The sequence below is a fragment of the Pseudomonas sp. NPDC089408 genome (assembly GCF_044749445.1).
GTDB lineage: Bacteria > Pseudomonadota > Gammaproteobacteria > Pseudomonadales > Pseudomonadaceae > Aquipseudomonas.
This window is the reverse complement of record NZ_JBIVHY010000010.1, coordinates 112,838-170,508: the sequence shown is the minus strand read 5'-3', so window position 1 is coordinate 170,508 and position 57,671 is coordinate 112,838. Positions and strand designations below refer to the sequence as shown.

49 protein-coding genes and 2 tRNA genes (1 of these 51 cut by a window edge) are annotated in these 57,671 nt (G+C 61.6%); 20 read left to right on the top strand and 31 right to left on the bottom strand.

Going from position 1 to position 57,671, the window contains the following annotated elements; genetic code table 11:
* Window positions 1-17 precede the first annotated feature (17 nt).
* Window positions 18-902 (bottom strand): hemin ABC transporter substrate-binding protein, encoded by an 885-nt coding sequence (locus tag ACIP02_RS17745; RefSeq protein ID WP_400618500.1) that lies wholly within the window; start codon window positions 900-902, stop codon window positions 18-20.
* Window positions 903-1,050: 148 nt separating this feature from the next.
* Here ACIP02_RS17745 and ACIP02_RS17740 point away from each other — a divergent pair, with 148 nt between their 5' ends.
* Complete coding sequence (locus ACIP02_RS17740) at window positions 1,051-1,368, top strand: Rieske (2Fe-2S) protein (protein WP_400618497.1); 318 nt, start codon at window positions 1,051-1,053, stop codon at window positions 1,366-1,368.
* Here the strand turns inward: ACIP02_RS17740 and sfsA are convergent.
* Entirely contained in the window at window positions 1,358-2,071 is a 714-nt protein-coding gene (gene sfsA / locus ACIP02_RS17735; RefSeq protein ID WP_400618494.1) for a DNA/RNA nuclease SfsA, read from the bottom strand. The genes ACIP02_RS17740 and sfsA overlap by 11 nt on opposite strands.
* Window positions 2,071-3,243, bottom strand: coding sequence for a pyridoxal phosphate-dependent aminotransferase (locus ACIP02_RS17730; protein ID WP_400618491.1), 1,173 nt, complete (start codon window positions 3,241-3,243; stop codon window positions 2,071-2,073). Before ACIP02_RS17730 ends, sfsA begins: the two co-directional genes overlap by 1 nt.
* Window positions 3,244-3,453: 210 nt before the next feature.
* On the opposite strand from ACIP02_RS17730, the gene dksA reads away from it, so the two are divergent.
* The 13 genes from dksA (at window position 3,454) to ACIP02_RS17665 (ending at window position 22,705) form a co-directional block, all read left to right on the top strand.
* Window positions 3,454-3,900, top strand: a complete 447-nt coding sequence (dksA, locus tag ACIP02_RS17725; RefSeq protein ID WP_400618488.1) for an RNA polymerase-binding protein DksA — start codon at window positions 3,454-3,456, stop codon at window positions 3,898-3,900.
* A 63-nt stretch (window positions 3,901-3,963) separates the two neighbouring features.
* Window positions 3,964-4,851, top strand: a complete 888-nt coding sequence (gluQRS, locus tag ACIP02_RS17720) for a tRNA glutamyl-Q(34) synthetase GluQRS (protein ID WP_400618536.1) — start codon at window positions 3,964-3,966, stop codon at window positions 4,849-4,851.
* A 315-nt stretch (window positions 4,852-5,166) separates the two neighbouring features.
* The gene (locus tag ACIP02_RS17715) at window positions 5,167-5,343 is read left to right on the top strand and encodes a hypothetical protein (protein ID WP_003250005.1); all 177 of its coding nucleotides are present in this window, start codon (window positions 5,167-5,169) and stop codon (window positions 5,341-5,343) included.
* Window positions 5,327-8,302, top strand: a complete 2,976-nt coding sequence (locus ACIP02_RS17710; RefSeq protein WP_400618484.1) for an ATP-binding protein — start codon at window positions 5,327-5,329, stop codon at window positions 8,300-8,302. Before ACIP02_RS17715 ends, ACIP02_RS17710 begins: the two co-directional genes overlap by 17 nt.
* A gap of 4 nt (window positions 8,303-8,306) precedes the next feature.
* Window positions 8,307-9,749: a sigma-54-dependent transcriptional regulator gene (locus ACIP02_RS17705; protein WP_400618481.1), complete on the top strand. Its 1,443-nt coding sequence runs from the start codon at window positions 8,307-8,309 to the stop codon at window positions 9,747-9,749.
* Window positions 9,750-10,906: 1,157 nt separating this feature from the next.
* Window positions 10,907-12,295 (top strand): polynucleotide adenylyltransferase PcnB, encoded by a 1,389-nt coding sequence (locus ACIP02_RS17700; protein WP_400618478.1) that lies wholly within the window; start codon window positions 10,907-10,909, stop codon window positions 12,293-12,295.
* Window positions 12,292-12,771, top strand: a complete 480-nt coding sequence (gene folK, locus ACIP02_RS17695; protein ID WP_400618475.1) for a 2-amino-4-hydroxy-6-hydroxymethyldihydropteridine diphosphokinase — start codon at window positions 12,292-12,294, stop codon at window positions 12,769-12,771. Before ACIP02_RS17700 ends, folK begins: the two co-directional genes overlap by 4 nt.
* 262 nt (window positions 12,772-13,033) lie before the next feature.
* Window positions 13,034-13,834, top strand: a complete 801-nt coding sequence (panB, locus tag ACIP02_RS17690; protein ID WP_400618472.1) for a 3-methyl-2-oxobutanoate hydroxymethyltransferase — start codon at window positions 13,034-13,036, stop codon at window positions 13,832-13,834.
* Window positions 13,831-14,694, top strand: a complete 864-nt coding sequence (gene panC, locus ACIP02_RS17685) for a pantoate--beta-alanine ligase (protein ID WP_400618469.1) — start codon at window positions 13,831-13,833, stop codon at window positions 14,692-14,694. Before panB ends, panC begins: the two co-directional genes overlap by 4 nt.
* Before the next feature lie 227 nt (window positions 14,695-14,921).
* Entirely contained in the window at window positions 14,922-16,586 is a 1,665-nt protein-coding gene (pgi, locus tag ACIP02_RS17680; protein WP_400618466.1) for a glucose-6-phosphate isomerase, read from the top strand.
* 257 nt (window positions 16,587-16,843) lie between these two features.
* The gene (gene acs / locus ACIP02_RS17675) at window positions 16,844-18,778 is read left to right on the top strand and encodes an acetate--CoA ligase (protein WP_400618464.1); all 1,935 of its coding nucleotides are present in this window, start codon (window positions 16,844-16,846) and stop codon (window positions 18,776-18,778) included.
* Between the two features lie 42 nt (window positions 18,779-18,820).
* Complete coding sequence (locus tag ACIP02_RS17670) at window positions 18,821-19,690, top strand: oxygenase MpaB family protein (protein ID WP_400618461.1); 870 nt, start codon at window positions 18,821-18,823, stop codon at window positions 19,688-19,690.
* A gap of 78 nt (window positions 19,691-19,768) precedes the next feature.
* Window positions 19,769-22,705 carry a DUF748 domain-containing protein gene (locus ACIP02_RS17665; protein WP_400618458.1) on the top strand — a complete coding sequence of 979 codons (2,937 nt, stop codon included), beginning with the start codon at window positions 19,769-19,771 and terminating at the stop codon, window positions 22,703-22,705.
* Between the two features lie 111 nt (window positions 22,706-22,816).
* Here the strand turns inward: ACIP02_RS17665 and ACIP02_RS17660 are convergent, their stop codons facing one another.
* A complete protein-coding gene (locus tag ACIP02_RS17660; RefSeq protein WP_201199998.1) occupies window positions 22,817-23,236 on the bottom strand; it encodes a VOC family protein in 420 nt (139 codons plus the stop codon).
* Between the two features lie 60 nt (window positions 23,237-23,296).
* Here ACIP02_RS17660 and ACIP02_RS17655 point away from each other — a divergent pair, with 60 nt between their 5' ends.
* On the top strand, window positions 23,297-23,599 hold the full coding sequence (locus ACIP02_RS17655; RefSeq protein WP_400618454.1) for a putative quinol monooxygenase: 303 nt from the start codon (window positions 23,297-23,299) through the stop codon (window positions 23,597-23,599).
* 77 nt (window positions 23,600-23,676) lie between these two features.
* Here the strand turns inward: ACIP02_RS17655 and ACIP02_RS17650 are convergent, their stop codons facing one another.
* The 16 genes from ACIP02_RS17650 to rlmE form a co-directional block, all read right to left on the bottom strand.
* Window positions 23,677-24,027 (bottom strand): BON domain-containing protein, encoded by a 351-nt coding sequence (locus ACIP02_RS17650; RefSeq protein WP_021784324.1) that lies wholly within the window; start codon window positions 24,025-24,027, stop codon window positions 23,677-23,679.
* A 261-nt stretch (window positions 24,028-24,288) separates the two neighbouring features.
* The gene (gene pnp, locus ACIP02_RS17645) at window positions 24,289-26,394 is read right to left on the bottom strand and encodes a polyribonucleotide nucleotidyltransferase (RefSeq protein ID WP_400618451.1); all 2,106 of its coding nucleotides are present in this window, start codon (window positions 26,392-26,394) and stop codon (window positions 24,289-24,291) included.
* A 250-nt stretch (window positions 26,395-26,644) separates the two neighbouring features.
* Entirely contained in the window at window positions 26,645-26,914 is a 270-nt protein-coding gene (gene rpsO / locus ACIP02_RS17640) for a 30S ribosomal protein S15 (protein ID WP_012274241.1), read from the bottom strand.
* 147 nt (window positions 26,915-27,061) lie between these two features.
* Window positions 27,062-27,979, bottom strand: a complete 918-nt coding sequence (truB, locus tag ACIP02_RS17635) for a tRNA pseudouridine(55) synthase TruB (protein ID WP_400618447.1) — start codon at window positions 27,977-27,979, stop codon at window positions 27,062-27,064.
* A 3-nt stretch (window positions 27,980-27,982) separates the two neighbouring features.
* On the bottom strand, window positions 27,983-28,381 hold the full coding sequence (rbfA, locus tag ACIP02_RS17630; RefSeq protein ID WP_400618444.1) for a 30S ribosome-binding factor RbfA: 399 nt from the start codon (window positions 28,379-28,381) through the stop codon (window positions 27,983-27,985).
* 116 nt (window positions 28,382-28,497) lie between these two features.
* Complete coding sequence (gene infB / locus ACIP02_RS17625; RefSeq protein WP_400618441.1) at window positions 28,498-31,026, bottom strand: translation initiation factor IF-2; 2,529 nt, start codon at window positions 31,024-31,026, stop codon at window positions 28,498-28,500.
* A gap of 27 nt (window positions 31,027-31,053) precedes the next feature.
* Entirely contained in the window at window positions 31,054-32,535 is a 1,482-nt protein-coding gene (nusA, locus tag ACIP02_RS17620; protein WP_201200013.1) for a transcription termination factor NusA, read from the bottom strand.
* A gap of 59 nt (window positions 32,536-32,594) precedes the next feature.
* On the bottom strand, window positions 32,595-33,053 hold the full coding sequence (gene rimP, locus ACIP02_RS17615; RefSeq protein ID WP_400618438.1) for a ribosome maturation factor RimP: 459 nt from the start codon (window positions 33,051-33,053) through the stop codon (window positions 32,595-32,597).
* A 130-nt stretch (window positions 33,054-33,183) separates the two neighbouring features.
* Window positions 33,184-33,260: transfer RNA gene (locus ACIP02_RS17610), tRNA-Met, on the bottom strand.
* A gap of 100 nt (window positions 33,261-33,360) precedes the next feature.
* Window positions 33,361-33,446, bottom strand: a tRNA-Leu gene (locus ACIP02_RS17605).
* Window positions 33,447-33,467: 21 nt separating this feature from the next.
* Complete coding sequence (gene secG, locus ACIP02_RS17600; protein ID WP_016489169.1) at window positions 33,468-33,866, bottom strand: preprotein translocase subunit SecG; 399 nt, start codon at window positions 33,864-33,866, stop codon at window positions 33,468-33,470.
* Between the two features lie 4 nt (window positions 33,867-33,870).
* The gene (gene tpiA / locus ACIP02_RS17595) at window positions 33,871-34,626 is read right to left on the bottom strand and encodes a triose-phosphate isomerase (protein WP_201200014.1); all 756 of its coding nucleotides are present in this window, start codon (window positions 34,624-34,626) and stop codon (window positions 33,871-33,873) included.
* A gap of 65 nt (window positions 34,627-34,691) precedes the next feature.
* Complete coding sequence (gene glmM / locus ACIP02_RS17590; RefSeq protein ID WP_400618433.1) at window positions 34,692-36,032, bottom strand: phosphoglucosamine mutase; 1,341 nt, start codon at window positions 36,030-36,032, stop codon at window positions 34,692-34,694.
* Between the two features lie 16 nt (window positions 36,033-36,048).
* A complete protein-coding gene (gene folP / locus ACIP02_RS17585) occupies window positions 36,049-36,900 on the bottom strand; it encodes a dihydropteroate synthase (protein WP_400618430.1) in 852 nt (283 codons plus the stop codon).
* A gap of 8 nt (window positions 36,901-36,908) precedes the next feature.
* Window positions 36,909-38,813 carry an ATP-dependent zinc metalloprotease FtsH gene (ftsH, locus tag ACIP02_RS17580; protein WP_201200021.1) on the bottom strand — a complete coding sequence of 635 codons (1,905 nt, stop codon included), beginning with the start codon at window positions 38,811-38,813 and terminating at the stop codon, window positions 36,909-36,911.
* A gap of 203 nt (window positions 38,814-39,016) precedes the next feature.
* On the bottom strand, window positions 39,017-39,643 hold the full coding sequence (rlmE, locus tag ACIP02_RS17575) for a 23S rRNA (uridine(2552)-2'-O)-methyltransferase RlmE (RefSeq protein WP_201200023.1): 627 nt from the start codon (window positions 39,641-39,643) through the stop codon (window positions 39,017-39,019).
* Between the two features lie 102 nt (window positions 39,644-39,745).
* On the opposite strand from rlmE, the gene ACIP02_RS17570 reads away from it, so the two are divergent.
* Window positions 39,746-40,054, top strand: coding sequence for a YhbY family RNA-binding protein (locus tag ACIP02_RS17570; RefSeq protein WP_400618426.1), 309 nt, complete (start codon window positions 39,746-39,748; stop codon window positions 40,052-40,054).
* A gap of 161 nt (window positions 40,055-40,215) precedes the next feature.
* Here the strand turns inward: ACIP02_RS17570 and ACIP02_RS17565 are convergent, their stop codons facing one another.
* The 8 genes from ACIP02_RS17565 to grpE form a co-directional block, all read right to left on the bottom strand.
* Window positions 40,216-40,656, bottom strand: coding sequence for an MFS transporter (locus ACIP02_RS17565; protein WP_085625696.1), 441 nt, complete (start codon window positions 40,654-40,656; stop codon window positions 40,216-40,218).
* Window positions 40,634-41,116, bottom strand: a complete 483-nt coding sequence (gene greA / locus ACIP02_RS17560; protein WP_189654514.1) for a transcription elongation factor GreA — start codon at window positions 41,114-41,116, stop codon at window positions 40,634-40,636. The genes ACIP02_RS17565 and greA overlap by 23 nt, the downstream gene beginning before the upstream one ends.
* Window positions 41,113-44,334, bottom strand: a complete 3,222-nt coding sequence (carB, locus tag ACIP02_RS17555; RefSeq protein WP_400618422.1) for a carbamoyl-phosphate synthase large subunit — start codon at window positions 44,332-44,334, stop codon at window positions 41,113-41,115. Before carB ends, greA begins: the two co-directional genes overlap by 4 nt.
* Window positions 44,335-44,439: 105 nt before the next feature.
* On the bottom strand, window positions 44,440-45,576 hold the full coding sequence (carA, locus tag ACIP02_RS17550) for a glutamine-hydrolyzing carbamoyl-phosphate synthase small subunit (protein ID WP_400618419.1): 1,137 nt from the start codon (window positions 45,574-45,576) through the stop codon (window positions 44,440-44,442).
* A 372-nt stretch (window positions 45,577-45,948) separates the two neighbouring features.
* Window positions 45,949-46,755: a 4-hydroxy-tetrahydrodipicolinate reductase gene (gene dapB / locus ACIP02_RS17545; protein ID WP_400618416.1), complete on the bottom strand. Its 807-nt coding sequence runs from the start codon at window positions 46,753-46,755 to the stop codon at window positions 45,949-45,951.
* Between the two features lie 13 nt (window positions 46,756-46,768).
* Window positions 46,769-47,893, bottom strand: a complete 1,125-nt coding sequence (dnaJ, locus tag ACIP02_RS17540) for a molecular chaperone DnaJ (protein ID WP_201200031.1) — start codon at window positions 47,891-47,893, stop codon at window positions 46,769-46,771.
* A 197-nt stretch (window positions 47,894-48,090) separates the two neighbouring features.
* Entirely contained in the window at window positions 48,091-50,016 is a 1,926-nt protein-coding gene (dnaK, locus tag ACIP02_RS17535) for a molecular chaperone DnaK (RefSeq protein ID WP_400618412.1), read from the bottom strand.
* A 101-nt stretch (window positions 50,017-50,117) separates the two neighbouring features.
* Entirely contained in the window at window positions 50,118-50,675 is a 558-nt protein-coding gene (grpE, locus tag ACIP02_RS17530) for a nucleotide exchange factor GrpE (protein WP_400618409.1), read from the bottom strand.
* A 192-nt stretch (window positions 50,676-50,867) separates the two neighbouring features.
* Here grpE and recN point away from each other — a divergent pair, with 192 nt between their 5' ends.
* Entirely contained in the window at window positions 50,868-52,541 is a 1,674-nt protein-coding gene (recN, locus tag ACIP02_RS17525; protein WP_400618407.1) for a DNA repair protein RecN, read from the top strand.
* A gap of 226 nt (window positions 52,542-52,767) precedes the next feature.
* Here recN and fur read toward each other — a convergent pair whose 3' ends face one another.
* Complete coding sequence (gene fur / locus ACIP02_RS17520) at window positions 52,768-53,172, bottom strand: ferric iron uptake transcriptional regulator (RefSeq protein ID WP_400618404.1); 405 nt, start codon at window positions 53,170-53,172, stop codon at window positions 52,768-52,770.
* A 97-nt stretch (window positions 53,173-53,269) separates the two neighbouring features.
* Between fur and ACIP02_RS17515 the strand changes: the two genes are divergently transcribed.
* On the top strand, window positions 53,270-53,806 hold the full coding sequence (locus ACIP02_RS17515; RefSeq protein ID WP_400618401.1) for an outer membrane protein assembly factor BamE: 537 nt from the start codon (window positions 53,270-53,272) through the stop codon (window positions 53,804-53,806).
* Window positions 53,807-53,863: 57 nt separating this feature from the next.
* Here ACIP02_RS17515 and ACIP02_RS17510 read toward each other — a convergent pair whose 3' ends face one another.
* On the bottom strand, window positions 53,864-54,298 hold the full coding sequence (locus tag ACIP02_RS17510) for a type II toxin-antitoxin system RatA family toxin (protein ID WP_400618398.1): 435 nt from the start codon (window positions 54,296-54,298) through the stop codon (window positions 53,864-53,866).
* A 163-nt stretch (window positions 54,299-54,461) separates the two neighbouring features.
* Between ACIP02_RS17510 and smpB the strand changes: the two genes are divergently transcribed.
* Window positions 54,462-54,944, top strand: coding sequence for an SsrA-binding protein SmpB (gene smpB / locus ACIP02_RS17505; protein WP_266031246.1), 483 nt, complete (start codon window positions 54,462-54,464; stop codon window positions 54,942-54,944).
* A gap of 165 nt (window positions 54,945-55,109) precedes the next feature.
* Here smpB and ACIP02_RS17500 read toward each other — a convergent pair whose 3' ends face one another.
* Entirely contained in the window at window positions 55,110-55,877 is a 768-nt protein-coding gene (locus tag ACIP02_RS17500) for a GntR family transcriptional regulator (RefSeq protein ID WP_201200044.1), read from the bottom strand.
* A 256-nt stretch (window positions 55,878-56,133) separates the two neighbouring features.
* On the opposite strand from ACIP02_RS17500, the gene ACIP02_RS17495 reads away from it, so the two are divergent.
* Window positions 56,134-57,671: the 5' portion of a lactate permease LctP family transporter gene (locus ACIP02_RS17495; protein WP_400618394.1), read on the top strand. It continues 133 nt past the right edge of the window; 1,538 of the gene's 1,671 nt are visible here — the first part of the coding sequence; it begins with the start codon at window positions 56,134-56,136; its stop codon lies off the right edge, out of view.

The window sequence follows — 57,671 nt, the reverse complement described above, 5'->3', positions numbered from 1 at the left end:
TGGCTGTACCCGCTGTTTCATTGTGCGAAGCTGGACTTGGCTGCCGGATAGAAGCTAGCTGCCAGCGATTGCAAGGTCGCCGGCAGGCGCGGCCCCAGGCCACCCACCAGCAGTGTCGGGTCAAGCGATACCAGGCGCTTCTCACGCACGGCACGCGATGCAGCCAGCGCCGGGTTTTCTTTCAAAAGCGCCTGCAAGGCCTGCTCATCGGCCAGCGCCCGGTCTGAGAACACGATCACATCCGGGTCCAGCGCGGCCAATGCCTCGTTGGAGAAACTCTTGTAGCCCTGATGTTCTGCCAGGTTACGCCCACCTGCCTGGCCCAGTAGCCAGTCGCCAGCAGTACCCTGCCCAGCGATCAGCGGCTTGGCCCCGGCATGCCCGACCAGCAGCAGCACCCCGGGTGCCTTGTGCCCGGCCTGGGCCTGCTTGACCTCGGCTTGCAGCGCTTGCAGCTGCTGGTGGTAGCCAGCCGACAATGCCGACGCTTGCTGTTCGGCGCCGAGCAGTTGCCCAAGGTGCTTGAGGTTTGCATCTACTGCCGCCAGCTCGGCCTTGCTGGAGAACAGTTCCACCCGTACGCCGGCCTTGCGGATTTGCGCCAGTACCGGCGGCGGGCCCATTTCTTCGGTGCCCACCAGCACATCCGGGCGCAGGCTGAGAATGCCTTCAGCCGACAACTGCCGCTGATAACCTACGCTGGGCAGTGATTTCAACGAGGCTGGGTGTTGGCTGGTGGTATCCACGCCAACCAGCCGCGCTTCACCGCCCAACGCGGTTATCCACTCGCTTAGCGCGCCACCGGCGCTGACCCAACGTTGCGGCAGCTCGGCCGCCAAGGCCTGGGTAGAGAGCACAAGGCTTGCACACAGGGCGAGCAAAGCGGCTGGACGGCGCATCATCGGGTTCCTTTTAAAGGCAGGTTGCACGCCTTGTGGCGGGCCGCGGAACTGCGCACCATAAGCAGCCGGGCGCAGCGAATGCGGGCAATTTGATAATTATTCGCATTGAAGCGTCAAGCCATCATCTGTTTCACGAGTCGTCCTTGCCATGCATTTCCTTTGTACTTCACACAGCCTGGCCGAAGGCCAAAGCCGCGCCTTCAGCGTAGACGGCCTCGAACTGTTCGGCGTACGCCGCCAAGGGCAGGTGTTCCTGTACCGCAACCGCTGCCCGCACAAGGGTATCCCGTTGAACTGGGCAGAAGACGCGTTTCTCGATGACAGCGCCAGCCTCATCCACTGCGCCCATCACGGCGCACTGTTCCTGATTGAAAGCGGGGAATGCGTGGCCGGCCCCTGTGAAGGTGAACAGCTGCAGGCCTTGGGCTGCCGCGAGGACAGCCAGGGCATCTGGCTCAAGGGTTGAGCAGCACCGGTAGGCGGCGGTCGATGACGATGCCTTCGGGGTCCAGGCGCACGCCATAGGCCAGCACCTCCACCCCATCCGCCACCGCGGCCCGCAAGGCCTGGGCATAGGCCGCATCAATTTCCTCGGCCGGGCGCACGGCATCGACGCCGGTCAGGTTCACGCAATACAGCTGCACCGCCCGCACGCCCTGCCTGGCCAGCTTGGCCAATTCGCGCAGGTGCTTGGCCCCGCGCTGGGTCACCGCATCGGGGAACGCCGCGACGCGGCTGTCGGGGTAACCCAAGGTCGCGCTCTTGACCTCGACGTAGGCCGGCGCACCGTCAAACTCCAGGCGAAAGTCGATACGGCTGCCTTCCTCGCCATAGGCCACTTCACGCTTCAGTGCGGTAAACCCGGCGAGCTCGGTGATGGTGCCGGCGCGCAGGGCCTCTTCGACCAGCGCGTTGGCGCGCCCGGTATTCACGCAGGCCAGCCGCCCCTGTGGGGTTTCGCTGATTTCCCAGGTGCCGGGCAGCTTGCGCTTGGGGTCGTTGGAGCGGCTGAACCACACCTGCCCGCCTTCAAGCATGCAGTTGAGCATGGAACCGGTGTTCGGGCAGTGAATGGTCAGTAGTTCGCCGCTGGCCAATTCGATATCGGCCAGAAAACGCTTGTAGCGACGCAGCAGGCGGCCGTGTTCAAGTGCAGGAGAAAAACGCATCAGCCTTGCCAGCTCCGCAGGCCACGGGCAATCCGCAGCACCGCCTCTTCCAGGCGCGGCAGGCTCTGGGTATAGGCAAAGCGCACATGGTGCCCGGCCAGGTGACGCCCGAAATCCAGGCCCGGCGTAAAGGCCAGGTGCTCGGTCTCCAGGAAATGCCGGCAGAAGGCGAACGCGTCACCGCCAAAGGCGCTGATATCGGCGTACAGGTAGAACGCGCCCTGCGGTTCGACGGCAATGCGGAAGCCCAGTTCGCGCAGCGCAGGCAACAGGTAGTCGCGGCGGCGGGCAAATTCGGCACGGCGTTCTTCGAAGATCGCCAGGGTTTCAGGCAGGAAACACGCCAATGCGGCGTGCTGGGCCATGCTCGGCGCGCTGATGTACAGGTTCTGCGCCAGCTTCTCCAGGTCGGCCACTGCGCCACGCGGCGCCACCAACCAGCCCAGACGCCAGCCGGTCATGCCGAAATACTTGGAAAAACTATTCAGGACGAACGCTGAGTCGTCGACTTCCAGCACGCTGGGCGCATCCATGCCATAGGTCAGGCCATGGTAGATCTCGTCCACTACCAGGTGGCCATGCCGCTGATGGGTGGCCTTGGCCAGGCCGGCGAGCTCTTCGCGGTTCAGTACGGTGCCAGTGGGGTTGGCCGGCGAAGCGACCAGGGCGCCAACGGTGTCCTTGTCCCAGTAGCGGTCGACCAGATCTTCGGTCAGTTGGTAATTCACCTCCGGCCCCACCGGCACCAGCTGCGCGCCGCCTTCGACCAGGCGCAGGAAGTGACGGTTGCATGGGTAGCCCGGGTCGGCCAGCAGCCAGTGCTTGCCCGGGTCGACCAGCAGGCTGCTGGCCAGCAGCAGCGCGCCGGAGCCGCCTGGGGTAATGAGAATGCGCTCAGGGTCTATGCTCAGGCCATAGCGCTGGGCATAAAAGCCGGCAATCGCCTCGCGCAGGGCCGGCAGGCCGCGTGCGGCGGTGTAGCGGGTATGCCCGGCGGCCAGCGCGGCCTGGCCAGCAGCGACGATAGGCGCGGCGGTGGTGAAATCCGGCTCGCCGATTTCCAGGTGGATCACGTCGTGCCCCGCCGCCTGCAGCTCGTTGGCCCGGGCAAGCAGCGCCATTACATGGAAGGGTTCAATGGCGCGGCTGCGCGCGCTGTAGGGATGGGCCATGACCTTCTCTCAATAGCGACTAAACTGGAGATTCTACCCCTGCAAACGATCGAACGTCCCGCCCAGGTCAGTGTCAATAAGCAGGATCGGGCGGGCTAGCGCACCCCCGATCTATCTGGTAAGTTCGGCGGCTCGCAGTCGCAGGGCCGGCGGTCGCCGGAGATGGAGCATCCTGCGCATTGGATCAGATGAGTGAGAGGCGGTCTATTCATGTCCACCGTAGAAAAGCAAAAACCCGGTCAAACCATGTACGGTGTCGAGCCCTATAAAGAGACCAAGGGCGAAGAGTACATGGGTGAGCCCATGAAGAAGCATTTCACCAAGCTTCTCAACGCCTGGAAAGGCGAGCTCATGCAGAGTGTGGATCGCACCGTAGACCACATGAAGGATGAAGCTGCGAACTTCCCGGACCCGGCCGACCGCGCCAGCCAGGAAGAAGAATTTGCTCTGGAGCTGCGCAACCGTGACCGCGAGCGCAAGCTGATCAAGAAGATCGACAAGACCCTGCAAAAGATTCAGGACGAAGACTACGGCTGGTGCGAATCGTGCGGCATCGAGATCGGCCTGCGCCGCCTGGAAGCCCGCCCTACCGCCGACCTGTGCTTCGACTGCAAGGAAATCGCCGAGAAAAAGGAAAAAACGGTCGGCAAAGGCTGATCTTTCTTCCACCTGAACGGGGCGCATCATGCGCCCCGTTTCATTTATATGCCTAGCCAGACCATGACCGACTCCAGCTACATCGGGCGTTTCGCCCCCACCCCCAGCGGCTTCCTGCACTTTGGCTCGCTGGTCGCGGCCCTCGCCTCCTGGTTGGATGCCCGCGCTGTCAACGGCCGCTGGCTGCTGCGCATGGAAGACACCGACCCGCCCCGGGAAATGCCCGGCGCGCGCGATGCCATCCTGCAAACGCTTGAGCGTTACGGCCTGGAATGGGACGGCGAGGTGGTGTTCCAGAGCCAGCGCCACGACGCCTATGCCGCCGTGGTCGACCGCCTGTTCAATATGGGCCTGGCCTATGCCTGCACTTGCTCACGCAAGCAGTTGGAAGGCTACAACGGTATCTACCCGGGCTTTTGCCGCAACGCCGGGCATGCCCGTGAAGGGGCGGCCATCCGCTTGCGGGTGCCGGAACTGATCTACCGCTTTACCGACCGGGTGCAAGGTGATTACCAGCAACACCTGGGCCGCGAGGTGGGCGATTTCGTCATCCAGCGCCGCGACGGGCTGTACGCGTATCAGCTGGCGGTGGTACTGGACGATGCCTGGCAGGGTGTTACCGACATCGTGCGCGGCGCCGACCTGCTCGACAACACCCCGCGTCAGCTGTACCTGCAAGAGTTGCTGGGCTTTTCGCAGCCGCGTTACCTGCACATTCCGCTGATCGTGCAGCCGGACGGACACAAGCTGGGCAAGTCGTACCGCTCGCCGCCGCTGCAGGCCGAACATGCCACGCCGCTGTTGTTGCGTGCGTTGCGGGCGCTGGGGCAGGAAGCAGACACCGACTTGCTGCTGGCTACGCCGGCTGAGGTGTTGGCAATGGCCCGCCAGCAGTGGCGGCCAGAGGCGATTGCCCAGCGGACAACGGTGCCAGAGGCTGATTTGCGCTGAGCCTCGGATCTTACCGGCCAATGCGGTCAGTGTAGGAGCGGCCTTGCCGGGGCGCCGGACCGGTCGGATGGGCTGCAAAGCAGCCCCGGCATATGTGCGTCAGCGCTGAAATCCTGGGGCCGCTGCGCGCCCCATCGCGACACAAGGCCGCTCCTACAGGGATCGCATAATGCTGAAAACTGCGTACCTCTCCGAAAAACAAAAGCCCAACAAATTCAAACCCTTGGCTAACCCCATCGATTCCCGCTAGCATCCCCCCAGCCATTTGCGCCAATAATAAGTCCAAGCCCGCAGCGCCCAACCATCGAGGCCAGCATGTACATCTATCGTTTGGTCCTGCTTCTGGTCGTGGGGATCTACCTGTTCTCCCCGGCCATCATGGACTGGTGGATCGAGCCGACCGGAGCCTGGTACCGCCCCTACCTGCTCTGGCTGATCCTGATCGTCGTCACCTTCATCCTGCAGAGCCAACGAGATGCCGATGAGCTTTAGCCTGACCCAGATGATCCTGATCAGCGCCGGGTACCTCATGGTGCTGTTCGGCGTGGCCTGGATCAGTGAGCGCGGGTTGATCCCGCGCGCCATCATTCGCCACCCGCTCACCTACACCCTGTCGCTGGGTGTGTACGCCAGTGCCTGGGCCTTCTATGGCTCGGTGGGCCTGGCCTACCAGTACGGCTACGGCTTCCTGGCCTGTTACCTGGGGGTGTCCGGGGCGTTCCTGCTGGCACCGGTGCTGCTTTACCCGATCCTGAAAATCACCCGCACCTACCAGCTTTCATCGCTGGCCGACCTGCTGGCGTTCCGCTTCCGCAGCACCTGGGCCGGGGCATTGACCACCATCATCATGCTGATCGGCGTGCTGCCGTTGCTGGCCCTGCAGATCCAGGCGGTGGCCGACTCCATCAGCATCCTCACCGGTGAACCGGTCAAGGCCCGGGTGGCCTTTGCCTTCTGCGTGCTGATCATCCTGTTCACCATCTTTTTCGGCTCGCGGCACATTGCCACGCGCGAAAAGCACGAAGGGCTGGTATTCGCCATTGCCTTCGAGTCGGTGATCAAGTTGCTGGCGCTGGGCGGCATCGGGTTGTACGCCTTGTACGGCGTATTCGGCGGCCCGCACGAGCTGGAAGTCTGGCTGCTGCAGAACCAGACCGCACTGGCGGCCCTGCACACCCCGCTGCAGGAAGGCCCATGGCGCACCCTGTTGCTGGTGTTCTTCGCCTCGGCCATCGTCATGCCGCACATGTACCACATGGCCTTTACCGAAAACCTCAACCCGCGCTCGCTGGTCAGCGCCAGCTGGGGCCTGCCGCTGTTCCTGCTGCTGATGAGCCTGGCCGTGCCGCTGGTGCTGTGGGCCGGCCTGCGCCTGGGCGCCAGCACCAACCCCGAGTACTTCACCTTGGGGCTGGGGATCGCCGCCAACAATCAGGCGCTGACACTGCTGGCCTACGTGGGCGGGCTTGCGTCTGCCAGCGGGCTGATTATCGTCACGACCCTGGCCTTGTCAGGCATGGCCCTCAACCACCTGGTGCTACCGCTGTACCAGCCGCCTGCCGAGGGCAATATCTACCGCTGGCTGAAGTGGACCCGCCGCGCGCTGATCGTCGCCATCATCACTGCCGGCTTCATGTTCTACCTGACCCAGAACAACCATCAGAGCCTGGCCAATCTCGGGATCGTCGCCTTCGTCGCCACCTTGCAGTTCCTGCCAGGTGTCCTGTCGGTACTGTACTGGCCAACCGCTAACCGCCGCGGTTTCATCGCCGGGCTGCTGGCCGGGACACTGGTGTGGACTGTTACCATGCTGCTGCCGCTGCTGGGCAACCTGCAGGGCTTCTACATTCCGCTGCTGGACATGATCTATGTGCTGGACGATACCAGCTGGCACATGGCGGCCATCGCGTCGCTGGCAGCCAACGTGCTGCTGTTCACCCTGATCTCGCTGTTCACCAACGCCAGCACCGAAGAGGTCAGCGCCGCTGAAGCCTGCGCGGTGGACAACGTGCGCCGGCCACAGCGCCGCGAGCTGCACGCTGCCTCGCCGCAGGAATTCGCCACCCAGCTGGCCAAGCCACTGGGTGCCAAGGCTGCGCAAAAGGAAGTGGAGCAAGCCCTGCGCGACCTGTACCTGCCGTTCGACGAGCGCCGCCCTTATGCCCTGCGCCGCCTGCGTGACCGCATCGAAGCCAACCTGTCGGGCCTGATGGGGCCGAGCGTGGCCCAGGACATGGTCGAAACCTTCCTGCCATACAAGTCCGGTAACGAAAACTACGTGACCGAGGACATTCACTTCATCGAAAGCCGCCTGGAAGACTACCACTCGCGCCTGACCGGCCTGGCCGCCGAACTCGATGCCCTGCGCCGCTACCACCGCCAGACCCTGCAGGAACTGCCCATGGGCGTCTGCTCGCTGGCCAAGGACCAGGAAATCCTGATGTGGAACAAGGCCATGGAAGAACTCACCGGCATCGCCGCCAAGCACGTGGTCGGCTCACGCCTGGTCACCATCGCCGAACCCTGGCGCGGGCTGCTGCAAGGCTTCATCAACGTACCCGACGAACACCTGCACAAACAGCGCCTGGCACTCGACGGCCAGCCGCGCTGGTTGAACCTGCACAAGGCAGCCATCGACGAGCCACTGGCCCCCGGTAACAGTGGCCTGGTGCTGCTGGTCGAGGACCTTACCGAAACCCAGGCCCTGGAAGACAAGCTGGTGCATTCCGAGCGGCTGGCCAGCATTGGCCGCCTGGCTGCGGGCGTGGCCCACGAGATCGGCAACCCGATCACCGGCATCGCCTGCCTGGCGCAGAACCTGCGCGAGGAACGCGACGGCGATGGCGAAATCATCGAGCTGTCCAGCCAGATTCTCGACCAGACCAAGCGGGTGTCGCGCATCGTCCAGTCGCTGATGAGCTTTGCCCATGCCGGTGGCAGCCACCAGAACAGCGAAGAGCCGGTGTGCCTGGCCGAAGTGGCGCAGGACGCCATCGGTCTGCTGGCGTTGAACCGGCGCAATTTCGAAGTACAGTTCTTCAACCTCTGCGACCCGGACCACTGGGCCGAGGGGGACCCGCAGCGCCTGGCCCAGGTGCTGATCAACCTGCTCTCCAACGCCCGCGACGCCTCACCGCCGGGCAGCGCCGTGCGCGTGCGCAGCGAAGTCAGCGAGCACACCGTCGACCTGATCGTCGAGGACGAGGGCAGCGGGATCCCGAAGAACATCCAGGACCGCTTGTTCGAACCGTTCTTCACCACCAAGGACCCGGGCGAAGGAACCGGACTGGGGCTCGCTCTGGTCTATTCCATCGTGGAAGAGCATTATGGGCAAATCACCATCGACAGCCCGGCCGACATCGAACGGCAACGTGGCACCCGGATCCGCGTGACCCTGCCCCGGCATGTCGTAGCGACGTCCCCTGAAATTCGAGACCGTCGAGAGAATTGAATCAATGCCGCACATTCTGATCGTCGAAGACGAAACCATCATCCGCTCGGCCTTGCGTCGTCTGCTTGAGCGGAACCAGTACCAGGTCAGCGAAGCCGGCTCGGTGCAGGAAGCCCAGGAACGCTTCAGCATTGCCACCTTTGACCTGATCGTCAGTGACCTGCGCCTGCCTGGTGCGCCTGGCACCGAACTGATCAAGCTTGGCCAGGGCACGCCGGTGCTGATCATGACCAGCTACGCCAGCCTGCGCTCGGCGGTGGACTCGATGAAAATGGGCGCGGTGGACTACATCGCCAAGCCCTTCGACCACGACGAAATGCTGCAAGCGGTGGCGCGTATCCTGCGCGACCGGCAGAACGCCCCCGCCGCTGCACCGGCTGCCGAGCCACGCGCCAGCAACGGCAAGGCCGCCCCGGCCGACAAAGCCAGCGCGGCAGCGGCCAATGGCGAAATCGGCATCATCGGCTCGTGCCCGCCCATGCAGGACATGTACAGCAAGATCCGCAAGGTCGCGCCGACCGACTCCAATGTGTTGATCCAGGGCGAATCGGGTACCGGTAAGGAACTGGTGGCCCGCGCCCTGCACAACTTGTCACGACGGGCCAAGGCGCCGATGATTTCGGTGAACTGCGCAGCCATCCCCGAGACCTTGATCGAATCCGAACTGTTCGGCCACGAAAAAGGTGCCTTCACCGGCGCCAGCGCCGGTCGTGCCGGCCTGGTCGAAGCCGCCGACGGCGGTACGCTGTTCCTCGATGAAATTGGTGAACTGCCCCTGGAAGCCCAGGCCCGCCTGCTGCGCGTGCTGCAGGAGGGCGAGATTCGCCGGGTGGGTTCAGTGCAGTCGCAAAAGGTCGACGTGCGCCTGATCGCGGCGACCCACCGCGACCTGAAGAACCTGGCCAAGGCCGGCCAGTTCCGTGAAGACTTGTATTACCGCCTGCACGTGATTGCCCTGAAGCTTCCGGCCCTGCGCGAGCGCGGCAGCGACGTCAACGAAATTGCCAGCGCCTTCCTGGCCCGCCAGAGCGCGCGCATCGGCCGTGACGACCTGCATTTCTCGGCAGAAGCCGAACAGGCCATTCGTCACTACAGCTGGCCGGGTAACGTGCGTGAGCTGGAAAACGCCGTGGAGCGTGCGGTGATCCTCAGCGAGAGTGCGGAAATTTCTGCCGAGCTGCTGGGCATCGACATCGAACTGAGCGACCTGGAGGAAGACGACATCCTCGACAACGCCCTGGTGGTGGCGAGTGCGGCCAGTGCCAGCCACGAGCCGACCGAGGACCTGTCGCTGGAGGATTATTTCCAGCACTTTGTGCTTGAGCATCAAGACCATATGACCGAGACCGAGCTGGCACGCAAGCTCGGCGTCAGCCGCAAGTGCCTGTGGGAACGCCGCCAGCGTCTGGGCATTCCGCGGCGTAAGAGCAACGCTACCAGCGAGTAACGACCTGCGCACCGTACACCTCAACATGTGTGGCGCCGATGAGACGAGCGCCGCAGGTGTTCGCCGTGACAAATTCAGCGCCTGAGAGGCCGAGCGCCGCAGGTGTTCGCCATGACACATTCAGCGCCTATGAAATCGAGCGCCGCCCGCGCGGCGCTTCGCGGGTAAACCCGCTCCTACGTTTGTTTCGGGCCAATTATTCCTGTGGGATTCGCGCGCGAACGCCTTGGTGCATGGCTCGGTATCGCGTCGTACCAACAAGGCGGTCGCGCGCGTCTGGCACAGGATGAACTGGCCCGAAACAAACGTAGGAGCGGGTTTACCCGCGAAGCGCCGCGCGGGCGGCGCTCGATTTCACAGGCGCTGAATGTGTCATGGCGAACACCTGCGGCGCTCGATTTCACAGGCGCTGAATTTCTCACGGCGAACACCTGGCGGCGCTCGGCCTCCCCTGCCCCGCACCTGTCACGGCGAACACCCCAGGTAACACCTCACTCCCTCGCAAAAATCTGTTACCCAACCTTTCAGCCGTAACAGTTCCCGAGGCGTACGGTAACGAAATCACGATATTTTCGAGCTTCCGAAAATCGCGGAATCATCCCAACCGCTTGATTTTACTAGGTTTAGCAAAGTTGGCACGGCACCTGCTATATGCTTAGTACAAAAACAATAACAAGCACTGAAACCTAAAATAAGAACAAGACGAAACGGCTCACGCACAATAAAAACAAGACGGCGGAGGCGCAGCTAACTGATTCTTTTGGAGAGGATGCGTGTTTGGGGCTTGCCCCACGACCAGGCAGAGAACAACAAAAACTGCACTAAAAAGCAGCGCCTGAACTGGTTGGATCGACAGATCAACGTGACATCAGCGGCCAAAGCAATCCGTTTGCTCTTTACCCCCGGTTTGGGGGTCGTCCACAAGTTTCTAGATTTGTGGGCAGGGCACTCAACAAAAACAAAAAGCCCAGCAAAAAAATAATAAGAGCACGCAACGACACTTCTTGGGGAGCTTAGGCTCCCCTTGTCGTTTCTGTCATTCCTGCAGGCATCCTGCTACCCGCCTACACCATTCCCTGAGTAAATGCTAGAATCCCCGCCCATCATGCGGCCATTCTCCTATTCTTGGCCGAACATTCCTTCAAACAGTGCATCCCATGCTGAAGAAGCTGTTCCAGTCGTTCCGCCCGCCCGTACCGGGCCAGCACCACAGGCGCACCACGCCTGAGGTGATCAACAAGAGCCAGCACTCGCTGCAGCGCCACCAGTTCAGCCGCCATGCGGTGAACATCGTCGAGCGCCTGCAAAGTGCGGGTTACCAGGCCTACCTGGTCGGTGGCTGCGTCCGCGACCTGATGCTGGGCATCACACCAAAAGACTTCGACGTGGCCACCAGTGCCACGCCCGAACAGGTCCGTGCCGAGTTCCGTAACGCGCGCATCATTGGCCGCCGCTTCAAGCTGGTCCACGTGCATTTCGGCCGTGAGATCATCGAAGTCGCCACATTCCGCGCGCCGCACTCGGAAGACGACCAGGGTGACAGCCACCGTTCGTCGCATAACGCCAGTGGGCGCATCCTGCGTGACAACGTGTACGGCACCCTGGAAGAGGACGCGCAACGCCGTGACTTCACCATCAACGCCCTGTACTACGACCCGGTTAGCGAGCGCATCCTCGACTACGCCAACGGCGTACATGACGTGCGCAACCGCCTGCTGCGGCTGATCGGCGACCCGACCCACCGTTACCAGGAAGACCCGGTGCGCATGCTGCGCGCGGTGCGTTTCGCCGCCAAGCTGGACTTCGGCATCGAGAAGCACACCTTCAAGCCGATCCGCGAACTGGCCCCGTTGCTGCGCGAAATTCCGCCAGCACGCCTGTTCGAAGAGTGCCTGAAGCTGTTCCTTTCCGGCCAAGGTGCCATTGCCTTCGAAATGCTGGTCGACCTGGAACTGTTCGAGCCGTTGTTCCCGGCCAGTGCACACGCCCTGGAAGAGCGCCCTACCTACACCCACACGCTTATCAGCCAGGCACTGAACAACACCGACCTGCGCGTGAAGCAGGGCAAACCGGTGACGCCAGCCTTCCTTTTCGCTGCACTTCTGTGGCCTGCCCTGCCGTCCCGTGTACTGCACCTGCAGAACCAAGGCGTGCCGCCAATTCCAGCCATGAACGGCGCAGCCCACGACCTGATCGCCGAGCAGTGCGCGCGCATTGCCATCCCCAAGCGCTTCACCCTGCCGATCCGCGAGATCTGGGACATGCAGGAACGCCTGCCACGCCGCAGCGGCAAGCGCGCCGACCTGCTGCTGGACAACCCGCGTTTCCGTGCCGGTTACGACTTCCTGCTGCTGCGTGAAAGCGCCGGCGAGGAAACCGACGACCTCGGCCAGTGGTGGACCGACTATCAGGATGCCAACGACAGCGAGCGCCGCGAGATGATCCGCGAGCTGGGTAGCCGTGATGAAGGCACCGGCGCCGGCCCGCGCAAACGCAAGCGCAGCGGTAGCAAGCGCAAGCGTGGTGGCGACGAGGCATTCGAGTGACCACCCGCGCCTACGTTGGCCTGGGCAGCAACCTGGATGCACCTGCCGAGCAGCTGCGCAGCGCCTTGCAGGCGCTGGACCAGCTCGAAGCCACACGCCTGGTAGCGGCCTCGGCCTTGTACACCAGCGATTCGCTGCTGCCTGGCCAGCCCCGCTACACCAACGCAGTCGCCGCGCTGGACACCACCCTGGCACCCCTGGCCCTGCTCGACGCGCTGCAGGCCATCGAGAACGGCCAGGGCCGGGTACGCAAGGAACGCTGGGGCCCACGCACACTGGACCTGGACATCCTGCTGTTCGGCGACCAGGTACTCGACGAGCCCCGCCTGAAAGTGCCGCATTACCACATGCACGCCCGCCCGTTCGTGCTGTACCCGCTGGCCGAACTGGTACCCGGCGATTTCCGCCTGGCCGATGGCCGCGTTCTTGCGCAACTGCTCGACGAGTGCCCATTCGTCGGCCTGGAACGCCTGTAAACCGGGCGTTCCAGCCAGCCATACCGCTACGGTAACGCCAGTAACACCCTGATCGTAACAATGCGGTAACAGGGTGATTGACTTCCCCCACCTCGCTCACGACTATAGGCGTCCCGTGTGGCACCAAAGTGCCGCATACCCGTATTTAGGCCCGGACGGACCTGTGCCCGAACATCACGCGCGATGATGTGCCGCTCCGGAAGATGACTACACGCGTTGAATGCAGTCGTTTTTTACAGCGCCTGAACGAGGAATTTCCTACATGCCTGAAGTAACCCTCACCACCCTCAATGGCCTCAAGGCCAAGGGTGAAAAAATCACCATGCTGACCTGCTACGACGCAACCTTCGCCAAGGTCGCCAGCCAGGCTGGCATTGAAGTGTTGCTGGTGGGCGACTCGCTGGGGATGGTCCTGCAGGGCCACGACAGCACCTTGCCGGTAACCACGGCGGACATGGCCTACCATACCGCCAGCGTCAAACGCGGCAACGATGGCGCGCTGATCCTTGCCGACCTACCGTTCATGGCCCACGCCACCCCTGAGCAGGCCTTTGCCAACAGCGCTACGCTGATGCAGGCCGGCGCCCACATGGTCAAGATCGAAGGCGCCGCCTGGCTGGCCGAGACCATTCGCCTGCTGGCCGAACGTGGCGTGCCGGTGTGTGCGCACATGGGCCTGACCCCACAAACCGTCAACGTGCTGGGCGGCTACAAAGTGCAAGGCCGCCAGGAAGCCCAGGCCCGGCAGATGCGTGCCGACGCCATTGCCCTGGAGCAAGCCGGTGCAGCCATGCTGCTGCTGGAATGCGTGCCCAGCGAACTGGCGGCGGAAATCACCAATGCCGTAGGCATCCCGGTGATCGGCATTGGCGCCGGCAGCGCCACCGATGGCCAGGTACTGGTACTGCACGACATGCTCGGCCTGTCGCTGACGGGTCGGGTACCGAAGTTCGTGAAGAACTTCATGCAAGGCCAGCCGGATATCCACAGCGCCCTCGTCGCGTACGTCGAGGCGGTCAAGCAAGTCAGCTTCCCAGGCAGCGAACACGGGTTCAGTGCATGAATACAGTCAAGACCGTCCGCGAACTACGCGCAGCAGTAGCCCGCGCCCGCGGTGAGGGCAAGCGCATCGGCTTCGTGCCGACCATGGGCAACCTGCACAGCGGCCACGCTGCGCTGGTAACCAAGGCCGCGCAGCGCGCCGACTTCGTGGTCGCCAGTATCTTCGTCAACCCGCTGCAGTTCGGCGCCAACGAAGACCTCGACAAGTACCCACGCACACTGGCCGCCGACCAGGAGCGCCTGCTGCAGGCCGGCTGTAACCTGCTGTTCGCGCCCACCGTGGACGAGATGTACCCCGACGGCATGAGCGTGCAAACCCGCGTCAGCGTGCCCCAGCTTTCCGAAGGCCTGTGCGGCGCCAGCCGGCCCGGGCATTTCGAAGGTGTAGCCACAGTGGTCAGCAAGCTGTTCAACATGGTCCAGCCGGACCTTGCGGTATTCGGTGAAAAGGACTTTCAACAACTGGCGGTGATCCGCGCCATGGTGCGCGACCTGAACATGCCGGTGCAGATCATTGGCGAGCCCACCGTACGGGCCGAAGATGGCCTGGCGCTGTCGTCGCGCAATGGTTACCTCACGCCGGAGCAGCGTAGTGCTGCACCAGCGCTGTACCGCACGTTGCAGCAGATTGCGGCGGGCATTGGCCGGGGACAGCGGGATTTTGCTGCGCTGGTTGCCGAAGGGCAGGCGCAACTGGCTGCGGCGGGTTTCCGCCCGGACTACTTGGAAGTGCGCCATGCCGTGAGCCTGCGCCCGGCAGTGATCGATGATCGCGACCTGGTGGTGATTGCGGCGGCTTACATGGGGAACACCCGGTTGATCGACAACCTTTACCTGCATGTGGAAGAGAAGACCGCATAAAGGCCTGGGGCTGCCTTGCAGCCCATTCGCGGGACAAGCCCGCTCCTACACAGATCGCGCTCCTCTGTGGGAGCGGCCTTGTGTCGCGATAGGGGCGCAAAGCGCCCCCAAATTCCCCCGCCATACCCATTCCCTGTAAGTGGCCTATGCCTATAATGATGCCAGCCTGAACCCGGCAACGACTGCCGTGTCCAAGGTCTCACCACGCACCAAGGGAACCCCGCGCAATGGCGTATTACCGTACTCCCCACGATGTGACGGCCCTGCCCGCCTGGCAGGCGCTTCAGCAACACCGCGATGCCATGCAGAGCTTCAGCATGCGCGAAGCCTTTGCCGCCGATGCCAAGCGCTTCGACCAGTTCTCCCTTAGCGCTTGCGGTCTGTTCCTCGACTATTCGAAAAACCTGATTACTGAACAAAGCCGCGACCTGCTGGTCAACCTGGCCAACGAAGTGGGCCTGCAGGACGCCATCAAGTCGATGTTCAGCGGCGAAATCATCAACGCCTCCGAAGGCCGCCCGGTGCTGCATACCGCCCTGCGCCGACCCGTAGGTGACAAACTCAGCGTCAACGGCGTGAACGTCATGCCGGAAGTGCACAAGGTACTCAACCAGATCACCGAACTGGTTGGCCGCATCCATGACGGCCTGTGGCGTGGCTACAGCGAGAAGCCGATCACCGACGTGGTCAACATCGGCATCGGCGGCTCGTTCCTCGGCCCCGAGCTGGTCTCCGAGGCGTTGCTGCCCTACGCCCAGCGCGGCGTGCGCTGCCACTACCTGGCCAACATCGACGGCAGCGAGTTCCACGAGCTGTCGGCCAACCTGCGCGCCGAAACCACCCTGTTCATCGTCTCGTCGAAGTCGTTCAACACCCTCGAGACCCTGAAAAACGCCATGGCCGCACGCACCTGGTACCTGGCCCAGGGCGGATCGGAAGCCGAGCTGTACCGCCACTTCATTGCGGTCTCCAGCAACAAGGCCGCCGCCGTGGCCTTCGGCATCCGCGAAGAGAACATCTTCCCGATGTGGGACTGGGTGGGTGGCCGCTACTCGCTGTGGTCGGCCATCGGTCTGCCAATCGCCCTGGCCATCGGCACCGCCAACTTCAAGGAGCTGCTTTCCGGTGCCTACACCATGGACCAGCATTTCCAGACCGCGCCGTTCGACAAGAACATGCCCGTGCTGCTGGCCCTGCTGGGCGTGTGGTATGGCAATTTCTGGGGCGCCAGCAGTCACGCGATCCTGCCCTACGACCATTACCTGCGTAACATCACCAAGCACTTGCAGCAGCTGGACATGGAGTCCAACGGCAAAAGCGTGCTGCAAGATGGCACCCCGGTGAAAACCGATACCGGCCCGGTCATCTGGGGTGGCGTCGGCTGTAACGGCCAGCACGCCTACCACCAGTTGCTGCACCAGGGCACCCAGCTGATTCCGGCCGACTTCATCGTGCCGGTCGTGAGCTTCAACCCAGTAGCCGACCATCACCAGTGGCTGTATGCCAACTGCCTGTCGCAGAGCCAGGCGCTGATGCTGGGTAAAACCCGCGAAGAAGCCGAAACCGAACTGCGTGGCAAAGGCCTGAACGAAGCGGACATCGAAAAGCTGGCCCCGCACAAGGTGATCCCGGGCAACCGCCCGAGCAACACGCTGGTGGTCGAGCGCATCAGCCCGCGCCGCTTGGGCGCGTTGGTGGCGATGTACGAGCACAAGGTGTTCGTGCAGAGCGTGATCTGGGGTATCAACGCCTTTGACCAGTGGGGCGTGGAGCTGGGCAAGGAACTGGGCAAGGGCGTTTACCAGCGCTTGGTCGGCAGCCTGGAAGACAGCGCTGAAGATGGCTCGACCCAAGGCCTGATCAACTACTTCCGCGGCCGTCACCGCGGGTGATCCCAACGCCACACAGTCGCTCTGTGTAGGAGCGGCCTTGTGTCGCGATGGGCCGCAAAGCGGCCCCAACAATTGATGCACCAGTGCTGAAATCCTGGGGCCGCGTTGCGGCCCATCGCGACGCAAGGCCGCTCCTACAGGGACCGCACAAACTTCAACTGTGGGGCCGGCACAGGCGGAACACCTCCCCCAGCTACACTGTCCTATCGAATAGCCGTTGCAGTCCCTCGCCCCTTACAAGAGCAGGACCACCCGCCATGTTCGATATCCGCAATTACCCCCAGGCCCTGGCCGTCAGCCAGGCCGCCGCCCTCACTCCCGACGACTACCAACGCCTGTACCGCCAGTCGGTCGACGACCCCGACGGTTTCTGGGCCGAACAAGCCAAACGCCTGGACTGGATCAAGCCCTGGTCAAGCGTGCAGCAATGCGACCTGAAAACCGGCAAGGCGCGCTGGTTCGACGGTGCTCAGCTCAACGTCAGCTACAACTGCATCGATCGCCACCTGGCCCGGCGCGGCGAACAGACCGCCCTGCTGTGGGAAGGTGACGACCCGAAAGATTCCAAGGCCATTACTTACCGCGAGCTGCACCGCCAGGTCTGCCGCCTGGCCAACGCCCTGAAAGCACGCGGCGTGAAGAAAGGCGACCGGGTGTGCATCTACATGCCGATGATCCCCGAAGCCGCCTTCGCCATGCTCGCCTGCACCCGTATCGGCGCCATCCACTCGGTGGTGTTCGGCGGTTTCTCCCCCGATGCCCTGCGCGACCGCATTCTCGATGCCGACTGCCGCACCGTGATCACCGCCGATGAAGGCGTGCGCGGTGGCAAGCGCATCCCGCTCAAACACAACGTCGACAAGGCCCTGGCCAGCTGCCCCGCAGTCAGCAGCGTCTTCGTGGTGCGCCGCACCGGTGGCGAGGTTGCCTGGGCCGAGGGCCGCGACCTCTGGTACCTCGAGGCCACGGAAAAGGCTGGCGACGATTGCGCCCCCGAGCCGATGGAAGCCGAAGACCCGCTGTTCATTCTCTATACCTCTGGCAGCACCGGTAAACCCAAAGGCGTGCTGCACACCACCGGCGGCTACCTGCTGCAGGCGACCATGACCTTCGACGTAGTGTTCGATTACCGGGACGGCGAAGTGTTCTGGTGCACCGCCGACGTCGGCTGGGTCACCGGCCACAGCTACATCGTCTATGGCCCGCTGGCCAATGGTGCGATCTCGCTGATGTTCGAAGGCGTGCCCAACTACCCGGACACCTCGCGCTTCTGGCAGGTGGTGGACAAGCACCAGGTGAACATCTTCTACACCGCCCCGACCGCCCTGCGCGCGCTGATGCGCGAAGGTTCGGCACCGCTGCAGAGCACCACGCGCAAAAGCCTGCGCCTGCTGGGCAGTGTCGGCGAGCCGATCAACCCAGAAGCCTGGGAGTGGTACTTCGAGGAAGTTGGGCAGAAGCGCTGCCCGATTGTCGATACCTGGTGGCAGACCGAAACCGGCGGCATCATGCTGACCCCGCTGCCTGGCTCACCCTCGCTCAAGCCTGGCTGCGCCACCCAGCCCATGTTCGGTGTGCAACCGGTGCTGCTGGACGAAAAAGGCCAACTGATCGAAGGCCCCGGCGCCGGCCTGCTGGTCATCAAGGCTAGCTGGCCTGGGCAGATCCGCAGCGTCTATGGCGACCACCAACGCATGGTCGACACCTACTTCAAACCCATGCCCGGTTATTACTTCACCGGCGACGGTGCCCGCCGCGATGCCGACGGCGACTTCTGGATCACCGGCCGCATCGATGATGTGATCAACGTGTCCGGCCACCGCATCGGCACTGCCGAAGTGGAAAGCGCGTTGGTACTGCATGACAGCGTTGCCGAAGCCGCCGTGGTTGGCTACCCGCATGACCTCAAGGGCCAGGGTGTGTACGCCTTCGTCACGCCCATGAATGGTGTAACGCCAGACGACGCACTGAAAGCCGAGCTGCTGGCGCTGGTCAGCAAGGAGATCGGCAGTTTCGCCAAGCCCGAGCTGATCCAGTGGGCACCGGCGCTGCCGAAGACGCGCTCAGGCAAGATCATGCGGCGTATACTGCGCAAGATCGCCTGCAACGAGTTGGACAACCTGGGCGATACCTCGACCCTGGCCGACCCCAGCGTGGTGCAGGGCCTGATCGACAAACGCCTCAACCAGTAACCGGCGGCCACTGTTCATGGCCGCCCTGCCCCGCAGGTCGCCATGGAAGCCCTTCGTCGCCGCATCGAAACCCAGGTCATGAGCCTCACCGGGCTGGCCCTCGGCCAGCTCGACCTGGAATCGCCCAAGGGCGACCCTGGGCTGTTCGGCCCGCACAGCATCAGCTGGCAGGTGCATGGGGACTTTCCCAGCATGCTGGTCGGCGGCATCAGCGCACTCATGCTGCAATTGCTGCACCCGCTGGCATTGGCCGGTGTTTGGGACCATTCCAATTTCCGTGAAGACCTGCTCGGCCGCTTGCGCCGTACCAGCCAGTTCATCTCCGGGACTACCTTCGGTGCCACGGGCGACGCCGAATGGCTGATCGACAAGGTGCGCACCATTCACCTTCAGGTCACCGGTACCGCGCCGGACGGCCGTCCCTATGCGGCCAGCGACCCGGACTTGCTGACCTGGGTGCATGTGGCGGAGGTCAGCAGCTTCCTCGCTGCCCACTTGCGTTACCGCAACCCGCTCCTGCCGCACAGTGAGCAGGATGCCTACTACAGCGAGATCGCGCTGATTGCCGAGCGCCTGGGCGCCCGAGACGTGCCACGTTCCTGCCAGCAGGTGGAAGATTACCTGCAGCGCATGCGCCCGCAACTGCACTGCGATGCACGCAGCCACGAGGTGATTCGGATTCTACTCGACGCCCCGGCGCCCAGCCGCTTGGCTCAACCAGTCGGCAAGTTGATGCTACACGCCGGTATCGACCTGCTACCGGGCTGGGCCCAAGTGATGCTCGACTTGCAGCATGGGCCCCTGCAACAGCGCCTGATCCGCCTGGGCCTGAAGCGCACCGCAGCGGTATTGCGCTGGGCGATGCGCGATGGCTCGGCGCACCGGGCCAAGCGACGCATGGGTATCGACTGACGCCAGTTGGTCCGCCCAGCGGAACTGATTTAACGTGCCATACTCCAAGCACTCCTGCTTAGACAGACGAAGCGACACATGTACAAAGGATTGACTCGCGCCGCTGGCGCAATCGTGGCCTTGGTGGCCCTTTACAGCCTGCTCGGCTTTCTCATACTTCCCGGTGTCGCACTGCGCATCGCCAATCAGCAGTTGGCCCAGTACGCTACCGTACCGGCCCACCTCGAACGGATCGAGCTCAACCCCTTCAGCCTCGAGCTGACACTGTGGGGCCTGCAGATCGGCGAACCCGGCAAGGAGCAGGTGGGCTTCGAACGGCTATATGCCAACCTCTCGCTCGACAGCCTGTGGGCCCGCGCCCTGCACCTGGAAGCGGTCGAGCTCGACAAACCGCGCAACGAGGTACTGTTCGCCAAGGACGGTACGCTCAACCTGACCGGGCTGTTCAAGCTGCCGGCCAGTGAAGCCAAGCCCGACGAACCACCCAGCGACCCGTTCCCGCTGCGCATCGGCAGCATCAAACTGATCGATGGCTACCTGCATTTCGAGGACCAGCGCCCCAGCGAGCCGATCGAGTTTCTCTACGACAACATGAACCTGGAGCTGAAAAACCTCAGCACCTTGCCCAACGACAATGCCGACATGTCCCTGGTGGCCCTTGGCCCCAACGGCGGGCGTATCGACTGGAAAGGTACTCTCAGCCTGGTGCCGATCGCCTCTGAAGGCACGCTGAAGATCACCGAAGGCAAGATGAAGGCATTCTGGCCCTATGTGCGCGATGCCGTGCCGTTGGTGCTGGAAGACGGCGTGGTCAGCCTCGACACCCACTACAAGCTCAACCTCGCCAAACAGACAGAACTGCTCCTGGACAATGCCTCCGTGCGGATCGCACCGTTCGCCATCAAGGCACCGGATGGCCGCCCGCTGGCGCGCCTGGCCAGCTTGGAGGTGAGCGAAACCTCTGTCGACCTGGTCAAGCAACGGGTCACCGTCGGCAAGATCCGCAGCGAAAAACTGGAAACCTGGGCTGCGCTGGAAAAAGACGGCCAGCTCGATTGGCAGAAGCTGTTCGCCGGCCAACCGGCCAAAGCCACGCCGGAAGAAAAGGCCGAGCCGGCTACCGCCGAGCCTAGGCCTGAAGAAAAAGCGGCCAAGGAGCCGAGCAAGCCCTGGCAGGTGCTGCTCAAGGACGTCCAGTTGCGCAACTACCAGGTGCACCTGGCAGACCGTACGCAAAAGGAGCCTGTGGCCCTCGATATCGGCCCGCTCAACGCCGACCTGCAAGGGTTTGACAGCCTCAACCAGACGCCCTTCACCCTCAAGCTCGATACCGGTGTGGGCAAGCAAGGCAAGCTGCAGGCAGCCGGCCAGGTCAACCTGGCGCCGATCTGGGCCAAGCTGGATGTCAGCACCCGCGATATCGACCTGCGCGTGGCCCAGGCCTACATCAGCCCGTTCATCCTGCTGGAGCTGCGCAGCGGCATGCTCTCCAGCGATCTCAAGGTCGACCTGAAAGACACCGCGCCGCTGGCCTTCAATGTTACCGGCAAGGCCCAGGTCAGTCAGTTGCACACCCTCGACACGATCAAGAGCCGCGACTTCGTCAAATGGCAGCAGGTGAACGTGGACGGCCTGTCCTACGTGCATGGTGATGCGCTGTCGATCGACAAGGTGACCCTGCTGCAACCCTATGCACGCTTCATCATCAACGAAGACCGCACCACCAACGTCAACGACCTGCTGATCCCGCAGCCGGCCGGCGCACCGGCGAGCAGCCAGGCGAAATCAGCCCCGGCCAGCAACAGCAAACCGCTGGGCATCCACATCGGCCAGGTCGACATCAACGACGGCTCGGCCAACTTTGCCGACCTGTCGCTGACCCCCAACTTCGCCACGGCCATCCAGCAGCTCAACGGCCAGATCGGCACCATCGACAACCGCAAGCCGGCACCGGCCAAGGTTGACGTCAAGGGCAAGGTCGACCGCTATGCACCGGTGACCATCAAAGGCGCCCTCAACCCGTTCAACCCGCTGGCCAGCCTGGACATCGCTACCAGCTTCAAGCGCGTCGAGCTGACCACATTGACCCCCTACTCCGGCAAGTTCGCCGGTTTCCGTATCCGCAAAGGCCGGCTCAATCTCGACCTGCATTACCTGATCACCAACGGCCAGCTCAAGGCCGAGAACAAGGTCGTGGTGGAGCAGTTGCAACTGGGCGAAAAAGTCGACAGCCCGGATGCGGTCGACTTGCCGATCCGCCTGGCGGTGGCATTGCTGAAGGACACCGAGGGCAAGATCTCGATCGAGCTGCCGGTGACGGGCGACCTCAATAACCCACAGTTCAGCGTAATGCCGATCGTCTGGCAAACCCTGCGCAACCTGGTGCTTCGCGCGGCGCAAGCGCCGTTCAAGTTCATTGGCGGGCTGATTACCGGGGGTGGTTCGCAAGACCTCGGTAATGTGGCCTTCGCACCGGGCTCGAGCGAACTCAGCGGCGATGCCCAGTCGTCGCTGGACAAGCTGGCATCGGCGCTGAAAGAACGCCCGGAACTGCGCCTGGAAATCGAAGGCACCAGCGCCCAGGCCAGCGACGGCCCACTGATCGCCCAACAGCGCCTGGAGCGTGAGTACCAGGCCACCTGGTACAAGATCCTGCAGCGCCGTGGTGACAAGGTGCCGCCTAATGCTTCGATGCTGATTGTTGATGACAGTGACAAGCCGGCGATGCTCGAAGGCATCTACCGCACCCGTCTGAAGCAGCAACCGCCGGCCGAGTGGGAGCAGTTGGGGCGCGATGAGCGCACTGCCAAGCTGCGCGAGGCGGTGATCAAGTCGTGGGCCGAAAGCACCGCGTTACTGCGTGCACTGGGCCAGGAACGGGCCAGCAGCATCAAGGACTACCTGGTCGACAAGGGCAAGCTGGAAGATGACCGGGTGTATTTCATCGATACCAGTCTGGGGCAGGCAGAAAGCGATGGCCGAGTGGTGACGCCGATGCATCTGGATGCCGAGTAATCTCTGATAGCAGGCCCGGCCCATTCGCGGGTGAACCCGCTCCTACAAGGCCTGTGCAGTACCTGTAGGAGCGGGTTTACCCGCGAAGAGGCCCGACCAGGCAACATCAATTCAGGCACTGACCAACCGCTGCCCCGACACCGCCGGGTGATACAGCGGTTGCACCTTGTTCCCCGCCGGGTCCAGCAGGTGGAAGCTGCGCGCACCGTCCCCATGGTTGAATGGCCGGTCAAGCAAGGTCACCCCTCGGGCCTTGAAGTACGCATACCAGGCCTCCAGCTCCTCGACGCTATCGACGATGAACCCATAGTGGTCCAGGGTCTGCAGCCCATTGGCCGCCCCTGCTCCGCGCCCCAGCGACAGGTTGTCGTTACCGCAGGTCAGGTACACCAGGTCTTCATTGGCGCGGTTCAGCACTTCCATGCCCAGCACATCGACATAGAAGCGTTCGCACTCCTCAAGGTTGGGTACCAGCAAGGCAATATGGCGCAGGCCATTCAAGCGACCAGGGCGTGCAGGCAATTCGGACATTGGCTAGGCTCCTTTTTTGTATACAATTCTATGCTGAATTTAAAACAAAAGGAGAGCTTTGTGTATAGCCTGTTCATCAAGACCCGCGTGAAACCCGGATGTGTCGACGCTTTCCTTAGCGCGATCAAGGTCAATGCCGCAGCCTCGGTGGCCAGTGAGCCGGGTTGCCTGGTGTTCGATGTATCGCAAGACCGGGCAGACCCGGAGGTGATCTATCTATACGAGATCTACCGCGACGATGCCGCCTATGAGGCGCACACCCAGACGGCGCACTTCCGCGACAGCAGACCGCTGGTGGAGCCGCTGATCGTCGAGCAGGAATGCTTTGAGAGCGATGTCATCGCGCGTAATCCGGTGTGCTGAGTTAAAAGAAAAAGCCCTGGCAGGGGCCAGGGCTTTCGGTAACGGTGGCCAAATCCATTTGGCCGACGGGACATTCCTTATTCAGCTTTCAGGCCGTCAGACATCACGCTCTTGACGCCTTTGATGTTCTTGGTGATACGTACCGCTTCTTCTTTCTGCGATTCGGTGACTTTTACATCGGAAGACAGGGAAACAACACCTTGGCTGGTCTCGACTTTGATGTCGCTGCCTGGAATGCCTTTTTCAGTCAGCAGGTCAGCTTTGACCTTGGTGGTGATCCAAGTGTCGGAGCCTTCTTGCTTGGCGTTGTCAACAGTGTTGGCAGCCAACATGACTGGAGCCTGGGTTGGCTCGGCAGCGAAGGCACCGTTAGCCATGGTCAGGGTCAGAGCGGTTGCAGTAGCGGCAGCAATGGCGAACTTCTTCATGTGAGTCACTCCTGTTTATTTGAAAGGTCTGCGCCGTATGTCCTGGCGTCAGATATGAAGGTAGTTGCATGCGTTGTGCCAGCTTTACCGTTTCGCTTAAACCCTTGTAAATCAATAGGTTAACTATAAGCCGCCATTTGCGGTTTCGTGCATTTTGCAATCCGCGCGGTAAACCTGCATGCAAGATGCAAGTCCGCAAAAGGTTCCCGCGACGCATGAAAAAAAGGGCCCCGAAGGGCCCTTCCATGTTGCGTCTGTCGCTTAGACGCCCGAGGCTTTCGCCGCAGCAACGTCTTTGATCGACAGCTTGATACGGCCGCGGTTGTCCACGTCCAGTACCAGTACTTCGACTTCCTGGCCTTCTTTCAGGATGTCGGTGACTTTCTCGACGCGAGCATCGCTCAGCATGGAGATATGCACCAGGCCGTCCTTGCCAGGCAGGATGTTGACGAAGGCGCCGAAGTCGACGATGCGCTCAACCTTGCCGACGTAGATCTTGCCGATCTCGGCTTCTGCGGTGATGCCCAGGATGCGCTGTTTGGCAGCTTCTGCCGCTTCCTTGGTTTCGCCGAAGATCTTGATCGAGCCATCGTCTTCGATGTCGATCGAAGCCTTGGTTTCTTCGCAGATGGCGCGAATGGTGGCGCCGCCTTTGCCGATCACGTCACGGATCTTGTCGGTGTCGATCTTCATCGCGATCATGGTCGGGGCGTTGGCCGACAGCTCGGTACGCGACTGACCGATGATCTGGTTCATCTGACCGAGGATGTTCAGGCGCGCTTCCAGGGCCTGGCCCAGGGCGATTTCCATGATCTCTTCGGTGATGCCGTTGATCTTGATGTCCATCTGCAGCGCGGTAACGCCTTTGGCGGTACCAGCTACCTTGAAGTCCATGTCGCCCAGGTGGTCTTCGTCACCGAGGATGTCGGTCAGGACCGCGAACTTGTCGCCTTCCTTGACCAGACCCATGGCGATACCGGCTACTGGCGCCTTCATCGGTACACCGGCGTCCATCAGGGCCAGGGAAGCACCGCAGACCGAAGCCATGGAGCTGGAACCGTTGGATTCGGTGATTTCCGAAACCACGCGGATGGTGTACGGGAACACGTCAGCGGCAGGCAGCATGGCCTGGACCGAACGGCGGGCCAGACGGCCGTGGCCGATTTCACGACGGCCAGCACCACCCATGCGGCCACACTCACCTACCGAGAACGGTGGGAAGTTGTAGTGCAGCATGAACGGGTCTTTCTTCTCGCCTTCAAGGGTGTCCAGCAGCTGGGCGTCACGGGCAGTACCCAGGGTCGCAACCACCAGGGCCTGGGTTTCGCCACGGGTGAACAGTGCCGAACCGTGGGTTTTCGGCAGTACGCCAACCTCGATGTTCAGCGGGCGTACGGTCTTGGTGTCGCGGCCGTCGATACGTGGCTTGCCGTTAACGATGTTTTCGCGAACGGTGCGGTATTCGATTTCGCCGAAGATGTCTTTGACTTCGGAAGCCGAAGGCTGGCCTTCTTCACCAGAGAACTTGGCAACAGCCTGGTCACGCAGCTCGCCCAGGCGCGCGTAGCGGTCAGCCTTGACGGTGATGGTGTAGCCCTGCGAAACCGCTTCGCCGAACTCGGCGCGGATGGCGTTGAACAGCTCGGTGTTGGCAACGGCAGGTTTCCAGTCCCAGGTCGGCTTGGCGGCTTCGGCAGCCAGCTCTTTGACAGCCTGGATAACAGCCTGGAATTCGTCGTGGGCGAACAGTACGGCACCCAGCATCTGGTCTTCGGTCAGCTCTTGTGCTTCCGATTCAACCATCAGTACGGCGTCGGAGGTACCGGCAACGACCATGTCCAGGCTCGAGGCAGCCAGTTGCTCGTAGGTCGGGTTCAACAGGTAGCCGGTGCTTTCATGGAAGGCAACGCGAGCGGCGCCGATCGGGCCCTCGAACGGAATGCCGGAGATGGCCAGGGCAGCCGAGGTACCGATCATCGCAGCGATGTCCGGGTCGGTCTTCTTGCTGGTGGAAACCACGGTGCAGACGACCTGCACTTCGTTCATGAAGCCTTCCGGGAACAGCGGGCGGATCGGACGGTCGATCAGGCGCGAGGTCAGCGTCTCTTTCTCGGAAGGACGGCCTTCACGCTTGAAGAAGCCACCCGGGATCTTGCCGGCGGCGTAGGTCTTTTCCTGGTAGTGAACCGACAGCGGGAAGAAGCCCTTGCCTGGATCAGCCTGTTTGGCGCCTACCACAGTCACCAGCACGGTGACGTCGTTGTCGACGGTAACCAGCACGGCGCCGGTTGCCTGACGGGCAATACGGCCCGTTTCGAGAGTAACGGTCGATTGACCGAACTGGAAAGTCTTGATTACCGGGTTCACGGTTTCCTACCTTTTTCAGTGGCTCTTGGGGGAACTGGTTTCTTGCGAATTCTTGGGCAGAACGGGGAATCGGCCCCATTGACCGTCCAGATACAACACGAGGCTGGGAGCCTGGCTGCTGCGCGGTAAACCGCTCAGCACAACCAGGCTGCCAACCTCGGAGATACGCGTGGCGTGACCGACGACGATGCTGCGAAACAGCATAGCCGAAGCTTGCGACACGCCAGGCACACCACTGACCTGGCCGCTATTAGCGACGCAGGCCCAGGCGACCGATCAGGGCGCTGTAACGAGTGGTGTCTTTGCCCTTCAGGTAGTCCAGCAGCTTACGACGCTGGTTAACCATACGGATCAGGCCACGACGGGAGTGGTGGTCTTTACCGTTGGCCTTGAAGTGGCCTTGCAGCTTGTTGATGTTCGCGGTCAGCAGAGCAACCTGAACTTCCGGGCTACCAGTGTCGCCAGCGGCTTGCTGGAAGTCGGTAACGATTTGAGCTTTTTCTTCAACGCTGAGGGCCATTTGGCTTCTCCTGATAACGGATCCCGCAAGCGGGGTCCAATAGGCCAGGGACAAATCCCTGTATTAATAAAAAAGGAGTGACCGTGCCTACTGACAGCCACCCTTGATTCCGTAGGGTTCGGCAACTGCCTTACCCTGCGGTTTCGGTCATTCCGACCGAATCAGCCGACGCGGCGCAATGCGCCCGTCTTCGCTCACTTCACCGATACCGATGAAGCGCGCATTGTGATCCTGTACCCGGACCATGCCAAACTGTGGCGCGTCCGGCGCACGTACCGCCTGCCCATGCAGCCAGTAGAACGCACTGTGTTCGGACAAGCTGACCATTGGCCAGTCCTGCAAGCCGCTGTCCGATGGCATCAGGAAGCGATCGAGCGCTTCGTTGCCACCTTCGGCGTGGGCCTGTTCGAGTTCCTCGAGGGTGACCGTCTGTGCCAGCGCGAAGGGCCCGGCCTGGGTCCTGCGCAACTCGGCGACATAGGCGCCGCAACCAAGGGCCTCGCCAATATCCTCCACCAGGGTACGGATATAGGTGCCTTTGCTGCATCCTACGCTCAACCGCGCACGGGTGCCGTCGCACTCGAGCAGCTCCAAGCGGTTAATAGTAACAGAACGCGCCTCGCGCTCCACTACCTCTCCTGCACGTGCCAGCTTGTACAGCGGCTGGCCGTCACGCTTGAGTGCCGAGTACATCGGCGGTATCTGGCTGATCGGGCCGCGAAAACGTGGCAGCAGCGCCTCGATGTCGGTGCGACCAACGGTCACCTCGCGGGTTTGCAGTACCTCACCTTCGGCGTCGCCGGTGTTGGTAGTCTGCCCCATCTGCATGACGGTTTCGTAGCCCTTGTCGGAATCGAGCAGGTACTGCGAAAACTTGGTCGCTTCGCCGAAGCACAACGGCAGTACGCCGGTCGCCAACGGGTCGAGGCTACCGGTATGGCCGGCCTTTTCCGCGTTTAGCAGCCAGCGCACTTTCTGCAGCGCGGCGTTGGAGGTAAAGCCCAGCGGCTTGTCGAGCAGGATGATGCCGCTGACGTTACGGCGGATACGTTTGACCTGGGCCACCGCTTACTCCTTGGTGTCCGGCTCGTCAGTTTCCTTGTGCAGGCGGTCTTCGGCCACTGCACGCTCGATCAGCGCCGACAGGTGCACACCGCGGCTGACACTTTCATCGAAGTGGAAATGCAGTTGCGGCACGCTGCGCAGTTGCATCGAGCGCCCCAGGTGCAAACGCAGGAAGCTGGCAGCGCTGTTCAGTGCCTTCAGCGACTGCTGCACGGCGTCCGGGGTTTCCTCGCCCATGACAGTGATGAACACCTTGGCATGGCCCAGGTCACGGCTGACATCCACGGCGGTGATGGTCACCAGGCCGACACGCGGGTCCTTGACTTCGCGGCGGATCAGCTCGGCCAGCTCGCGCTGCATCTGATCGCCAATACGTTGGGTACGGCTATATTCTTTGGCCATTCTTGCTACCTGTAACTTAAAGCGGCAAACGCCCGGACAGACCTGAGCCTGACCGGGCGCCACCTGAAGAGGTACCGCAAGCCGCCCTGTAGCGGGCGCTTGCGGCTTGCTCGCCCTTAAAGGGTACGAGCCACCTGGACTTTCTCGAAGACTTCGATCTTGTCGCCGACCTTGACGTCGTTGTAGCTCTTGACGCCAATACCGCACTCCATGCCCGAACGGACTTCGGAGGCGTCGTCCTTGAAGCGACGCAGCGATTCCAGTTCGCCTTCGAAGATCACAACGTCGTCGCGCAGTACGCGGATCGGACGGTTGCGGTACACGGTACCCTCGATGACCATACAGCCAGCGATGGCGCCGAACTTCGGCGAACGGAACACGTCACGTACTTCGGCGACACCCAGGATGTTCTCGCGAACATCGCTGCCAAGCATACCGGTCAGGGCCTTCTTGACGTCTTCGATGATGTCGTAGATCACGTTGTAGTAACGCATATCCAGACCTTCCTGCTCGACGATCTTGCGCGCACCGGCATCGGCACGCACGTTGAAGCCGAACAGTACTGCGTTCGAAGCCAGTGCCAGGTTGGCGTCGCTCTCGGTGATACCACCGACACCACCACCAATCACGCGCACTTGCACTTCGTCGTTGCCCAGGCCGCCGAGCGAGCCCTGCAGTGCTTCCAGAGAACCGCGCACATCGGTCTTGAGAACGATGTTGAGGGTTTTCTTCTCTTCCTGACCCATGGTCTCGAAGATGTTTTCCAGCTTGCCGGCGTGAGCACGGGCCAGCTTGACCTCGCGGTACTTGCCTTGACGGAACAGGGCAACTTCGCGGGCTTTCTTCTCGTCAGCCACCACGGACAGCTCGTCACCGGCTTCCGGGGTACCGTCCAGGCCGAGGATTTCGACCGGGATCGACGGGCCGGCTTCCTTCACAGGCTTGCCGTTCTCGTCGAGCATGGCACGCACGCGGCCATAGTTGGAACCGCACAGGACCATGTCGCCCTGACGCAGGGTACCGTCCTGAACCAGGATGGTTGCCACTGGGCCACGGCCCTTGTCCAGGCGCGACTCGACCACGACACCACGACCTGGAGCGGTCGGGGTAGCCTTCAGCTCAAGGATCTCGGCCTGCAGCAGGACGGCTTCGAGCAGTTCGTCTACACCGGTACCCATCTTCGCCGAAACCTTGACGAATGGCGTGTCACCACCCCATTCCTCGGAGGTCACACCTTCGACCGACAGTTCGTTACGGATGCGATCGAGGTCAGCACCCGGCTTGTCGATCTTGTTCACGGCAACAACCAGTGGAACGCCAGCTGCCTTGGCATGCTGCACCGCTTCACGGGTTTGCGGCATCACGCCGTCGTCCGCCGCCACCACCAGGATGACGATGTCGGTCGCCTTGGCACCACGGGCACGCATCTGGGTAAACGCAGCGTGGCCAGGGGTATCGAGGAAGGTGACCATGCCGCGGTCGGTTTCCACGTGGTAGGCGCCGATGTGCTGGGTAATACCACCGGCTTCGCCAGCAGCAACCTTGGCACGACGGATGTAGTCGAGCAGCGAGGTCTTGCCATGGTCAACGTGACCCATGACGGTAACCACCGGCGCGCGCGACTCGGTCTGGCCTTCGAACTTCAGCGATTCGGCCAGCGAGTCTTCCAGGGCGGTATCGCTGACCAGGGTGACCTTGTGGCCCAGCTCTTCTGCGATCAGCTGAGCGGTTTCCTGGTCGAGTACCTGGTTGATGGTAACCGGGGTACCCATCTTGAACATGAACTTGACCACTTCAGCGCCCTTCACGGACATCTGGTTGGCCAGCTCGGAAACCGTGATGGTTTCGCCGATGGTCACGTCACGGATGACTGGACCGGTCGGGTTCTGGAAGCCGTGCTGGTTACGCTTCTTCAGCTTGCCCTTGCCACCGCGACCACGACGAGCGCCATCGCTCTCTTCGTCGGTAGTGCGCGGAGCGGCACGTGGAGTCGGAGCCTTTTCCTTCTCCTTGACCTTGACCTTGATCGACACACGAGGGGCCTCGCCACGACGACGGTCGTCATCACGGGTGCGGCTTTCGTTGCGACGGGTCTCGTCCTTCTTGCGCTCGGCAGCACGGGCTGCGGCGTCTTCGGACGCAGGTGCGTCAGCGACCACCGGGGCCGGTGCAGCAGCCGGGGCTGGTGCAGGCTTGGCGGCAGGCGCAGGGGCAGCAGCCGGGGCTTCGGCCGCCTGACGGCGAGCCTGGTCCTCGTTGCGCTGGCGAACTTCAGCGTCGACCTTGTCGCGAGCGGCATTTTCAGCCGCGCGGCGCTCTTCCAGCTCACGCTTCTGCTCAGCCTGGATTTCTTCCGGGCTGCGCTGAACGAAAACTTTCTTCTTGCGTACTTCTACGCTGATGCTCTTGCTACCGGCGACACGCAGGGTGCTGGTGGTTTTGCGCTGCAAGGTAATCTTGCGCGGCTCTTCCGCCTTGCTCTTGTGGCTGCTTTTCAAATGAGTCAGCAGGGTCTGCTTCTCATTGTCGGTCACTACCTGACCGGCGTCGGTGTGCGGCAGACCTGCCTCACGCATCTGCTGCAGCAGGCGCTCTACCGGTGCCTCGACCTCTTGGGCCAGTTCTTTCACCGTGACTTGCGTCATGCACTTCTCTCCTCAGGCCGCGCCTAATTACTCGAACCAGTGGGCTCGGGCGGCCATGATCAACTTGCCGGCACGCTCTTCGTCGATGCCGTCGATGTCGAGCAGATCGTCGATCGACTGCTCGGCCAGGTCTTCGCGGTTAACCACGCCGCGCACCGCCAGTTCAGCCGCCAGGTCCTTGTCCATGCCCTCAAGGGAGAGCAGGTCTTCGGCCGGGTGGGCGTCTGCCAGTTTTTCTTCGGTAGCGATGGCCTTGGTCAACAAACGGTCCTTGGCTCGAGCGCGGAGCTCATTGACGATATCTTCGTCAAAGCCATCGATGTTGAGCATTTCTTCCAACGGTACGTAGGCAATTTCTTCGAGGCTGGTAAAGCCTTCGTCGACCAGCACTTGGGCCAGCTCCTCGTCGACTTCCAGTTCATCGATGAAATTGCGCAGGATGTCACCGGTTTCGGCCTGTTGCTTGGCCTGGATATCCTTCTCGGTCATCACGTTCAGGGTCCAGCCGGTCAGCTGACTGGCAAGACGAACGTTCTGACCGCCACGGCCAATGGCCTGGGCCAGGTTGTCCTCGGCGACGGCGATGTCCATGGCATGGGCATCTTCATCAACGATGATCGCCGCGACTTCAGCCGGCGACATGGCGTTGATGACGAACTGCGCCGGGTTATCGTCCCACAGGACGATATCCACACGCTCACCACCCAACTCCCCGGATACGGCCTGGACGCGCGAACCACGCATGCCGATACAGGCACCTTGCGGGTCGATGCGCTTGTCCTTGGAGCGGACGGCGATCTTGGCTCGCGAACCCGGATCACGGGAAGCGGCCATGACTTCGATCAGGCCCTCGGCAATTTCCGGCACTTCAATGCGGAAAAGCTCGATCAGCATCTGTGGCGCAGTGCGCGACAGGATCAGCTGGGGGCCACGGTTTTCAGTGCGAATTTCCTTGAGCAGCGCACGCAGGCGCACGCCAACACGGAAGGTTTCGCGCGGAATGATGTCTTCGCGGGCCAGCAAGGCCTCGGCGTTGTTGCCCAGGTCAACGATGACGTTGTCGCGGGTAACCTTTTTCACGGTACCGGAGATGATCTCGCCAACGCGTTCGCGATAGGCATCGACCACCTGGGCACGCTCGGCCTCACGGACCTTCTGCACGATGACCTGCTTGGCGGTCTGCGCGGCGATACGGCCGAACTCGATGGACTCGATCTTTTCTTCGATCACGTCACCGATTTTCGCTTCAGGGTGAGTGTCCTTGATCTTGTCCAGCCAGGTTTCGATCGCCGGATCGTCCAGGTCGTTTTCGTCGACCACGGTCCAGCGACGGAAAGTCTCGTAGCTACCGGTGTGGCGGTTGATTTCCACACGCAGGTCGACTTCGTCCTCAAAACGTTTTTTGGTTGCAGTGGCCAAGGCCACTTCCAGCGCTTCGAAAATGACGCCGGGCGGTACACCTTTTTCGTTGGATACCGATTCAACAACCAGCAGTACTTCTTTGCTCATCGTACGCCTCGCCTTGCGCAAGCCATTGGGCCCGGATAGTCCGCCGGGCCCGGCACGTCTCAGTCAAAACTGGGAATAATATTGGCCTTGTCGATCGAGTCGATCGGCAGAAGGAATTCCTGGTTGTCCACCTGGACCACCACGTCCTGCTCCTCCACACCGCGGAGAAGGCCCTGGAAGTTACGACGACCCTCGAAGGGTGAGCGCAGCTTGATCTTCACTTGTTCGCCGGCATGCGAGGCAAACTGTTCCAAAGTGAACAGTGGGCGATCCATGCCGGGAGAAGACACCTCGAGGGTGTACTCACTGCTGATTGGATCTTCCACATCGAGAATGGCGCTGGCCTGACGACTGACCGCTTCGCAGTCCTCCACCAGGATGCCGCCTTCCTTGTCGATGTAGATGCGCAGTACCGAATGCTTACCCTGGGAAACGAACTCGATCCCCCAGCACTGATAGCCCAGACCCTCGACAACCGGGGCCAACAAGGCCTGCAACTGTTCTAGCTTGCTCGACACCTGAACCCCCTCGTGCATGCTGTGCAAATAAAAAATGGGCGAAGCGCCCATCCCTGAAAGCGCCGTTGGACAACGACGCCGAAAACTGTTCGGTTAGCAAAAAGCCCCTGAAAAGGGGCTCCGCTGAAGCTGGTTGCGGGGGCTGGATTTGAACCAACGACCTTCGGGTTATGAGCCCGACGAGCTACCAAGCTGCTCCACCCCGCGACAAAGCTGGGGCGAAAGTATAAGACCGAACCCTGTTGAGGGTCAAATCTTAACCTTCACCTGCAAGAAAGCCCGCTAAAGCGGGCTCTCAAGCTTCAATTGGTACCGAGAAGGGGACTCGAACCCCTACACCCTATGGGCACAACCACCTCAAGGTTGCGTGTCTACCAATTCCACCACCTCGGCAATACTACTACTTGAAACCCGTTACTTCTGCTCTTGTGCCGGAGGAGGTACATCACCCGTGTTATTGGTGGTTTCACTCTTCTGCTGCTGGAGCACCGGTACATCATCATTAACTGCCGGTTTTTGCGGCTCTTTCACTTCTAGCACAGCTGGATCTGGAAGACCTGCTTGGCTAAGCTGGTGAGCTTGTTGCTTCGCGAAGTATCCTAACCCAAGTGCTGTCAAAAAGAAAGTGGCAGCGAGTATAGCAGTGAATTTACTTAGGAACGTTGCAGAGCCTTGGCTCCCGAACACGGTATTAGAAGCACCCGCGCCGAAAGATGCACCTGCTTCAGCACCTTTACCCTGTTGCAACAGCACCAGCACTACAAGCGACAGCGCTGCCAACAGATGAAAAACAACGATGACTGTTTCCAGCATTTGTTCAGTTTCCTGCGGCGCGACAAATTGCACCGAATTCGTCTGCGTTCAGGGAAGCCCCACCAATGAGACCCCCATCGATATCCGGCATGCCGAACAGTTCGGCCGCATTGGCCGCCTTCACGCTGCCGCCGTAGAGCAACTGCACCTTCGCAGCCACTTCAGCATCTTCTGCCGCCAGCTGGCCGCGGATGGCGGCGTGCACATCCTGGGCCTGCTGTGGCGTGGCCGTAAGGCCGGTGCCGATGGCCCATACAGGCTCATAGGCAATTACTGCATTGGCAAAAGCCTTAACACCGAATGCTTCGATGATACTGCTTAGTTGACGCCCGACAACTTCGAGCGTTTTGCCAGCCTCGCGCTCTTCAAGGGTTTCCCCGATGCAAAGCACTGGCTTCAAACCTTTGGCCTGGGCCGCTGCAAACTTGCGATTGAGCACTTCGTCGGTTTCACCAATGATCTGGCGGCGCTCCGAGTGACCAATCAACACCAACTTGCAACCTGCTTCAACCAGCTGCTCGGGAGCAACTTCCCCGGTCAGCGCACCCTGTTCGGGTTGTACAGCAGAATTCTGTGCGCCGACAGTAATTTCTTTACCTGCTAGGCCATCAACCACTTGATTGATGAACAGGGCCGGTGGAAATACCGCGACTTCCACTCCGCTCGGCAAGGCGAGATTGCTCAAGCCTTCGGTCAGCTCAGCGACGCTAGCGCGGGTACCGTGCATCTTCCAGTTACCAGCTACCATAGGGCGACGCATGCTTTACCTCGTCGGTCAAAGTGGGCGCAGATCTTACCCAACCAGATCTGCGCTGGCAAGCGCCTTCAGACACAAACTTCGCTGACCAGTTTGGCCAATGCTTCGGCATGGCCGCGCACCTGGCTTTCGTCTTCACCCTCGACCATGACCCGCACCAGCGGCTCGGTGCCGGATTTGCGCAACAGCACACGCCCACGACCGGCCAGAGCTTCGGTGACCTTGGCGCTGGCTTCCTTGACCGCCGGGTGCGCCAGCGGGTCGACTTTGCTCGCCCCGAAGCGCACATTGATCAGCACCTGCGGGCACTTGCGCAGGGCCTGACGGGCCTGGGACAGGGTCTCGCCACGGCGCTTGAGCGCCATCAGCACCTGCAGCGCGGCGATGATCGCGTCGCCGGTAGTGGTGTGGTTGCAGCACACGACGTGGCCGGAGTTTTCGCCACCGATCAGCCACTCACGCTCCAGCAGCTCGGCCATGACGTAACGGTCGCCGACCTTGGCCCGTACAAACGGGATATCCAGGTCTTTCAGCGCAAGCTCAAGGCCCAGGTTGCTCATGAGAGTACCCACCACCCCGCCCTGCAGCTTCCCACGGTCATGCAGGTCGCGGGCGATGATGAACAGCAATTCGTCGCCATCGACGATGGCGCCGGTGTGGTCGACCATCAGCACGCGGTCGCCGTCGCCGTCGAAGGCGATACCGAGGTCGGCATGGCCTACCAGCACGGCAGCCTGCAGCGATTCGATATGGGTCGAGCCGCAGCCTTCGTTGATGTTCAGGCCGTCAGGCTGGGCGTGCAGCACGGTTACGTCGGCGCCTAGCTCGCGGAACACGCTTGGCGCGACCTTGTAGGTCGCGCCATGGGCGCAATCGACCACCAGCTTGAGGCCTTCGAAGCTGGTGCTGCTCGGTACGCTGCTTTTGCAGAACTCGATGTAGCGGCCAGCGGCATCGTTGATGCGCGAAACCTTGCCCAGCTTGCTCGACTCGACAACGGTCATCGGCTGGTCGAGCAGTTCCTCGATCATCAGCTCGACTTCATCCGGCAGCTTGGTGCCCTGCCCCGAGAAGAACTTGATGCCGTTGTCGTCGTGCGGGTTGTGCGAGGCGCTGATGACGATACCGGCTTCAGCGTGGAAGGTACGTGTCAAATAGGCGATGGCCGGTGTCGGCATCGGCCCGAGCAGCATCACGTCGGCACCCGCGGCAGACAGGCCGGCCTCAAGTGCGGACTCGAACATGTAGCCCGAAATACGCGTGTCCTTACCCACCAGGACCCGACAGTGGCCCAGCTTGCGGAAGGCCATGCCGGCCGCCCAGCCAAGCTTCAGCATGAAGTCCGGTGTGATCGGGTATTCGCCGACGCGGCCACGAATGCCGTCGGTACCAAAGTATTTTCTGCTCATAGGGACTCCAAGGTTCTTATTCGGCGTTTTGCACTGCAGCGATCATGCGCACGACATCGACAGTTTCGGCCACGTCATGGACACGCAGGATGCTAGCGCCCTTGGTCATGGCCAATGCTGCCAGCGCCAGGCTGCCGTACAAGCGCTCACCGACCGGACGTTCCAGCGTCAGGCCGATCATGCTCTTTCGTGAAACACCCACCAGCAGCGGGCGCCCAAGGCGATAGAGCGCTTCCATGTGTTTGAACAGGCTCAGGTTGTGCGCCAGCGTCTTGGCGAACCCGAAGCCCGGGTCAAGGATGATGCGTTCCGCCGGGATGCCTGCCGATGCGCAAGCGGCCATACGCTGTTCAAGATAGCGCGCAACGTCGGCAGTGACATCTTCGTAATGCGGATCGTCCTGCATGTTGCCCGGCTCGCCACGCATATGCATCAGGCACACCGGCAGGCCGGTAGCGGCAGCAGCATCCAGGGCGCCATCACGCTCCAGACCACGCACGTCGTTGATCAGCCCGGCACCAAGGCGCGCAGACTCCCGCATGACGGCCGGCGTGGAGGTATCGACCGAGATGACCACATCGAGACGGCTGTTGATCGCCTCGACCATGGGCGCCACGCGCTCCAGCTCTTCGGTTACCGAAACGGCACGTGCACCCGGGCGGGTGGACTCGCCACCGATGTCGATCAGCGTGGCGCCAGCGGCAGCCATCGCCTCGGCATGGCGCAAGGCCTCGTCGCGCTGGTTGAAGCGCCCGCCATCGGAGAAGGAATCGGGGGTGACATTGAGAATACCCATGACATGGGTACGCGACAAATCAAGAACCCGGTTGCCGCAAGGCAACCGGGTCGGGTACTGCACTGAGCTCATAGATGCCCTTAGTGTTGAGCTGCCGGGCCGCCGATTGGCGATTCCGGACGATCATTCTGGGCAGCAGGCGTGCCCGAATCCTTGTCATCGTCCCAGTCACGCGGCTCACGCGGCGTACGCCCAGCCATGATGTCGTCGATCTGATCGGCATCAATGGTCTCATACTTCATCAGCGCTTCGGTCATCGCTTCGAGCTTGTCGCGGTTATCGATCAGCAGCTGCTTGGCCGTGGCGTAGCACTGATCGATGATGCTGCGCACCTCGGAGTCGATCAGCTTGGCCGTTTCGCCGGACACACTGGCGTGCTGGCTGCCGGCACTGCGACCAAGGAACACTTCACCCTCTTCCTCCGCATACATCAGCGGGCCGAGCTTCTCGGACAGGCCCCACTTGGTAACCATGTTACGAGCGATCTGGCTGGCACGCATGATGTCGTTGGACGCGCCAGTCGTCACGCCATCGAAGCCCAGGGTCATCTCTTCGGCAATACGGCCCCCATACAGCGAGCAGATCTGGCTGATCAGCGCACGCTTGGACAGGCTGTAGCGGTCTTCTTCCGGCAGGAACATGGTCACACCCAGGGCGCGACCCCGCGGGATGATCGAAACCTTGTAGACCGGGTCGTGCTCAGGCACCAGGCGACCGACGATGGCGTGGCCAGCCTCGTGATAGGCCGTATTGCGCTTTTCCTTTTCCGACATGACCATGGTCTTGCGCTCGGCGCCCATCATGATCTTGTCCTTGGCCAGTTCGAACTCTTTCATTTCGACCAGGCGCTTGTTGGAGCGTGCAGCAAACAGCGAAGCTTCGTTGACCAGGTTGGCCAAGTCGGCGCCGGAGAAGCCCGGGGTACCACGGGCGATGACGGCCGGGTTGACGTTTTCGCCAACCGGCACCTTGCGCATGTGTACCTTGAGGATTTGCTCGCGACCGCGGATGTCCGGCAGGCCGACCACCACCTGGCGGTCGAAACGGCCAGGGCGCAGCAGTGCAGGGTCGAGTACGTCCGGGCGGTTGGTGGCAGCGATGACGATGATGCCATCGTTCATCTCGAAGCCGTCCATCTCTACCAGCAACTGGTTGAGGGTTTGCTCACGCTCGTCGTGACCACCGCCCATGCCGGCGCCACGGTGGCGACCAACGGCGTCGATCTCGTCGATGAAGATGATGCACGGGGCGTGCTTCTTGGCCTGTTCGAACATGTCGCGCACACGGCTGGCACCGACACCGACGAACATTTCCACGAAGTCCGAACCGGAAATGGTGAAAAACGGTACTTTCGCTTCACCAGCAATGGCCTTGGCCAGCAGGGTCTTACCGGTACCGGGCGGGCCAACCATCAGCACGCCACGCGGGATACGGCCACCCAGGCGCTGGAACTTGCCCGGGTCGCGCAGAAACTCGACCAACTCGCCAACCTCTTCCTTGGCCTCGTCGCAACCAGCAACGTCAGCCAGGGTAGTCTTGACCTGGTCTTCGGACAGCAGGCGCGCCTTGCTCTTGCCGAAACTCATCGGCCCGCCCTTGCCGCCTGCACCGCCTTGCATCTGGCGCATGAAGAACATGAACACGGCAATGATCACCAGGATCGGGAAGCTCGCAACCAACAACTGCGTCCAGATACTCTGCTGCTCGGGCTGCTTGCCCTCGACAACCACGTGATTGTCGACCAGGTCGCCGATCAGGCCATTGTCGGTAATGGCCGGGCGCACGGTCTTGAAGCTGTCGCCGTCAGCGCGCTTGCCGGTAATGATGTAGCCATCGACGGTCACACGCTCGACCTTGCCATCCTTGACCTGCTGGATGAAGTCGGAGTAGTTGAGGGTCTGCGGCTCGTTAGGGCTGGAGAAGTTGTTCATCACCGTCACCAGGACAGCTGCGATGATCAACCACAGGATCAGATTCTTTGCCATGTCGTTCAATTCGCTACCCTCTGAGGCCGGCGCACGACGCAGCCGTGCCTCGCATGATATTCATCGCCCTAACTTACTACATTACCTACGCAGCCGCAGGCACCGTCTGTAACCCTTTGTGAAAGCTAGACTACACGAAGTTCGGACGATCCTGACGCGGTGGACGATTGGAAATAACTATCAGCCACCACGCTTCACGCCTTTCAAGCGCCTTTGAAACCTTTACCCAACAAGTACTGCTCACGCGAACGATCCCGCGAAGAGGACGGCTTGCGCATTTGCACCTTGTCGAACTTGGTGCGCACATCCTTCAGGTACATGTCGAAGCCTTCACCCTGGAAAATCTTGATCAGGAAATCACCGCCAGGCTTCAGCACGCGGGTCGCCAGGTCCAGGGCCAGCTCGCAGAGGAACATGGCGCGCGGCATGTCCACTTCGGGCGTACCACTCATATTGGGGGCCATGTCGGAAATCACAAGGTCTACATGAGAATCGCCGACCGCCTGCAGGATCTGCTGCAGCACGGCGTCATCGGTGAAATCCCCCTGAATGAAGGTCACATCAGGGATCGAGTCCATTTCCAGGATGTCGGAAGCGATCAGGCGGCCCTGGCCACCAATCAGACGACTGGTCACCTGCGACCAGCCACCGGGGGCCGCACCAAGGTCGATTACACTCATGCCGGGGCGAATCAGGCGGTCTTTCTCCTGGATCTCCAGCAGTTTGTAGCTCGCACGCGAACGGTAGCCATCCTTCTGTGCCTGTTTCACAAAAGGATCGTTGAAATGCTCTCGCAGCCAGTTTGCGCTGCTTTTGGAACGTTGTACCACGGGGCACCTCGATGATATGCGTCGTGATTGACTGGGCGGAGCCGGTGGCCCTCGGGTAAAATGCCGGTCAATTTTACAGAATCAGACGGAAAGGGTCAGATTATGCCGCTCAATAACGAGCAGAAGAAGCAATACAAGTCCATTGGTCATGACCTGAAGCCGGTCCTGATCGTTGCTGGCAACGGTTTGAATGAAGGCGTCATCGCCGAACTGGAGCGCGCGCTGGTCGACCACGAGCTGATCAAGGTCGAAATCCGTTCGGAAGATCGTGAAGAGCGCGCCGTGACCATTGCCGAGCTGTGCAAGGCCGGCCGTGCCGAGCTGGTGCAGACCATCGGCAAGAAAGCCCTGATCTACCGCAAGAACCCGCAGCCGAACAAGCAGCTGTCCAACATCCACCGTTACAAGTAACGGCACAGACAGCGCGAGACCTGTGTAGGAGCGGCCTTGTGTCGCGATGGGCTGCGAAGCAGCCCCCTGCAATATCTGTGGTTAAGCTGATATTGCAGGGGGCTGCTTCGCAGCCCGTCGCGACACAAGGCCGCTCCTACAAGGGCCCGCAGCAGCCTGGGCTAGCGCCGGGCCTTGACCGGCACCGGCTGGGCCACCAGCACGATGCCGGAAAAGCCCAGTACCAGGAAGCAGAACATCTGCCAGCGCTCGCCTACGGAAATGCCGTAGCGCAAGGTGTAATACCCCACGCAAGCGCCGAAGCCGAGCAACAGCATCTGGCCACGGAATTGCCGCCACCAGGCCGCCAGGCCGTCCACCCTTGCCAGCACTGCCAGCTGGGTCAACAAGCCAAGCAATGCCACGCCGATCAACCAGCGGTCGATCTGCCCGGCGATATCCTGCACCAGCAGCGGCGCCAGGCCACTGACCTTGAGCGCAGGCACCAGCCCCACATGGAACACCCACAAGCCCCCGACCCAGAATACCTGGGCCAGTTGCCAGAGGATCCCCTCAAGGGATGGCGCCCGCAGGCGCCGGTCAGATGTGCTTGACTTCGACAATCTCGTACTCGACCGTGCCACTAGGCGTCTTGACGACGACAATATCACCTTCTTCCTTGCCGATGATGGCACGGGCAATCGGCGCGCCGGCCGAGAGCTTGCCCTTCTTGATGTCGGCTTCGTCCTCGCCAACGATCTGGTAGGTCACCTGGTCACCGGTTTCGGTGTTTTCCAGGTCTACAGTGGTACCGAAGATGACCTTGCCGGTGTGGGCAATGGTGGTCACGTCGATTACCACCGAGTTCTGCAGGCGGCCTTCGATATCACGGATACGCGCCTCGACCATGCCCTGCTCTTCGCGGGCAGCATGGTATTCGGCGTTTTCCTTGAGATCACCCAGTTCACGCGCTTCACCAATCGCCTGGCTCAGGCGCGGGCGTTCAGTCTTGCTCAGGAACAGGTGCTCCTCTTCCAGGGCGCGAGCGCCCTGGACGGTCATCGGGTACTTGGTAATGCTCATGCTTTGAGTCCTGCATGCAGATCTTGCAAGCGACGAACGGTCTTTTCCGGACCAAATTTCAGCGCTTCGCAGATGGCTTCACCAGCCGCAATGGTAGTGGTGCAGTAAATCTTGTGCTGCAGCGCATTGCGACGAATCGAGTAGGAATCGGCGATCGACTGGCGGCCTTCGGTAGTGTTGATGATCAGCGACACTTCGTCGTTCTTGATCATGTCGACCACGTGCGGGCGACCTTCGGTCACTTTGTTCACACGGCGCACTTTCAGGCCAGCCGCTTCGATAACCTTGGCGGTGCCGGCAGTAGCAACCACTTCGAAGCCCAGGGCGATCAGGTCGCGGGCAACGCCAGCCACTTGTGGCTTGTCGTCGTCACGCACGCTGATGAACGCAGTACCGCCGGTCGGCAGCACTTCGCTGGCACCCATCTGCGCCTTGGCGAAGGCTTCACCGAAGCTGTCACCGACACCCATGACTTCACCGGTCGATTTCATCTCAGGGCCGAGGATCGGGTCAACCCCCGGGAACTTCGCGAACGGGAAGACAGCTTCCTTGACGCTGTAGAAGTTCGGGATGATTTCCTGGGTGAAGCCCAGCTCTTTCAGGGTTTTACCCGCCATGACGCGGGCCGCGATCATCGCCAGGGAAGTGCCGATGCACTTGGACACGAACGGAACGGTACGCGAAGCACGCGGGTTGACTTCGATCACGTAGATCTTGTCGCCCTGCAGGGCCAGCTGCACGTTCATCAGGCCGACCACGCCCAGCTCCAGGGCCATTTTCTTGACCTGTACGCGGACTTCGTCCTGCACTTCCTTGCTCAGCGAGTAAGGAGGCAGCGAGCACGCCGAGTCACCGGAGTGAACGCCCGCCTGTTCGATGTGCTGCATGATGGCGCCGATCACCACATCGGTACCGTCGCACACCGCATCCACGTCCATCTCGATGGCGCAGTTAAGGAAGTGGTCGAGCAGCACCGGGCTGTCGTTGGAAACCTGTACCGCTTCACGCAGGTAGCGCTTGAGCTCGTCCAGTTCGTAGACGATTTCCATTGCACGGCCGCCCAGTACGTAGGACGGGCGCACCACCAACGGGTAGCCGATGCCGCCAGCAGCGCGGATGGCTTCTTCTTCGCTGCGCACGGTGGCGTTTGGCGGCTGCAGCAGATTCAGGCGCTGAACCATCTGCTGGAAGCGCTCACGGTCTTCGGCGCGGTCGATGGCGTCTGGGCTGGTACCGATGATCGGTACGCCGGCTTCTTCCAGGGCGCGGGCCAGCTTCAGCGGGGTCTGGCCGCCGTAGTGGACGATGACGCCTTTCGGCTTCTCGACGCGGCACACTTCCAGCACGTCTTCCAGGGTCAGCGGCTCGAAGTACAGGCGGTCGGAGGTGTCGTAGTCGGTGGAGACGGTTTCCGGGTTGCAGTTGACCATGATGGTCTCGTAACCGTCTTCACGCAGCGCCAGGGCTGCGTGTACGCAGCAGTAGTCGAACTCGATGCCTTGGCCAATACGGTTCGGGCCGCCACCCAGGATCATGATCTTGTCGCGGGTCGACGGGTTGGCCTCGCACTCTTCCTCGTAGGTGGAGTACAGGTAAGCGGTGTCGGTGGCGAACTCGGCGGCGCAGGTGTCGACGCGCTTGTACACCGGGAACACTTCCAGCTTGTGTCGGTGACGGCGCAGGTTCTTGTCGGTGATACCCAGCAGCACGGCCAGGCGCTGGTCAGAGAAGCCCTTGCGCTTGAGGCGCAGCATGTAGTCCTTGTCGATCGCCGACAGGGCCAGGGTCTTGACCTTCTCTTCTTCCTTGATCAGGTCTTCCATCTGCACCAGGAACCACATGTCGATGCCGGTCAGATTGAAGATTTCTTCGCAGCTCATGCCCGAACGCATGGCGTCGGCGACATACCAGATACGCTCGGCACCCGGCACGGTCAGTTCGCGCTTGAGGATGCTGGCGGCTTCCGGGCTGGCCAGGTCGACTTTCGGGTCGAGGCCGCAGGCGCCCACTTCCAGGCCGCGCAGGGCTTTCTGCAGGGATTCCTGGAAGGTACGGCCGATAGCCATGACTTCACCCACGGATTTCATCTGGGTGGTCAGACGGGCGTCGGCTTTCGGGAATTTCTCGAAGGCGAAACGTGGCAGCTTGGTGACGACGTAGTCGATCGACGGCTCGAAGGACGCCGGAGTGCGGCCGCCGGTGATGTCGTTCTGCAGTTCGTCGAGGGTGTAACCGATGGCCAGCTTGGCGGCGATCTTGGCGATCGGGAAGCCGGTAGCTTTCGAAGCCAGGGCGGACGAACGCGAAACGCGCGGGTTCATCTCGATCACGACCATGCGGCCGGTGTCCGGGCAAATGCCGAACTGCACGTTCGAACCGCCGGTCTCCACACCGATTTCACGCAGCACCGCCAGCGAGGCGTTGCGCATGATCTGGTATTCCTTGTCGGTCAGGGTCTGCGCCGGGGCAACAGTGATCGAGTCGCCGGTGTGCACGCCCATCGGGTCGAAGTTCTCGATCGAGCAGACGATGATGCAGTTGTCCTTTTTGTCGCGGACCACTTCCATCTCGTACTCTTTCCAGCCGATCAGCGATTCGTCGATCAGCAGCTCTTTGGTCGGCGACAGGTCCAGACCACGGGTGCAGATTTCTTCGAATTCTTCACGGTTGTAGGCAATACCGCCGCCAGTGCCGCCCATGGTGAACGATGGGCGGATGATGCATGGGAAGCCGAGCTTCTCGAGGACCGCATTGGCCTCTTCCATGCTGTGGGCGATACCGGAGCGCGGGCACTCCAGGCCGATGTCTTTCATGGCCTTGTCGAAGCGCGAACGGTCTTCAGCCTTGTCGATGGTGTCGGCGTTGGCGCCGATCATCTCTACGCCGAACTTTTCCAGAACGCCGTGGCGCTCCAGGTCCAGGGCGCAGTTCAGGGCAGTCTGGCCACCCATGGTCGGCAGGACGGCGTCCGGGCGCTCTTTCTCGATGATCTTGGCCACCGACTGCCACTTGATCGGCTCGATGTAGGTGGCATCGGCCATGGCCGGGTCAGTCATGATGGTGGCTGGGTTGGAGTTCACCAGGATGACGCGGAAACCTTCCTCGCGCAGGGCTTTACAGGCCTGGGCGCCGGAGTAGTCGAATTCGCAGGCCTGGCCGATCACGATCGGGCCAGCGCCGAGAATCAGGATGCTTTTGATGTCTGTACGTTTTGGCATGGTGGTCACTCAAATCCGGGGTCAGTCGGCAAGCCGCTTTGAACAATCTGGGTCAGGCGCAGCCGGGCGCGGCGTGTGCCGGCCCGGGGCCTTGAAGCAGGATGCTCAGCGGCGCTTGGCCATGGCATCGGTGAAACGATCGAACAGTGGCGCGACGTCGGTCGGGCCTGGGCTCGCTTCAGGGTGGCCCTGGAAGCTGAACGCGCTCTTGTCGGTACGCTCGATACCCTGCAGGGTGCCGTCGAACAGCGACTTGTGGATGGCGCGGACGTTGCCCGGCAGGGTGGCCTCGTCAACGGCAAAGCCGTGGTTCTGGCTGGTGATCATGACCACACCAGTGTCCAGGTCCTGGACCGGGTGGTTGGCACCGTGGTGGCCGTGGCCCATTTTCACGGTCTTGGCGCCGGATGCCAGGGCCAGCAGCTGGTGGCCAAGGCAGATGCCGAATACCGGGATCTCGGTCTCGAGGATTTCCTTGATCGCCTGGATGGCGTAGTCGCATGGCTCAGGGTCACCCGGGCCGTTGGACAGGAACACGCCGTCCGGGTTGAGTGCCAGCACTTCGCTGGCCGGGGTCTGGGCCGGGACCACTGTCACGCGGCAGCCACGGGCAACCAGCATGCGCAGGATGTTCAGCTTGACGCCGTAGTCGAAGGCAACCACGTGGTACGGCAGGTCGGCAGCATCGAGGGTCGGGTGGCTGTCGGTTTTCAGCTCCCACACGCTGGAGCGCCACTCGTAGCGTTCCTTGGTGGAAACGACCTTGGCCAGGTCCATGCCTTTCAGGCCCGGGAAACCACGGGCTGCGGCGATGGCGGCTTCTTCGCTGATGTTGTCACCAGCGAGGATACAGCCGTTCTGGGCGCCCTTTTCACGCAGGATACGGGTCAGGCGACGGGTGTCGATGCCGGCGATGGCAACGACGTTGTTGGCCTTGAGGTATTCAGGCAGCGACTGGGTGTTACGCCAGTTGCTGGCCAGCAGCGGCAGGTCACGGATGACCAGGCCAGCGGACCAGACGCGGTTCGACTCGGCGTCTTCCGGGGTGGTACCGGTGTTGCCGATGTGCGGGTAGGTCAGGGTAACGATTTGCTGCGCGTAGGAAGGGTCTGTAAGGATTTCCTGGTAGCCGGTCATAGCGGTGTTGAATACCACCTCACCAACGGTCTGACCGTCGGCACCGATGGCTTCACCGCGGAAAATACTGCCGTCGGCAAGGGCGAGTATGGCTGGCTTTGTCAAGAAGACCTCCCGTAAATCAAGCATGAAAGGGCGATCGCAGGTTGCAAAAAAGCGGAGTGACGTATGGACACGTCACCCCGCTTTCATGTGCTGAATTCAATTCGCTGCGCGCTTTTAGTGGACACACTAAAGCTGTAGCTTACAGAAAAGTGCGTTTTCGGTCTACCGCATATGTGTCTCTAAAACACATCAATGCGACAGGCTGACCTTCTTGGGCATTGCACGCCCGTGTAGGAGCGGCCTTGTGTCGCGAACGGGCTGCGTAGCAGCCCCAGCTTTCTGCGGCGCCGCCGAGATCTTTGGGGCCGCTGCGCGACCCTTTCGCGACACAAGGCCGCTCCTACAGGGATCGCGCATACCCCGGGGAACGGCTTAACGCAGCTCGAGCACATCCTGCATGTCATACAGCCCAGGCTCACGCCCATCCAGCCACAGTGCCGCACGCACAGCACCTTTGGCGAATGTCATGCGGCTGGAGGCCTTGTGGGTGATTTCCAGGCGCTCGCCTTCAGCGGCAAACAGCACGGTATGGTCACCGACCACGTCGCCAGCACGCACGGTAGCGAAGCCGATGGTCTTGCGATCACGCGCACCGGTTTGCCCTTCGCGGCCATACACGGCCACTTCCTGCAGGTCTCGACCCAGCGCATTGGCAACCACTTCACCCATGCGCAGCGCTGTACCCGAGGGCGCATCGACCTTGTGCCGGTGGTGCGCCTCGATGATCTCGATATCAACATCGTCGCCCAGCACCCGGGCTGCCATATCCAGCAATTTGAGGCTGAGGTTGACGCCGACACTGAAGTTGGCGGCGAACACGATCGGGATTTCTTTGCCCGCCTCCACCAGCAGTGCTTTCTCGTCTGCGGTGAAACCGGTAGTACCGATCACCATGGCCTTGCCTACCTTGCGGCAGAACGCCAGGTTCTTCAGGGTTACCGATGGGTGGGTAAAGTCGATCAATACATCGAACTCGTCGACCACCTTGACCAGGTCGTCGGCAATCGGCACACCAATCCGCCCCAGGCCAGCCAGCTCGCCAGCATCAGCGCCAACCAGGGTGCCGTCCGGACGATGGATGGCAGCCGTCAGGCCAGCCTTCGGCGCCTGCTGCTGCACAGCCTCGATCAGCACCTTGCCCATGCGCCCTGCCGCGCCCATTACCGCAATACGTCGCATAACCTGTTCCTTGTCAGAGATCGCCGAAGAAGCGCTTCACGCCATCGAACCAGCCACTGGCCTTGGGCGAATGCGAGCTGTCGCCTTCCAGCGAGTCACGCAACTCTTCCAGCAGTTCGCGCTGACGACGGCTGAGGTTGACCGGTGTTTCCACCGCCACACGGCACAGCAGGTCACCAGCACCACCGCCACGCACCGGCGCCACACCCTTGCCACGCAGGCGGAACTGCTTGCCGGTCTGGGTGCCTTCCGGAATTTTCAGCTTAACGCGGCCATCCAGGGTCGGCACTTCCAGCTCGCCGCCCAGGGCAGCATCGGTGTAACTGATCGGTACTTCGCAATACAGATGCTTCCCGTCACGCTGGAAGATCTCGTGCTCACGCACACTGATCACCACATACAGGTCGCCGGTCGGGCCACCATGGGTACCGGCCTCGCCCTCGCCCGACAGGCGGATGCGGTCGCCAGTATCGACACCCGCCGGCACCTTGACCGACAGGGTCTTGTATTCCTCGACACGGCCTTCGCCGTGGCACGAGGTGCACGGGTCGGTGATGATCTTGCCCTGGCCATGACAACGCGGGCAGGTCTGCTGCACCGAGAAGAAGCCCTGCTGCATGCGCACCTGGCCGATGCCGCCGCAGGTCGGGCAGGTCGACGGGGTCGAACCCTTCTTCGCACCAGAGCCGTCGCAAGGCTGGCAGTTGACCAGCGTAGGCACACGGATGCTGACCGTGGTGCCACGCACTGCTTCTTCCAGGTTCAGCTCCAGGGTGTAGCGCAGGTCGCTGCCACGCTGGGCACCGCCACGTCCGCCCCCGCGGCCACCACCGAAGAAATCGCTGAACACATCACCGAAGATGTCGGAGAAGTTGGCACCACCGAAGCCGGCACCACCGCCACCCATGCTTGGGTCGACGCCGGCATGGCCGTACTGGTCGAAGGCTGCGCGTTTGCTCGCGTCAGACAGCACCTCGTAGGCCTCGTTGGCCTCCTTGAACTTGTCTTCCGATTCTTTATCGCCCGGGTTGCGGTCCGGGTGGTACTTCATCGCCAGGCGGCGATAAGCCTTCTTGAGGTCACCTTCACTGGCGCCGCGCTCGACACCCAGAACCTCATAATAATCACGCTTGGACATAGGTCATTTGCACCTTGTTGGGCGTGCGGCATCTGCGCCACGCCGTCAGCACCTGCTCGCGGCCCACCAGGGCTGCTGACAGATGCTGTAAAAATTCTCGAATTCCAGATACGCCAACGCGGGAGCAAGCCCCCGCGCGGCGACATCCTACCAGTTCACCGGCAAACGACGGAGAACTGGCCGACAACATGCAACGATTACTTCTTGTCGTCGCCTTTTACTTCTTCGAACTCGGCGTCAACCACGTCATCGTGCTTGGCTTCTGGCTCGGCCTGCTGCGCGCTACCCTGAGGCTGTTCGGCCGACTGCTCGGCGTACATCTTCTGGGCAACCGGCGCCGAGACCTTGGACAGCTCTTCGACCTTGGCGTCGATGGCAGCCTTGTCGTCGCCTTTTACAGCAGCTTCCAGGGCAACAACAGCAGCCTCGATGGCAGTTTTCTCTTCTGCGGTAACCTTGTCACCTGCGTCAGCGACCATCTTGCGGGTCGAGTGAACCAGCGCGTCACCCTGGTTACGAGCAGCGGCCAGCTCTTCGAACTTGCGGTCTTCCTCGGCGTTGGCCTCGGCGTCACGCACCATGCGCTCGATTTCTTCGTCCGACAGACCGGAGTTGGCCTTGATCACGATCGACTGAGCCTTGCCGGTGGCCTTGTCTTTGGCGCCGACGTGCAGGATGCCGTTGGCGTCGATGTCGAAGGTTACTTCGATCTGTGGCACACCACGTGGAGCCGGTGGAATGTCAGCCAGGTCGAACTTGCCCAGCGACTTGTTCTGTGCAGCCTGCTTACGCTCACCCTGCAGCACGTGAATGGTCACGGCGCCCTGGTTGTCGTCGGCAGTCGAGAACACCTGCGACTTTTTGGTCGGGATGGTGGTGTTTTTCTCGATCAGCGCGGTCATCACGCCACCCATGGTTTCAATACCCAGGGTCAGCGGGCTGACGTCCAGCAGCAATACGTCTTTCACGTCACCAGCCAGAACAGCGCCCTGGATGGCAGCACCCATGGCCACGGCTTCGTCCGGGTTGACGTCCTTGCGCGCTTCTTTACCAAAGAAGTCGGCAACGGCCTTCTGCACCATCGGCATACGGGTCTGGCCACCGACCAGGATCACGTCGTCGATCTTGCTGGCGTCGATGCCGGCGTCTTTCAGGGCGATGCGGCAAGGCTCGATGGTGCGGTTGACCAGGTCTTCGACCAGCGACTCCAGCTTGGCGCGGGAGATCTTCACGTTCAGGTGCTTAGGACCGGTGGCGTCTGCGGTGATGTACGGCAGGTTGACGTCGGTCGACTGAGCGGAGGACAGTTCGATCTTGGCTTTTTCAGCAGCTTCTTTCAAACGCTGCAGGGCCAGTGGATCGTTCTTCAGGTCCATGCCGGACTCTTTCTTGAACTCGTCAACGAGGTAGTCGATCAGGCGCATGTCGAAGTCTTCGCCACCCAGGAAGGTGTCGCCGTTGGTGGCCAGCACTTCAAACTGGTGCTCACCGTCGACTTCAGCGATTTCGATGACCGATACGTCGAAGGTACCGCCACCCAGGTCATAAACGATGACAGTGTGGTCGCCCTTGGCCTTGTCCATGCCGTAGGCCAGTGCAGCAGCGGTCGGCTCGTTGATGATGCGCTTGACGTCCAGGCCGGCGATGCGACCGGCATCCTTGGTAGCTTGGCGCTGGCTGTCGTTGAAGTAGGCCGGAACGGTGATGACCGCCTCGGTGACAGGCTCGCCGAGGTAGTCTTCGGCAGTCTTTTTCATCTTTTTCAGGACTTCGGCGCTGATCTGTGGTGGCGCCATGTCCTTGCCGCTGGCCTGTACCCAAGCGTCGCCGTTACCGCCCTTGACGATCTTGTACGGCACCAGCTTGATATCTTTCTGCACGACGTCTTCTTCGAAGCGGCGGCCGATCAGGCGCTTCACTGCGAACAGGGTGTTGTGCGGGTTGGTAACAGCCTGGCGCTTGGCCGACTGGCCTACCAGGATTTCGCCATCGTTGGCGTAGGCCACGATCGAAGGGGTAGTACGCGCACCCTCGGCGTTTTCGATGACCTTGACGTTACCGTTTTCCAGGATGGAGACGCACGAGTTGGTGGTCCCCAGGTCGATACCGATGATTTTACCCATGTTAACTCTCCCGAAACTTGAATTTGGTAGCAGCGACTACTTTGGCCAACTGCGGTAATACTTGAAGGCTTGACACCTAGATGGGGGTGCCCCGACGGATTTCAAGCCTTTTCATTGATCGAGGGTTGCGCCGCGCTCGGCGCCTTGCTGACCACCACCATGGCGGGGCGCAGCAGACGGCCGTTCAGCAGGTAGCCCTTCTGGAACACGTTCAGCACGCTGTTTGGCTCGACGTCGCCGCTTTCCTGCATGGCCATGGCCTGGTGGTGCTCAGGGTTGAACGGCTGGCCGTGCGGGTCGACAGCTTCGAGGTTGTAGCGCTTGAGGGTGTCCTGGAACATCTTCAAGGTCAGCTCGACACCTTCGCGGATCTGCTTGACGTGCTCGTCTTCGGCGCTGGAGTGGGCCAGGGCCAGCTCGAGGCTGTCGATAATCGGCAGCAGGTCGCTGGAGAACTTCTCCAGGGCGAACTTGCGAGCCTTGTCGACCTCCTGCTCAGCGCGACGAATGCTGTTCTGTGCTTCTGCAGCAACGCGCAGCGACTGGTCCTTGGCGGCGGCCAGCTGTTCCTCGAGTTCCAGAACACGGGCGTCAGCAGTGGTTTCTGCACCGGTTTCTTCAACGTTAAGGTCTTTTTCGTTCAGCTGTTCGTCAGCCATGGGGTCTCTCCTGCGCAATTTTGTGGACTGCGAGCCAGGCTCGCCATTGGATGTCGGCTATATGGGGCCGGAAAAAGCAGCTTCAAGGGGCAAGGTGATTTCCAGCCAGAAACAGAATCTGCCAAGGGGCATTGGCAGGCCTGAAAAAAGTACTGTATAAATAACCAGACCTGACCTTTCGGGAGCCGCCCCATGCTGGTGCACCTGTCCATTCACAACTACGCCATCGTCGAGCACCTCGACCTCGAAATCGCCCGCGGCATGTCCGTCATCACGGGCGAGACCGGTGCCGGCAAATCGATCATGCTCGACGCCCTCGGCCTGGCCCTGGGCGACCGGGCCGACAGCGGCGTGGTGCGCCCCGGCACCGACAAGGCAGACATCCTCGCCACGTTCGACCTGGTGGACATCCCCGAGGCCCATACCTGGCTGGCCGAGCGCGACCTGAACAACGACGGCCTGTGCATCCTGCGCCGGGTCATCACCGCCGAAGGCCGCAGCCGTGGCTACATCAACGGCACGCCCTGCCCGCTTGGCGACCTCAAGGCACTCGGTGAGCTGCTGATCGACATCCACAGCCAGCATGAACACCAGTCGCTGCTGAAAACCGACACCCATCGCCGCCTGCTCGACGAGTACGCCGGCGCCGTCGACCTGGCCCGCCAGGTACAGCTTGCCGCCAAACGCTGGAACCAGACCCGCCTGGAGCTGGAGCGCCTGTCCAACTCCGGCGACGAGCAGCGCGCCCGCCACCAGTTGCTCAGCTACCAGCTGGAAGAACTCGACAACCTCGGCCTGGGTGAACACGAACTGGAGCAGCTGGAGCAGGAACACAAGAACCTGACCAGCGCCGAAGCCCTGTTCGGCATTTGCCGCCAGGTCATCGACCAGTGCAGCGAAAGCGATTCGGGCAATGTGCTCAGCGCGCTCACCGCCAGCCTCAACCGCCTGGGCGCCGCCACCAACTCACCCAAGGCGCTGGGCGAAGCGGCCAACCTGATCGCCAGCGCGCAAATCCAGGTCGAAGAAGCCATGGGCGAGCTCAACCGCTTTCTCGACAACTTCGACGCTGACCCGATGCGCCTGCAGGCACTGGAAGAGCGCCTCGACACCATCTATACACTGGCGCGCAAACACCGCATACACCCGACCGAACTACCCCACCTGCAGCAGCAACTGATGGAAGAACTGGAAGGCCTGAACGCCAGTGATGAGTCGATCGAGCAGTTGGGTGAAGAGCTGGCAGCTTTCGCCCAGCACTATAAAGAGAAGGCTCGCGAGCTCAGCGCCCTGCGCCAGCAGGCCGCCCAGCAATTGGCTGTGGCGGTGGAACAGGAAATCCAGCGTCTGGGCATGCCCGGCGGGCGTTTCTGTATCGAATTGACGGCAAACGAAGGCGCAGACCTGTCGCCGCATGGCCTGGAGCAGATCGAACTGCTGGTCAGCGCTAACCCCGGCCAACCGCTCAAGGGCTTGGCGAAGGTGGCTTCGGGCGGTGAGCTGTCGCGTATCAGCTTGGCGATCCAGGTCATTACTGCGCAGACCTCACGCATCCCGACCCTGGTGTTCGACGAAGTCGACGTGGGCATTGGCGGGCCGACTGCAGAAATCGTCGGCCAGTTGCTGCGCCGCCTGGGTGAGCGCGGTCAGGTACTGACCGTGACCCACCTGCCGCAAGTGGCGGCGCAAGGTCACCACCACCTGTTCGTGCACAAAGTGCGCAACAGCGACACCACCCACACCGCCGTGGCCAGCCTGGGCAAGCGTGAGCGGGTCGAGGAGGTGGCGCGGATGCTCGGCGGTATCGACCTGACCAAGGAATCCCTGGCACATGCGCGCAAAATGGTTGTAAGCGGCAAGGCCTGAGGCCTCGCCGCAAGGCTGGCGCGATCCCTGTAGGAGCGGCCTTGCGTCGCGAAAGGGTCGCAAAGCGGCCCCGGCGATATTGGCTGCGAAGCTAAAAACTTGGGGGCCGCTTCGCAGCCCTTTCGCGACGCAAGGCCGCTCCTACAAAGGCCAGCGGTGCCCTTAAGCCCCCAGAAAGCACAAAGGCGACCCGAAGGTCGCCTCTGCTATCCATAACGAAAAATCGTTACTTCTTTTTACGCACGTACAGGACCAGATTGTGGTCCACCAGCTCGTAGCCGTGCGCGGCCACGATTTCGCGCTGGCGCTTCTCGATTTCAGCATCCATGAATTCGATGACTTCGCTGGTATCCACGTTGACCATATGGTCGTGGTGGCCGCCATCGGCCAGCTCGAACACCGCGTGGCCGCCGTCGAAGTTGTGGCGAACCACCAGACCCGCCGCTTCGAACTGGGTCAGTACGCGATAGACGGTGGCCAGGCCCACGTCTTCGCCAGCTTCCATCAGCGCCTTGTAGACATCCTCGGCGCTCATGTGACGCTGCTCGGTGGAGTCGAGCATCTGAAGGATCTTGACTCGAGGCAGGGTCACCTTGAGACCGGCTTTGCGCAATTCGCTATTTTCAACCATGGTCAGCTTTCTCGCCGATGCTGCTTCGCAGCTTCTCTTAATACGGGTATGATCGGGGTTTACGTTGTCCAGCCAAGATAGTGGAAGTCGCCCACCGATGCAAAACACCAAGCTCTTGCTAAACAGCCTCGCCCTCGCGGGACTGCTCGCACTCGCCGGTTGCTCGTTTCCCGGGGTTTACAAAATCGACATCCAGCAGGGCAATGTCGTCACGCAGGACATGATAGACCAATTACGCCCGGGAATGACCCGACGGCAAGTAAGGTTTATCATGGGCAACCCGCTTATTCAGGACACTTTCAACACCAATCGTTGGGATTACCTGTACAGCCTGCAGCCTGGTGGCGGTAAACGCCAGCAAGAGCGCATGAGCATTTTCTTCAACGAAAGCGACCAGTTGGTCAGTTTGTCTGGAGACTTCATGCCAGGCGTCAGCCGCGACCAGGAAATCCTCGGTGGCAGCAGCGACACCACTGTCACCCCGGTTACCGAGCCAGGCCAGGCCGAGCAGCCAACCCCGCAGCCTGTGGAAAAACCGGCCAAGCATGGTTCGACCGAAGAGTCCATCCAGCGCGAGATCGATACCATCGAGACTACCCCGGTCCCGACTCCGGCACCGCTGGAAACCCGGTAATCGACAGCAACAAAAAAGCCCGGACTTGTTCCGGGCTTTTTGTTGCCGCCAACTCAATCAGCCATGCAGTTGCTTGGCGCGCTGGCAAAACGCATCGACCAACGTATTGGCCGCCTGGTTGAACAACGGGCCCAACGTGGCACGCACAATCGACCCGGCATAATCGAAGGACAGGTCCAGGCTGATCTTGCAGGCCTTTTCACCCAATGGCTTGAATACCCACAGCCCATGCAACTGGGTGAACGGCCCTTCTTCCAGGTTCATTTCGATGGACTGCCCCGGCACCAGCACGTTACGCGTCACGAAGTGCTGGCTCATGCCGCCCTTGGCCACATCGAGCTTGGCGCGCATGTGCGTGCCGCTGGCTTCGATCACCGTCGAGGCCGAACACCACGGCAGAAACTCAGGGTAGCTGGCCACATCGTTGACCAGATCGTAGAGCGCCTGGGCAGGGTATGGCAGCAGAGCGGAACGTTGAATATGGGTAGTCATCCAGGCGTCACTTCCAAGGCTGGGTGGCGGCGCTTCGCAGCGTGCCAAAAACAGATTCTGTGCTTATGACAGGGTTTGTATTGTCCGGTATTCATTGCAGTGGCTCAAGCACACCGAAATCCCATAGCGGACGGCGCTCGGACTTGCCTATAATGCCGCCCCTATGGCTAAGCAAAAAAAACATCCGACCGGGACCATCGCGCAGAACAAGAAAGCGCGACACGATTACTTCATCGAACACAAGTTCGAGGCCGGGCTGGTCCTGTCCGGCTGGGAAGTAAAAAGCCTGCGAGCCGGCAAGGCGCACCTCGTGGACAGCTACGTGCTGCTCAAGGACGGTGAAGCCTGGCTGTTCGGCAGCCACATCACCCCGCTGACCACCGCCAGCACCCACGTCATCGCCGACCCTATCCGCACGCGCAAGCTGCTGCTGAACAAGCGCGAGCTTGAGCGCCTGGAAGCTGCGGTGGCGCAAAAGGGTTACACCTGCGTGGCCTTGTCACTGTACTGGAGCAAGCACCTGATCAAGTGCGAAATTGCACTGGGCAAGGGCAAGAAGGAATTCGACAAGCGCGACACCGTGCGCGAACGCGATTCCAACCGCGAACTGCAGCGTGCGGTGCGGAACAAGGGCAAGGAAGACTAAACAGCCTGCTTGGCCGTTGTGGGAGCGGCCTTGTGTCGCGAAAGGGTCGCAACGCGGCCCCCAAAAATTGCTGCCGATACACAAATTGCCGGGGCTGCTTCGCAGCCCTTTCGCGACACAAGGCCGCTCCCACAAAAACAGCGCCTCAGCATGAATAGCGTGTTTTCAGCGCCCGCTGCGCCGCTCTGCCCGCGCCACCCGCTGCGCCTCGTGATGCGCCTCTTCCAGTACCTCCTGCACATACAGGATGTGCCGGCTGGACACCTCCCGCGCATCCTCCGCCCTGCCTTCGACAATCGCCAGGTACAGCTCCCGGTGCTGGCTGATCAGCATGTCCCGGGTTTCGGTGCGCTGCTGGTACATGCCACCAATGTTGGTCACCACATTGCGCTTCAGCAAGTCGAACAAACCGCGGATGGTGTGCAGCAACACCGCATTATGGCTGGCCTCGGCAATCGCCAGGTGGAAGCGCGCATCGGCCGCGCCCTCCTCCGCCCGCGTCACTTCATCGACCCTGGCATAGCAGTCTTGCAGCACATCGAATGCCGCCTTCAACCGCGCACGATCCGGCTCGGTGGCACGCTGGGCCGCGTAATAGGCGCAGGACGCCTCCAGGGTATGGCGGAACTCAAGCAGGTCGCGTTGCGCCTCAGCGCTGTGTTCAAGCAACTGCAGCAGCGGGTCGCTGAAAGTCGACCCCAGTGATTCGGCGACAAAGTTGCCGCCACCCTGGCGGCTGACCAACAGCCCCTTGGCCACCAGCTTCTGGATCGCCTCACGCAGTGACGGGCGGGACACGCCAAACTGTTCGGCAAGCGCGCGTTCGGCCGGCAGCCGCTGCCCCGAAGTCAGCGTGCCTTCCAGAATCATCGCTTCCAACCGATCGACAATGTCGTCGGACAGGCGCCGTTGGCGGACCTGATCAAAAACCATCACATGCTCTCCACAAACCCCCGGCAAATTTCAGGGGGCGCCTATTCTCGCCGATCCAGGCCGCGCAAACACCCATCACACCGCGATTTTCCCGGCGCATCAGGCGCCCGCTCATCGGTACGCGACCAAAGTTTTGCACAGGACAAATTGACACACCCACGACAGCGCTTTTAACCTAGCGACCAGCCATTGTAAATTGGTCTTACCAATTATCCAATGCCAGTGCCTGACCAACAACAATTAGGGGCCACCCCATATGCAAACCTGGCAACAACTCTATAGCCCGCTTGGTAGTCTTGGCCTGTCCGCACTGGCGGCGGTCATTCCCATTGTGTTCTTCTTCCTGGCCTTGGCCGTGTTCCGCCTCAAGGGCCACGTGGCCGGCAGCATCACCCTGGCACTGTCGATCCTGGTGGCAATCTTCGCCTTCCAGATGCCTGTCGACATGGCCTTCGCCGCTGCGGGATACGGCTTCCTCTACGGCCTCTGGCCAATTGCCTGGATCATCGTCGCCGCGGTGTTCCTGTACAAACTTACGGTCAAGAGCGGCCAGTTCGAAGTGATCCGCAGCTCGGTGCTGTCGATTACCGACGACCAGCGCCTACAGGTATTGCTGATCGGCTTCTGCTTCGGTGCCTTCCTGGAAGGCGCAGCTGGCTTCGGCGCACCGGTGGCAATCACTGCCGCGCTGCTGGTGGGCCTGGGCTTCAACCCGCTGTACGCCGCCGGCCTGTGCCTGATCGCCAACACTGCCCCCGTGGCCTTTGGCGCCCTCGGCATCCCGATCATCGTGGCCGGCCAGGTCACCGGTATCGACGCCTTCCACATCGGCGCCATGACCGGCCGCCAACTGCCGCTGCTGTCGCTGTTCGTGCCATTCTGGCTAGTGTTCATGATGGACGGCCTGCGCGGCGTGAAGGAAACCTGGCCTGCCGCCCTGGTCGCCGGCCTGAGCTTTGCCGTTACCCAGTACTTCACCTCGAACTTCATCGGCCCGGAACTGCCCGACATCACCTCGGCGCTGGCCAGCCTGATCTGCCTGACCCTGTTCCTGAAAGTCTGGCAGCCCAAGCGCTCGTTCGCCGAAGCCAAAGGCAGCGTAGGCGCCGCCGTGGTACAGCCAAGTGGCAGCCAGCCGAGCCCGTACAGCTTCGGTGAGATTTTCAAGGCTTGGTCGCCGTTCCTGATCCTTACCGTGCTGGTCACCATCTGGACCCTAAAGCCGTTCAAGGCGGCCTTCGCACCGGGCGGCGCGATGTACAATTTCGTGTTCAACTTCGCCATCCCGCACCTCGACCAGCTGGTAATCAAGACCGCACCGATCGTTGCCGCGCCAACCGCCATGCCAGCCGTGTTCAAGCTCGACCCGATCTCCGCCACCGGCACCGCGATCTTCCTCTCTGCGTTGATCTCCATGGCCGTGCTGAAGATCAACTTCAAAACTGGTCTGACCACTTTCAAAGAAACCTTCTGGGAACTGCGCTGGCCAATCCTGTCGATCGGCATGGTGCTGGCCTTTGCCTTCGTCACCAACTACTCGGGCATGTCTTCGACCATGGCCCTGGTGCTGGCCGGCACCGGCGCGGCGTTCCCGTTCTTCTCGCCATTCCTCGGCTGGCTGGGCGTGTTCCTGACCGGCTCGGACACCTCGTCCAACGCCCTGTTCAGCTCGCTGCAGGCCACCACTGCACACCAGATTGGGGTCAACGACACCCTGCTGGTAGCGGCCAATACCAGCGGCGGCGTAACCGGCAAGATGATCTCGCCGCAGTCGATTGCCGTGGCCTGCGCCGC

What these genes read in the sequence shown, in the direction of transcription:
- ACIP02_RS17745 (WP_400618500.1), bottom strand. Translation starts at nt 902, where the DNA reads ATGATGCGCCGTCCAGCCGCTTTGCTCGCCCTGTGTGCAAGCCTTGTG.
- ACIP02_RS17740 (WP_400618497.1), top strand. Translation starts at nt 1,051, where the DNA reads ATGCATTTCCTTTGTACTTCACACAGCCTGGCCGAAGGCCAAAGCCGC.
- sfsA (WP_400618494.1), bottom strand. Translation starts at nt 2,071, where the DNA reads ATGCGTTTTTCTCCTGCACTTGAACACGGCCGCCTGCTGCGTCGCTAC.
- ACIP02_RS17730 (WP_400618491.1), bottom strand. Translation starts at nt 3,243, where the DNA reads ATGGCCCATCCCTACAGCGCGCGCAGCCGCGCCATTGAACCCTTCCAT.
- dksA (WP_400618488.1), top strand. Translation starts at nt 3,454, where the DNA reads ATGTCCACCGTAGAAAAGCAAAAACCCGGTCAAACCATGTACGGTGTC.
- gluQRS (WP_400618536.1), top strand. Translation starts at nt 3,964, where the DNA reads ATGACCGACTCCAGCTACATCGGGCGTTTCGCCCCCACCCCCAGCGGC.
- ACIP02_RS17715 (WP_003250005.1), top strand. Translation starts at nt 5,167, where the DNA reads ATGTACATCTATCGTTTGGTCCTGCTTCTGGTCGTGGGGATCTACCTG.
- ACIP02_RS17710 (WP_400618484.1), top strand. Translation starts at nt 5,327, where the DNA reads ATGCCGATGAGCTTTAGCCTGACCCAGATGATCCTGATCAGCGCCGGG.
- ACIP02_RS17705 (WP_400618481.1), top strand. Translation starts at nt 8,307, where the DNA reads ATGCCGCACATTCTGATCGTCGAAGACGAAACCATCATCCGCTCGGCC.
- ACIP02_RS17700 (WP_400618478.1), top strand. Translation starts at nt 10,907, where the DNA reads ATGCTGAAGAAGCTGTTCCAGTCGTTCCGCCCGCCCGTACCGGGCCAG.
- panB (WP_400618472.1), top strand. Translation starts at nt 13,034, where the DNA reads ATGCCTGAAGTAACCCTCACCACCCTCAATGGCCTCAAGGCCAAGGGT.
- panC (WP_400618469.1), top strand. Translation starts at nt 13,831, where the DNA reads ATGAATACAGTCAAGACCGTCCGCGAACTACGCGCAGCAGTAGCCCGC.
- pgi (WP_400618466.1), top strand. Translation starts at nt 14,922, where the DNA reads ATGGCGTATTACCGTACTCCCCACGATGTGACGGCCCTGCCCGCCTGG.
- acs (WP_400618464.1), top strand. Translation starts at nt 16,844, where the DNA reads ATGTTCGATATCCGCAATTACCCCCAGGCCCTGGCCGTCAGCCAGGCC.
- ACIP02_RS17670 (WP_400618461.1), top strand. Translation starts at nt 18,821, where the DNA reads ATGGAAGCCCTTCGTCGCCGCATCGAAACCCAGGTCATGAGCCTCACC.
- ACIP02_RS17665 (WP_400618458.1), top strand. Translation starts at nt 19,769, where the DNA reads ATGTACAAAGGATTGACTCGCGCCGCTGGCGCAATCGTGGCCTTGGTG.
- ACIP02_RS17660 (WP_201199998.1), bottom strand. Translation starts at nt 23,236, where the DNA reads ATGTCCGAATTGCCTGCACGCCCTGGTCGCTTGAATGGCCTGCGCCAT.
- ACIP02_RS17650 (WP_021784324.1), bottom strand. Translation starts at nt 24,027, where the DNA reads ATGAAGAAGTTCGCCATTGCTGCCGCTACTGCAACCGCTCTGACCCTG.
- rpsO (WP_012274241.1), bottom strand. Translation starts at nt 26,914, where the DNA reads ATGGCCCTCAGCGTTGAAGAAAAAGCTCAAATCGTTACCGACTTCCAG.
- rbfA (WP_400618444.1), bottom strand. Translation starts at nt 28,381, where the DNA reads ATGGCCAAAGAATATAGCCGTACCCAACGTATTGGCGATCAGATGCAG.
- infB (WP_400618441.1), bottom strand. Translation starts at nt 31,026, where the DNA reads ATGACGCAAGTCACGGTGAAAGAACTGGCCCAAGAGGTCGAGGCACCG.
- nusA (WP_201200013.1), bottom strand. Translation starts at nt 32,535, where the DNA reads ATGAGCAAAGAAGTACTGCTGGTTGTTGAATCGGTATCCAACGAAAAA.
- secG (WP_016489169.1), bottom strand. Translation starts at nt 33,866, where the DNA reads ATGCTGGAAACAGTCATCGTTGTTTTTCATCTGTTGGCAGCGCTGTCG.
- tpiA (WP_201200014.1), bottom strand. Translation starts at nt 34,626, where the DNA reads ATGCGTCGCCCTATGGTAGCTGGTAACTGGAAGATGCACGGTACCCGC.
- glmM (WP_400618433.1), bottom strand. Translation starts at nt 36,032, where the DNA reads ATGAGCAGAAAATACTTTGGTACCGACGGCATTCGTGGCCGCGTCGGC.
- folP (WP_400618430.1), bottom strand. Translation starts at nt 36,900, where the DNA reads ATGAGCTCAGTGCAGTACCCGACCCGGTTGCCTTGCGGCAACCGGGTT.
- ftsH (WP_201200021.1), bottom strand. Translation starts at nt 38,813, where the DNA reads ATGGCAAAGAATCTGATCCTGTGGTTGATCATCGCAGCTGTCCTGGTG.
- ACIP02_RS17570 (WP_400618426.1), top strand. Translation starts at nt 39,746, where the DNA reads ATGCCGCTCAATAACGAGCAGAAGAAGCAATACAAGTCCATTGGTCAT.
- greA (WP_189654514.1), bottom strand. Translation starts at nt 41,116, where the DNA reads ATGAGCATTACCAAGTACCCGATGACCGTCCAGGGCGCTCGCGCCCTG.
- carB (WP_400618422.1), bottom strand. Translation starts at nt 44,334, where the DNA reads ATGCCAAAACGTACAGACATCAAAAGCATCCTGATTCTCGGCGCTGGC.
- dapB (WP_400618416.1), bottom strand. Translation starts at nt 46,755, where the DNA reads ATGCGACGTATTGCGGTAATGGGCGCGGCAGGGCGCATGGGCAAGGTG.
- dnaJ (WP_201200031.1), bottom strand. Translation starts at nt 47,893, where the DNA reads ATGTCCAAGCGTGATTATTATGAGGTTCTGGGTGTCGAGCGCGGCGCC.
- dnaK (WP_400618412.1), bottom strand. Translation starts at nt 50,016, where the DNA reads ATGGGTAAAATCATCGGTATCGACCTGGGGACCACCAACTCGTGCGTC.
- grpE (WP_400618409.1), bottom strand. Translation starts at nt 50,675, where the DNA reads ATGGCTGACGAACAGCTGAACGAAAAAGACCTTAACGTTGAAGAAACC.
- recN (WP_400618407.1), top strand. Translation starts at nt 50,868, where the DNA reads ATGCTGGTGCACCTGTCCATTCACAACTACGCCATCGTCGAGCACCTC.
- fur (WP_400618404.1), bottom strand. Translation starts at nt 53,172, where the DNA reads ATGGTTGAAAATAGCGAATTGCGCAAAGCCGGTCTCAAGGTGACCCTG.
- ACIP02_RS17515 (WP_400618401.1), top strand. Translation starts at nt 53,270, where the DNA reads ATGCAAAACACCAAGCTCTTGCTAAACAGCCTCGCCCTCGCGGGACTG.
- ACIP02_RS17510 (WP_400618398.1), bottom strand. Translation starts at nt 54,298, where the DNA reads ATGACTACCCATATTCAACGTTCCGCTCTGCTGCCATACCCTGCCCAG.
- smpB (WP_266031246.1), top strand. Translation starts at nt 54,462, where the DNA reads ATGGCTAAGCAAAAAAAACATCCGACCGGGACCATCGCGCAGAACAAG.
- ACIP02_RS17500 (WP_201200044.1), bottom strand. Translation starts at nt 55,877, where the DNA reads ATGGTTTTTGATCAGGTCCGCCAACGGCGCCTGTCCGACGACATTGTC.